This window comes from Kitasatospora sp. NPDC043950 (genome assembly GCF_056435345.1).
Genome location: NZ_JBWKER010000058.1, coordinates 1 through 51992 on the forward strand (window position 1 = coordinate 1; position 51992 = coordinate 51992).

The 51992-nt window shown below is 74.0% G+C and carries 64 protein-coding genes and 2 pseudogenes (1 of these 66 running past the window's edge); 32 read left to right on the forward strand and 34 right to left on the reverse strand.

Annotated elements, in window-relative coordinates; all coding sequences use genetic code 11:
* Nucleotides 1-113 precede the first annotated feature (113 nt).
* From AC07BF_RS30815 to AC07BF_RS30830, 4 genes are all read right to left on the reverse strand, one after another.
* On the reverse strand, nucleotides 114-317 hold the full coding sequence (locus AC07BF_RS30815; RefSeq protein WP_478334209.1) for a DUF397 domain-containing protein: 204 nt from the start codon (nucleotides 315-317) through the stop codon (nucleotides 114-116).
* A gap of 77 nt (nucleotides 318-394) precedes the next feature.
* On the reverse strand, nucleotides 395-877 hold the full coding sequence (locus AC07BF_RS30820) for a GNAT family N-acetyltransferase (protein WP_478334210.1): 483 nt from the start codon (nucleotides 875-877) through the stop codon (nucleotides 395-397).
* 72 nt (nucleotides 878-949) lie between these two features.
* Nucleotides 950-1150: a DUF397 domain-containing protein gene (locus AC07BF_RS30825; RefSeq protein WP_363588088.1), complete on the reverse strand. Its 201-nt coding sequence runs from the start codon at nucleotides 1148-1150 to the stop codon at nucleotides 950-952.
* On the reverse strand, nucleotides 1113-1883 hold the full coding sequence (locus tag AC07BF_RS30830) for a DUF5753 domain-containing protein (RefSeq protein WP_400477183.1): 771 nt from the start codon (nucleotides 1881-1883) through the stop codon (nucleotides 1113-1115). Before AC07BF_RS30830 ends, AC07BF_RS30825 begins: the two co-directional genes overlap by 38 nt.
* Before the next feature lie 306 nt (nucleotides 1884-2189).
* Between AC07BF_RS30830 and AC07BF_RS30835 the strand changes: the two genes are divergently transcribed.
* The 3 genes from AC07BF_RS30835 (at nucleotide 2190) to AC07BF_RS30845 (ending at nucleotide 4217) form a co-directional block, all read left to right on the forward strand.
* Nucleotides 2190-2630, forward strand: coding sequence for an ATP-binding protein (locus tag AC07BF_RS30835; protein WP_478334211.1), 441 nt, complete (start codon nucleotides 2190-2192; stop codon nucleotides 2628-2630).
* Nucleotides 2627-2983, forward strand: a complete 357-nt coding sequence (locus AC07BF_RS30840) for a hypothetical protein (protein WP_363632308.1) — start codon at nucleotides 2627-2629, stop codon at nucleotides 2981-2983. Before AC07BF_RS30835 ends, AC07BF_RS30840 begins: the two co-directional genes overlap by 4 nt.
* A 277-nt stretch (nucleotides 2984-3260) precedes the next feature.
* Nucleotides 3261-4217, forward strand: coding sequence for an aldo/keto reductase (locus tag AC07BF_RS30845; RefSeq protein ID WP_400986770.1), 957 nt, complete (start codon nucleotides 3261-3263; stop codon nucleotides 4215-4217).
* Between the two features lie 226 nt (nucleotides 4218-4443).
* Here AC07BF_RS30845 and AC07BF_RS30850 read toward each other — a convergent pair whose 3' ends face one another.
* From AC07BF_RS30850 to AC07BF_RS30860, 3 genes are all read right to left on the reverse strand, one after another.
* A complete protein-coding gene (locus AC07BF_RS30850; protein WP_363632312.1) occupies nucleotides 4444-4986 on the reverse strand; it encodes a DUF1707 SHOCT-like domain-containing protein in 543 nt (180 codons plus the stop codon).
* An 80-nt stretch (nucleotides 4987-5066) separates the two neighbouring features.
* The gene (locus AC07BF_RS30855; protein WP_478334212.1) at nucleotides 5067-5804 is read right to left on the reverse strand and encodes a hypothetical protein; all 738 of its coding nucleotides are present in this window, start codon (nucleotides 5802-5804) and stop codon (nucleotides 5067-5069) included.
* Between the two features lie 152 nt (nucleotides 5805-5956).
* A complete protein-coding gene (locus AC07BF_RS30860) occupies nucleotides 5957-6328 on the reverse strand; it encodes a winged helix-turn-helix transcriptional regulator (protein ID WP_363632315.1) in 372 nt (123 codons plus the stop codon).
* A gap of 100 nt (nucleotides 6329-6428) precedes the next feature.
* On the opposite strand from AC07BF_RS30860, the gene AC07BF_RS30865 reads away from it, so the two are divergent.
* From AC07BF_RS30865 to AC07BF_RS30875, 3 genes are all read left to right on the forward strand, one after another.
* Nucleotides 6429-7067, forward strand: coding sequence for an NADPH-dependent F420 reductase (locus AC07BF_RS30865; protein ID WP_478334213.1), 639 nt, complete (start codon nucleotides 6429-6431; stop codon nucleotides 7065-7067).
* A gap of 145 nt (nucleotides 7068-7212) precedes the next feature.
* A complete protein-coding gene (locus AC07BF_RS30870) occupies nucleotides 7213-7524 on the forward strand; it encodes an ArsR/SmtB family transcription factor (RefSeq protein WP_063352995.1) in 312 nt (103 codons plus the stop codon).
* 165 nt (nucleotides 7525-7689) lie between these two features.
* Entirely contained in the window at nucleotides 7690-8949 is a 1260-nt protein-coding gene (locus AC07BF_RS30875) for an MFS transporter (RefSeq protein WP_478334214.1), read from the forward strand.
* Between the two features lie 11 nt (nucleotides 8950-8960).
* Here the strand turns inward: AC07BF_RS30875 and AC07BF_RS30880 are convergent.
* The 5 genes and pseudogenes from AC07BF_RS30880 to AC07BF_RS30900 form a co-directional block, all read right to left on the reverse strand.
* Nucleotides 8961-9113, reverse strand: a pseudogene (locus AC07BF_RS30880) (DNA-binding protein); the annotation flags it as partial.
* A 104-nt stretch (nucleotides 9114-9217) separates the two neighbouring features.
* Nucleotides 9218-9640, reverse strand: a complete 423-nt coding sequence (locus AC07BF_RS30885; protein WP_478334215.1) for a DUF6879 family protein — start codon at nucleotides 9638-9640, stop codon at nucleotides 9218-9220.
* A gap of 112 nt (nucleotides 9641-9752) precedes the next feature.
* Nucleotides 9753-9941 carry a hypothetical protein gene (locus AC07BF_RS30890; RefSeq protein ID WP_478334216.1) on the reverse strand — a complete coding sequence of 63 codons (189 nt, stop codon included), beginning with the start codon at nucleotides 9939-9941 and terminating at the stop codon, nucleotides 9753-9755.
* A 39-nt stretch (nucleotides 9942-9980) separates the two neighbouring features.
* Nucleotides 9981-10652 (reverse strand): DUF5753 domain-containing protein, encoded by a 672-nt coding sequence (locus AC07BF_RS30895; RefSeq protein ID WP_478334217.1) that lies wholly within the window; start codon nucleotides 10650-10652, stop codon nucleotides 9981-9983.
* A 161-nt stretch (nucleotides 10653-10813) separates the two neighbouring features.
* Entirely contained in the window at nucleotides 10814-11569 is a 756-nt protein-coding gene (locus AC07BF_RS30900; protein WP_478334218.1) for a DUF6879 family protein, read from the reverse strand.
* 240 nt (nucleotides 11570-11809) lie between these two features.
* Between AC07BF_RS30900 and AC07BF_RS30905 the strand changes: the two genes are divergently transcribed.
* A complete protein-coding gene (locus AC07BF_RS30905; protein WP_363632325.1) occupies nucleotides 11810-12943 on the forward strand; it encodes an FAD-dependent oxidoreductase in 1134 nt (377 codons plus the stop codon).
* 56 nt (nucleotides 12944-12999) lie between these two features.
* Here AC07BF_RS30905 and AC07BF_RS30910 read toward each other — a convergent pair.
* A pseudogene (locus tag AC07BF_RS30910) lies at nucleotides 13000-13722 on the reverse strand (phosphotransferase family protein); the annotation flags it as partial.
* 180 nt (nucleotides 13723-13902) lie between these two features.
* On the opposite strand from AC07BF_RS30910, the gene AC07BF_RS30915 reads away from it, so the two are divergent.
* Nucleotides 13903-14898, forward strand: coding sequence for a zinc-dependent alcohol dehydrogenase family protein (locus tag AC07BF_RS30915; protein ID WP_363632327.1), 996 nt, complete (start codon nucleotides 13903-13905; stop codon nucleotides 14896-14898).
* Nucleotides 14899-14965: 67 nt separating this feature from the next.
* Here AC07BF_RS30915 and AC07BF_RS30920 read toward each other — a convergent pair whose 3' ends face one another.
* Together AC07BF_RS30920 and AC07BF_RS30925 are read right to left on the reverse strand one after the other, a co-directional pair.
* On the reverse strand, nucleotides 14966-15313 hold the full coding sequence (locus AC07BF_RS30920; RefSeq protein ID WP_363588119.1) for an ArsR/SmtB family transcription factor: 348 nt from the start codon (nucleotides 15311-15313) through the stop codon (nucleotides 14966-14968).
* 350 nt (nucleotides 15314-15663) lie between these two features.
* Nucleotides 15664-16536, reverse strand: coding sequence for an AfsR/SARP family transcriptional regulator (locus AC07BF_RS30925; RefSeq protein WP_363588121.1), 873 nt, complete (start codon nucleotides 16534-16536; stop codon nucleotides 15664-15666).
* Nucleotides 16537-17134: 598 nt separating this feature from the next.
* Here AC07BF_RS30925 and AC07BF_RS30930 point away from each other — a divergent pair.
* The 12 genes from AC07BF_RS30930 (at nucleotide 17135) to AC07BF_RS30985 (ending at nucleotide 28401) form a co-directional block, all read left to right on the forward strand.
* Nucleotides 17135-18346 carry an aminotransferase class I/II-fold pyridoxal phosphate-dependent enzyme gene (locus AC07BF_RS30930; protein ID WP_363588123.1) on the forward strand — a complete coding sequence of 404 codons (1212 nt, stop codon included), beginning with the start codon at nucleotides 17135-17137 and terminating at the stop codon, nucleotides 18344-18346.
* A 65-nt stretch (nucleotides 18347-18411) separates the two neighbouring features.
* A complete protein-coding gene (locus AC07BF_RS30935) occupies nucleotides 18412-19650 on the forward strand; it encodes a beta-ketoacyl-[acyl-carrier-protein] synthase family protein (RefSeq protein ID WP_363588125.1) in 1239 nt (412 codons plus the stop codon).
* Nucleotides 19647-20528, forward strand: coding sequence for a MaoC family dehydratase (locus AC07BF_RS30940; protein ID WP_478334219.1), 882 nt, complete (start codon nucleotides 19647-19649; stop codon nucleotides 20526-20528). The genes AC07BF_RS30935 and AC07BF_RS30940 overlap by 4 nt, the downstream gene beginning before the upstream one ends.
* A gap of 7 nt (nucleotides 20529-20535) precedes the next feature.
* On the forward strand, nucleotides 20536-22089 hold the full coding sequence (locus AC07BF_RS30945) for an AMP-binding protein (protein WP_478334220.1): 1554 nt from the start codon (nucleotides 20536-20538) through the stop codon (nucleotides 22087-22089).
* A gap of 51 nt (nucleotides 22090-22140) precedes the next feature.
* A complete protein-coding gene (locus AC07BF_RS30950; RefSeq protein ID WP_063352985.1) occupies nucleotides 22141-22413 on the forward strand; it encodes an acyl carrier protein in 273 nt (90 codons plus the stop codon).
* A gap of 3 nt (nucleotides 22414-22416) precedes the next feature.
* Nucleotides 22417-23448, forward strand: a complete 1032-nt coding sequence (locus AC07BF_RS30955; protein ID WP_363632333.1) for a hypothetical protein — start codon at nucleotides 22417-22419, stop codon at nucleotides 23446-23448.
* The gene (trpA, locus tag AC07BF_RS30960; RefSeq protein WP_478334221.1) at nucleotides 23441-24346 is read left to right on the forward strand and encodes a tryptophan synthase subunit alpha; all 906 of its coding nucleotides are present in this window, start codon (nucleotides 23441-23443) and stop codon (nucleotides 24344-24346) included. The genes AC07BF_RS30955 and trpA overlap by 8 nt, the downstream gene beginning before the upstream one ends.
* 19 nt (nucleotides 24347-24365) lie before the next feature.
* Nucleotides 24366-24740: an ectoine synthase gene (locus AC07BF_RS30965; RefSeq protein ID WP_363588135.1), complete on the forward strand. Its 375-nt coding sequence runs from the start codon at nucleotides 24366-24368 to the stop codon at nucleotides 24738-24740.
* Between the two features lie 97 nt (nucleotides 24741-24837).
* Entirely contained in the window at nucleotides 24838-25983 is a 1146-nt protein-coding gene (locus AC07BF_RS30970; protein ID WP_063352981.1) for an acyl-CoA dehydrogenase family protein, read from the forward strand.
* Complete coding sequence (locus tag AC07BF_RS30975) at nucleotides 25980-26705, forward strand: phosphoribosylanthranilate isomerase (protein WP_363588139.1); 726 nt, start codon at nucleotides 25980-25982, stop codon at nucleotides 26703-26705. The genes AC07BF_RS30970 and AC07BF_RS30975 overlap by 4 nt, the downstream gene beginning before the upstream one ends.
* Nucleotides 26702-27472, forward strand: a complete 771-nt coding sequence (locus AC07BF_RS30980; protein ID WP_478334222.1) for a beta/alpha barrel domain-containing protein — start codon at nucleotides 26702-26704, stop codon at nucleotides 27470-27472. The genes AC07BF_RS30975 and AC07BF_RS30980 overlap by 4 nt, the downstream gene beginning before the upstream one ends.
* Nucleotides 27469-28401, forward strand: coding sequence for an alpha/beta hydrolase (locus AC07BF_RS30985; RefSeq protein ID WP_478334223.1), 933 nt, complete (start codon nucleotides 27469-27471; stop codon nucleotides 28399-28401). The genes AC07BF_RS30980 and AC07BF_RS30985 overlap by 4 nt, the downstream gene beginning before the upstream one ends.
* A gap of 172 nt (nucleotides 28402-28573) precedes the next feature.
* Here AC07BF_RS30985 and AC07BF_RS30990 read toward each other — a convergent pair whose 3' ends face one another.
* The 4 genes from AC07BF_RS30990 to AC07BF_RS31005 all read right to left on the reverse strand — a co-directional run bounded on the left by AC07BF_RS30990 (nucleotide 28574) and on the right by AC07BF_RS31005 (nucleotide 30946).
* The gene (locus AC07BF_RS30990) at nucleotides 28574-29503 is read right to left on the reverse strand and encodes a phosphotransferase family protein (protein WP_478334224.1); all 930 of its coding nucleotides are present in this window, start codon (nucleotides 29501-29503) and stop codon (nucleotides 28574-28576) included.
* A 41-nt stretch (nucleotides 29504-29544) separates the two neighbouring features.
* Complete coding sequence (locus AC07BF_RS30995; RefSeq protein ID WP_363632341.1) at nucleotides 29545-29697, reverse strand: hypothetical protein; 153 nt, start codon at nucleotides 29695-29697, stop codon at nucleotides 29545-29547.
* Between the two features lie 215 nt (nucleotides 29698-29912).
* Nucleotides 29913-30122 (reverse strand): DUF397 domain-containing protein, encoded by a 210-nt coding sequence (locus tag AC07BF_RS31000; protein WP_363588149.1) that lies wholly within the window; start codon nucleotides 30120-30122, stop codon nucleotides 29913-29915.
* Nucleotides 30107-30946, reverse strand: a complete 840-nt coding sequence (locus AC07BF_RS31005) for a helix-turn-helix domain-containing protein (protein ID WP_363588151.1) — start codon at nucleotides 30944-30946, stop codon at nucleotides 30107-30109. The genes AC07BF_RS31000 and AC07BF_RS31005 overlap by 16 nt, the downstream gene beginning before the upstream one ends.
* Before the next feature lie 118 nt (nucleotides 30947-31064).
* Here AC07BF_RS31005 and AC07BF_RS31010 point away from each other — a divergent pair, with 118 nt between their 5' ends.
* From AC07BF_RS31010 to AC07BF_RS31020, 3 genes are all read left to right on the forward strand, one after another.
* On the forward strand, nucleotides 31065-31262 hold the full coding sequence (locus AC07BF_RS31010) for a hypothetical protein (protein WP_363588153.1): 198 nt from the start codon (nucleotides 31065-31067) through the stop codon (nucleotides 31260-31262).
* Between the two features lie 2 nt (nucleotides 31263-31264).
* Entirely contained in the window at nucleotides 31265-31513 is a 249-nt protein-coding gene (locus tag AC07BF_RS31015; protein ID WP_400335750.1) for a hypothetical protein, read from the forward strand.
* Between the two features lie 75 nt (nucleotides 31514-31588).
* On the forward strand, nucleotides 31589-32056 hold the full coding sequence (locus AC07BF_RS31020; protein WP_400810473.1) for an NUDIX domain-containing protein: 468 nt from the start codon (nucleotides 31589-31591) through the stop codon (nucleotides 32054-32056).
* A 73-nt stretch (nucleotides 32057-32129) separates the two neighbouring features.
* Here AC07BF_RS31020 and AC07BF_RS31025 read toward each other — a convergent pair whose 3' ends face one another.
* The 4 genes from AC07BF_RS31025 to AC07BF_RS31040 all read right to left on the reverse strand — a co-directional run bounded on the left by AC07BF_RS31025 (nucleotide 32130) and on the right by AC07BF_RS31040 (nucleotide 35949).
* Complete coding sequence (locus tag AC07BF_RS31025; RefSeq protein WP_400810471.1) at nucleotides 32130-33038, reverse strand: aminoglycoside phosphotransferase family protein; 909 nt, start codon at nucleotides 33036-33038, stop codon at nucleotides 32130-32132.
* Between the two features lie 105 nt (nucleotides 33039-33143).
* Nucleotides 33144-33821, reverse strand: coding sequence for a DUF6875 domain-containing protein (locus AC07BF_RS31030; RefSeq protein WP_400810469.1), 678 nt, complete (start codon nucleotides 33819-33821; stop codon nucleotides 33144-33146).
* Entirely contained in the window at nucleotides 33818-34483 is a 666-nt protein-coding gene (locus tag AC07BF_RS31035) for a hypothetical protein (RefSeq protein ID WP_363588163.1), read from the reverse strand. Before AC07BF_RS31035 ends, AC07BF_RS31030 begins: the two co-directional genes overlap by 4 nt.
* Nucleotides 34484-34569: 86 nt before the next feature.
* Nucleotides 34570-35949, reverse strand: a complete 1380-nt coding sequence (locus AC07BF_RS31040; protein ID WP_400844933.1) for a pyridoxal phosphate-dependent decarboxylase family protein — start codon at nucleotides 35947-35949, stop codon at nucleotides 34570-34572.
* A gap of 258 nt (nucleotides 35950-36207) precedes the next feature.
* On the opposite strand from AC07BF_RS31040, the gene AC07BF_RS31045 reads away from it, so the two are divergent.
* The gene (locus AC07BF_RS31045) at nucleotides 36208-37716 is read left to right on the forward strand and encodes a multicopper oxidase family protein (RefSeq protein ID WP_363623895.1); all 1509 of its coding nucleotides are present in this window, start codon (nucleotides 36208-36210) and stop codon (nucleotides 37714-37716) included.
* 65 nt (nucleotides 37717-37781) lie between these two features.
* Here AC07BF_RS31045 and AC07BF_RS31050 read toward each other — a convergent pair whose 3' ends face one another.
* Entirely contained in the window at nucleotides 37782-39272 is a 1491-nt protein-coding gene (locus AC07BF_RS31050) for an FAD-binding protein (protein WP_400845366.1), read from the reverse strand.
* A gap of 63 nt (nucleotides 39273-39335) precedes the next feature.
* Nucleotides 39336-39725, reverse strand: coding sequence for a hypothetical protein (locus AC07BF_RS31055; RefSeq protein ID WP_478334225.1), 390 nt, complete (start codon nucleotides 39723-39725; stop codon nucleotides 39336-39338).
* 279 nt (nucleotides 39726-40004) lie between these two features.
* Between AC07BF_RS31055 and AC07BF_RS31060 the strand changes: the two genes are divergently transcribed.
* Nucleotides 40005-40304: a YciI family protein gene (locus tag AC07BF_RS31060; RefSeq protein ID WP_363632399.1), complete on the forward strand. Its 300-nt coding sequence runs from the start codon at nucleotides 40005-40007 to the stop codon at nucleotides 40302-40304.
* A 128-nt stretch (nucleotides 40305-40432) separates the two neighbouring features.
* Nucleotides 40433-42073 carry a phosphoglucomutase (alpha-D-glucose-1,6-bisphosphate-dependent) gene (gene pgm / locus AC07BF_RS31065; protein ID WP_478319271.1) on the forward strand — a complete coding sequence of 547 codons (1641 nt, stop codon included), beginning with the start codon at nucleotides 40433-40435 and terminating at the stop codon, nucleotides 42071-42073.
* A 173-nt stretch (nucleotides 42074-42246) separates the two neighbouring features.
* Here the strand turns inward: pgm and AC07BF_RS31070 are convergent, their stop codons facing one another.
* Nucleotides 42247-42654, reverse strand: a complete 408-nt coding sequence (locus AC07BF_RS31070; RefSeq protein WP_363624086.1) for a MarR family winged helix-turn-helix transcriptional regulator — start codon at nucleotides 42652-42654, stop codon at nucleotides 42247-42249.
* A 188-nt stretch (nucleotides 42655-42842) separates the two neighbouring features.
* Between AC07BF_RS31070 and AC07BF_RS31075 the strand changes: the two genes are divergently transcribed.
* The gene (locus tag AC07BF_RS31075; RefSeq protein WP_363589174.1) at nucleotides 42843-43247 is read left to right on the forward strand and encodes a nuclear transport factor 2 family protein; all 405 of its coding nucleotides are present in this window, start codon (nucleotides 42843-42845) and stop codon (nucleotides 43245-43247) included.
* Between the two features lie 33 nt (nucleotides 43248-43280).
* Here the strand turns inward: AC07BF_RS31075 and AC07BF_RS31080 are convergent, their stop codons facing one another.
* A complete protein-coding gene (locus AC07BF_RS31080) occupies nucleotides 43281-44495 on the reverse strand; it encodes an MFS transporter (protein ID WP_400845358.1) in 1215 nt (404 codons plus the stop codon).
* A gap of 111 nt (nucleotides 44496-44606) precedes the next feature.
* Here AC07BF_RS31080 and AC07BF_RS31085 point away from each other — a divergent pair, with 111 nt between their 5' ends.
* On the forward strand, nucleotides 44607-44942 hold the full coding sequence (locus AC07BF_RS31085; protein WP_400476488.1) for an ArsR/SmtB family transcription factor: 336 nt from the start codon (nucleotides 44607-44609) through the stop codon (nucleotides 44940-44942).
* Between the two features lie 198 nt (nucleotides 44943-45140).
* Here AC07BF_RS31085 and AC07BF_RS31090 read toward each other — a convergent pair whose 3' ends face one another.
* Both AC07BF_RS31090 and AC07BF_RS31095 read right to left on the reverse strand, forming a co-directional pair.
* A complete protein-coding gene (locus tag AC07BF_RS31090) occupies nucleotides 45141-45563 on the reverse strand; it encodes a tautomerase family protein (RefSeq protein ID WP_363589180.1) in 423 nt (140 codons plus the stop codon).
* Between the two features lie 66 nt (nucleotides 45564-45629).
* Nucleotides 45630-46331 carry an SDR family oxidoreductase gene (locus AC07BF_RS31095; protein ID WP_363589182.1) on the reverse strand — a complete coding sequence of 234 codons (702 nt, stop codon included), beginning with the start codon at nucleotides 46329-46331 and terminating at the stop codon, nucleotides 45630-45632.
* Nucleotides 46332-46476: 145 nt separating this feature from the next.
* Between AC07BF_RS31095 and AC07BF_RS31100 the strand changes: the two genes are divergently transcribed.
* On the forward strand, nucleotides 46477-47103 hold the full coding sequence (locus tag AC07BF_RS31100) for a TetR/AcrR family transcriptional regulator (protein WP_400845353.1): 627 nt from the start codon (nucleotides 46477-46479) through the stop codon (nucleotides 47101-47103).
* Nucleotides 47104-47611: 508 nt separating this feature from the next.
* Here the strand turns inward: AC07BF_RS31100 and AC07BF_RS31105 are convergent.
* Nucleotides 47612-48085, reverse strand: coding sequence for a MarR family winged helix-turn-helix transcriptional regulator (locus tag AC07BF_RS31105; RefSeq protein ID WP_363623915.1), 474 nt, complete (start codon nucleotides 48083-48085; stop codon nucleotides 47612-47614).
* Between the two features lie 150 nt (nucleotides 48086-48235).
* On the opposite strand from AC07BF_RS31105, the gene AC07BF_RS31110 reads away from it, so the two are divergent.
* The 3 genes from AC07BF_RS31110 (at nucleotide 48236) to AC07BF_RS31120 (ending at nucleotide 50522) form a co-directional block, all read left to right on the forward strand.
* Nucleotides 48236-49135, forward strand: coding sequence for an MBL fold metallo-hydrolase (locus tag AC07BF_RS31110; RefSeq protein WP_363623917.1), 900 nt, complete (start codon nucleotides 48236-48238; stop codon nucleotides 49133-49135).
* 334 nt (nucleotides 49136-49469) lie between these two features.
* The gene (locus AC07BF_RS31115; RefSeq protein ID WP_400810453.1) at nucleotides 49470-49949 is read left to right on the forward strand and encodes a hemerythrin domain-containing protein; all 480 of its coding nucleotides are present in this window, start codon (nucleotides 49470-49472) and stop codon (nucleotides 49947-49949) included.
* Nucleotides 49950-50021: 72 nt separating this feature from the next.
* Complete coding sequence (locus AC07BF_RS31120) at nucleotides 50022-50522, forward strand: hypothetical protein (RefSeq protein ID WP_363589191.1); 501 nt, start codon at nucleotides 50022-50024, stop codon at nucleotides 50520-50522.
* A gap of 96 nt (nucleotides 50523-50618) precedes the next feature.
* Here the strand turns inward: AC07BF_RS31120 and AC07BF_RS31125 are convergent, their stop codons facing one another.
* The 4 genes from AC07BF_RS31125 to AC07BF_RS31140 all read right to left on the reverse strand — a co-directional run.
* The gene (locus tag AC07BF_RS31125; protein WP_400810451.1) at nucleotides 50619-50810 is read right to left on the reverse strand and encodes a DUF397 domain-containing protein; all 192 of its coding nucleotides are present in this window, start codon (nucleotides 50808-50810) and stop codon (nucleotides 50619-50621) included.
* A gap of 77 nt (nucleotides 50811-50887) precedes the next feature.
* Entirely contained in the window at nucleotides 50888-51478 is a 591-nt protein-coding gene (locus AC07BF_RS31130) for a DUF5919 domain-containing protein (protein WP_363623924.1), read from the reverse strand.
* Nucleotides 51479-51579: 101 nt separating this feature from the next.
* Entirely contained in the window at nucleotides 51580-51786 is a 207-nt protein-coding gene (locus tag AC07BF_RS31135; protein ID WP_363589197.1) for a DUF397 domain-containing protein, read from the reverse strand.
* A protein-coding gene (locus AC07BF_RS31140; protein WP_400810448.1) for a helix-turn-helix domain-containing protein crosses the window boundary here: on the reverse strand, nucleotides 51771-51992 show its 3' end. The gene runs 621 nt beyond the window's last position; only the last 222 of its 843 coding nucleotides appear in the window; its start codon lies off the right edge, out of view — the gene reads right to left on this strand; its stop codon occupies nucleotides 51771-51773. The genes AC07BF_RS31135 and AC07BF_RS31140 overlap by 16 nt, the downstream gene beginning before the upstream one ends.

Here is a 51992-nt window from a genome sequence, read left to right on the forward strand (position 1 = left end):
CCCCCCCCCCCCCCCGCCCCCCCCCCCCCCCCCCCCCCCCCCCCCCCCCCCCCCCCCCCCCCCCCCCCCCCCCCCCCCCCCCCCCCCCCCCCCCCACGGGGGTGGCTGGCGGGTCAGGCGGTGGGGAAGTCGCCGGCCTTGACTCCGGTGACGAAGGCGGCCCAGGCGTCGGCGGGGAAGACCAGCGCGGGGCCGTCGGGGTCCTTGGAGTCGCGGACGGCCATGCCGCCGCCGACGACGCGCCCCGCCTCCACGCACTCGCTCGCCTGTGCGCTGTAGCTGCTCTTGCGCCACTTTGTCTGGTCGTTCGCGTGCACGGCTGTCTCCCTTGGCCGCAGGGTGTTGTGAACGAGACGCTACGCCAAGGGGGTTGGCTTTCGGTACAGCATCGCGATCAGTGGCGGCGCGTCCGGGTGGGGGCGGACCTCGTTGAGTCCTCGTAGCTCCACGCCGTGTCCAGCGCGTGCACTTTGCCGTCCCCGGCGGCGGGGTTGACCATGAGCGTGGCCCGCTCCTCGGGTCGGGCGGAGAGGAGCGCGTCGTGGATGCGGCGGGCGGCGCCGGTGCCGCGCCACGGGGTGCGTACGCCCAGCTCCTTGAGGGCGAACACCGGTGCGGCGGTGAGGTGGTGGGGCATCGGGCGGGCCATGCGGGTCCACCAGCGGTCGGCCGCCTCGACGGTGTTGCCGTAGGCGTAGCCGATGACGGCCTCGAAGCAGGGCTCACCGCCGTGGCGTTGCAGGCGTTCGCCGAAGGCGGGCAGGGCGTAGTTGGGCAGGTGCAGCAGCGGGGCGCGCACCTCGGCGTACAGGGCGGCCAGCTCATGGCGGACCGCGTCGGTGAGTTCGCGGTGGTGGCGCAGTTCGATGCCGGTCATGCCGCCGTCCTCGGGGAGTCCGTGAAAGGCCCGGGCCCTGCCGCAGCGGCAGGGCCCGGGCCTGCCAAACCGTCAGATCTGGCCGAACTCGCCGCCGCGTACGGCCGTCACGAAGGACTGCCAGGCATCAGCGGAGAAGGCCAGCCGGGGGCCGTCGGGGTCCTTGGAGTCCCGGACGCGGCCCGGGTGTGCGTCGTCGACCTCGACGCAGACACCGCCGTCATTGTTGCTGTGGCTACTCTTTCGCCATTCTTCCTGCGTCTCTGCTCGCACGGCCGTACTCCTTCAGAATGCGTCTGATCATCGCCCGGGAGTCCCGGGGCGACAGGGCTTGGGCCCTCAGTAGATCGTAGGACTCACGCCGCTCGGCGACCTTGGGCATTTCGTCGATGACCTCACCGTTCTTTGCACCTTCCGCCCAAGCGATCACACCGCCCGCCGGGAGGGTGTACAGCATGAGGGAACCGCCCATCTCAGGGTGTTCGCCGGCGGCGAAGGGCAGGACCTGGATCGTGATGAAGGAGCGCTTTTCGTCTGCTAGGGCGGTGAGTTGCTCGCACATCACATGGAGTCCGCCGACTGGTCGCCGGAGCGTCGCCTCGTCCAGGATGAACCAACATCGCGGCGGCGTCGTGGAATCCAGCCGCTTCTGACGTTCGAGTCGTGCGGCGAGCAATGCGTCGATCTCTTGCTCGGTAGCGTGCTGTTGGCCTGCACGTAGCGAGTGTCGGGCGAAAGAAGGAATTTGCAACAGGCCGGGGATGGTCGCAGAGGCGAACTCCTCGATGACGGCGGCCTGACCCTCCAGATGGATCGCCTGCCGGTACTTGCCAGGGAACTTCTCGTTCTTGGCCAACTGGTAGATGCGGTCGAACCGGCCGTCGGTGCCGAACGCCGCGTCCAGCATGCCGGGCAGGTCCGGCGGTGGCATTGATTCGGCGCGTTCGACCCGCCCGAGATGCCCCTTCGAGATATTGACGATCTTGGCGAGTTGGTCGAGCGACATACCCGCTCGCTCACGATGGGCACGCATCTCCCAGCCGAACTGGTCTCACGCCGATCGCCCAGGATCCAGCTCGTTTGGTTGGAACCCCATGCTCAGCCTCCATGTGCCCAATCGCAGAGTGACACAGGGTCACCCTTCCCAGGTTAGCCGCTCAGAGCGACGCTTAATGCACGCACAGTGAGAATGGTGCGCAGCGATCAAGGCCACAGAGAGCTCATCATGACGAACGATCAACCAGCGGCCCGGCGGCCCGGGCCGACGTGGCGAAACTCCCGCATCCGGGACAACTCCGAGGCGAGTGAGGCCATGCCCGAAGTATTGAAGGAACAGCCGGAAACAGTGGGGGAGTACTCCTGCTGGCTGTCGCGCCACCAGAAGTCCGTGCCCACCGCACGCGGGCTGCTGCGCGGCTTCCTCTCCGTCCACCAGGGGGGTGAACTGTTCTGCGACCACTCCGGGCTGGTGCTCGGCGAACTCGTCACCAACGCCGTCCAGCACGCCCGCACCCCGTCCGACCGGCTGCTGTTCGTGCGCTTCGCCCTCTCGGCCGACGACCTGCGGATCGAGGTCCACGACGCCGACTCCCGCCGGCCCGTGCTGCGCCGCGTGGGCGGGGACGAAGAATGCGGGCGGGGGCTGTGGCTGGTGTCCGAACTCGCCCTCCGGTGGGGCTGCCGCCCCCGCGCGGGCGGGGTCGGCAAAGCGGTGTGGGCGGTCCTCGGACCCCAGAGCGGGGACGCGTCGTGACTGCCATCCCTCCCCGCGACTACCCGCACCCGGTCACCGTCGAGATCGGCGGCGTCACCCGGACCGCCACCTTCGCCCGGCTCGCCGACGCCCTGGCCGCCGTGCGCACCGCCCTGGCCCGCCTGCCCCTCGACGACGACCACGCCGCCTACCTCACCGACCTGTTCGCCCCCGAATCCACCGCCCGCGTCGCCCGCCGGCTGGCCGACGTCGGCGCGCTGCGCACGATCGCCTTCGTCGGCATCCACGCCCACCCCATCCACCTGCGCCCCGCCGAAAGCCCCGAAAGCCCCGAAAGCCCCGAGGGCCCCGACGGCACCGCAGGCGCCGACGAGTTCCCGGAGCCGGTGTGAGGCGCCTTTGCGCCCGGGTCGCGAGGTGGCGGTGCCTGCGCGGCCGGTTCTCCCTGCCCGTGCGGGCGTTGAGCCCCGGGCGCCGCGCCGCCCACGCCGAGGTGCGGCGCCGGGCGGCCGCCCCCGGCAGCACCGAGGCCCTGCTGCGGGCCGTCGCCGACCGCGCCCGCCGGGCGCCCTCGCGCTGGACGAGTGGTTCCGAAGCCGGTCAGCGGTCGATCGGTGACCGGGTGACGGGCGGCCGGTCTTGTCGTCGTGCCAGAACTAGGGTGACCCCATGGAATATCGAACGCTCGGCAACAGCGGACTCCTCGTCTCCGTGGTCGGACTCGGCTGCAACAACTTCGGCGGACGTCTCGACGCGGCGCAGACACGCGCGGTGGTCGACGCGGCACTCGACGCCGGGGTGACGCTCTTCGACACCGCCGACATGTACGGGGCCGGAGGCGGCTCCGAGACGCTGCTCGGCCAGGCGTTGAAAGGGCGGCGCGACGAGGTCGTGCTGGCCACCAAGTTCGGCTATCAGCGGGCGGACCTGGGGTACGGGCCCGCAGCCGGGGCGAAGGGCGGCCGGGCCTACATCCGGCGCGCGGTCGAGGAGTCGCTGCGACGCCTGCAGACCGACCACATCGACCTCTACCAGCTGCACACCCCCGACCCGCGCACGCCGATCGCCGAGACGCTCGCCGCGCTCAGCGAGCTGGTACGCGAAGGCAAGGTGCGCTACATCGGGCACTCCAACTTCGCCGGCTGGCAGATCGCCGAGGCCGCGCACGTCGCCCGGGAGATCGGGGCCGTCCCGTTCGTCTCGGCCCAGAACGAATGGTCGCTGCTCGAACGCGGCGTGGAGCGGGAGGTGGTGCCCGCGGCGCTGCACTACGGCCTCGGTGTGCTGCCGTTCTACCCGCTCGCCAACGGCCTGCTGACCGGGAAGGTGCGCCGTGCCACGGGCGTGCCCACGGGCTCGCGCCTGGCGTCGCGGCCCGAGCGGGTGACCGAGGCCGGCCTCGACGCGGTCGAACGCCTCGCCGCCTGGGGCGAGGCGCGCGGCCGGAGCGTCCTGGAGATCGGCGTGGGCGCGCTCGCCGCACGGCCCGGCTGCGGCTCGGTCATCGCCGGGGCGAGCAGTGCCGAGCAGGTGCGCGCCAACGCCGCCGCCGGGCAATGGGTGCCGACCTCCGAGGAACTGGCCGAGATCGACGCGGTCCTCGACGCGGAACACGCCGTGGCCTGATCGGAGCGGGAGAACACGGGCGCCGCGCAGGGCACGTCGGCGGCACGGGTTCCGGCTCCCGGTGAGGCCGCCGCTGCCACCCGGCGTGCCGCTCGTCCAGGGGTGAACCGGCGAGGCCCCGCACCGAACAGCGCGGGGAATCACCGCTGTCACCTGGCGTGACGCATCGTCAACCAGGCGTCAAGCGAAGAGAGTTGCGGCAGCCGACCGGCCCCGGGGGGGGGTCTCAGTGCCGCGCGTGGCGGATCTTCAGCCGTCCGAATCCGGTGGTCCCGGAGATCCGGATCGTGGGGCCGCCGGGGGTGGGGCGCCGCGGGGGCTTGTAGCGGGCCTCCTTCCAGCCGGAGTGCATGCCCTCGATGTCGACGACCGCGTCGTGGGGCACCGTGATCCTGGCGCCGCCGGTGCCGAGTTGCAGTTCGATGTCGACGACCGGGTGCTCGATGACCGCCCGGGACAGGTCCAGGCGCACCCTGCCGAGCGCGGAGAAGACCTTGAGGGTCCGGGGCACCTTCCAGGCGCCGCTGCGCCGGATGCGTCCTGTGGCGGCGCCGATCGTCGTCTCGGTGCCCGCGCCCGGTTCGGGGAGCGAGGCCAGGGACCGCGCGAGTGCGTCCTGCGTCCTGGCGGTGAGGGCCTGGTGGAGGCGTTCGTCCATCTCCTCGTGGGAGATGCGTCCTTGGCTGTACGCCTCTTGCAGGCGTTGCACGGCCGTGTCGCGGTCGTCGTCGCCGGCCAGGGGCGAGAGGTCTTCCGGCAGCGAGGTCACCGTCCCACTCTAGTGCCGCGCCTGGGCCGCGAACCCGCCAAGGCCCCTGGCGGGAACGGCCGGTGCCGGGCGGGTGGGCCTCATGGCATCGGCCATGCGCGGGTGGGCGCGTGGTCGGCCTCGGGGCCGTGCAGTTGGGTGGCGAGCAGGCGGCCCGCCGCCGAGGCCAGGCCCTGGCGGTCCGCCACCGGATGCGGACCGTCCAGGAGGGACATGGTGAGGCGGTAGGTCGACAGGGCCTTGTCCGTCCGGGCCCTGGTCCGTTCCTCGGACGGTGCGCGGGACAGGACCAGGACCGCCGGCTCGCGGTTCTCGGCGATGGTGGCGCCGAGGCGGGCGTGGCCGTCCAGGACCGCATGGCAGTTGAGCCCGCTGAACCACCAGAGCAGGACGGGCGCCAGGATCCCCTCCCGGGCCTGCTTGCGGCAGGCCTTCACCCGGGGGTCGTCGGGTGGCGGCATCCGGCGCAGCGGCATGACCCGCCGGGAGCCGTCGAACCAGTTGACGTAGCCGTCGGGGTGGCCGTCGAGCAGCAGGGAGCGCCACTGGCCGCCCGGCCCGCCTGCGGTCGGTGCCGTCCCCTCGCGGGCGAGCCGCGGGGAGAGCACCCACCGCCCCTCGTGGAGCGGGCCGTCGGCGCGGGCGTGCAGGGCGCCGGCGAAGCGGTGCGCCCAGCGGGCGTACCAGGACGGCGCTCCCGGCCCGGCGACCGCGCGCGCCTCGGCGGCCCGCAGCGGGGCGAGGGGGGAGCGGTAGTGGTCCGTGCGGGAGTACTCGACGCCGCAGCGGTCGTCGTCGATCCTGGCGGTGAGCACCACCCGCGGACCCTGCGACAGGACGATCAGGGTTCCCGTTCGCCGTCCGCGGCCGCAGCCCCGGCTCGGTGGCAGGGGGGAGCTCCAGGCCCAGGCCGCCCCAGGATCCGCCGTCGGCCGCCGCTGTCAGATTCCTCCGGTGCACCGGAGAAATCCTAGGCCCCGGCGGGCCCCGCGCCTTCGGCGCGGTCCTGGGCCGCCATGACGTCGTCGCCGTGCTCGAACGCCCACGCGCCGAGGGCGCCCACCGGGGCGAGCAGGCTCGCCCCCAGGCCGGTGAGCGCGTACTCGACGCGGGGCGGCGACCCGGGGTGGGCGGTGCGTTCCACCAGGCCGCTGGCCTGCAGGCGGCGCAGGGTCTCGGTCAGCACCTTGGGGCTGATGCCCCCGATCCGCGCGCGCAACTGCCCGGGGCGCTGGGGGTGGTGGCGCAGCGCCCACAGGACGACCGGGTTCCAGGTGTTGGCGAGCAGGTCGAAGGCGAGGCGGGCGGGGCAGTCGGCGAGGAGGTCCTGATCGGTGGTCACGTACCGAATGGTGCCCGAGCCGGTGCCTAGTGTCGTCAGCGCAGTCGACGTCGTCGATGTCGATGTCGTCGGCGTGTTCGGGAGAAGGGGAGCGGGGATCGTGAGGATCGGGATCATCGGCACCGGCGCCATGGCCGGTGCGCTGGGCGGGCAGTGGGTGCGCGCGGGCCACGACGTGCTGGTGGGCGGGCGCGACGGCGCCCGGGCCGCGGCCCTGGCCGGGCGGATCGGAGCCCGGACGGGGGGCGTGCGGGAGGCGGCCGGGCACGGGGCGGACGCCGTCCTGCTCGCCGTGCCCCACGCGGCGGCGGCCGGTGTGGCCGCCGCTCTGGCCGACGTCCTGTGCGGGCGCACGCTGGTGGACTGCACCAACCCGGTGGCCCCGGGTTTCGTCCTGGCCACCGGCGCCGGGCCCTCGGCGGCCGAGCGCATCGCGGCGGGCGCGCCCGGGGCGCACGTGGTCAAGGCGTTCAACCTGTGCCACGAGAGCGTGTGGCGCCTGAGCCCGCCGGTGTTCGACGGGCGTCCGCTGGCCGTCCCGCTGTGCGGGGACGAGCCGGGCGCGCTGGAGACGGTGCGGCGCCTGGTGCGGGACGTGGGCTGCGAGCCGGTGGGCGGCGGGGGGCTGGAGCGGGCCGGGCTGCTGGAGGCGACCGCCGCGTTCCTGATCGGCCTGTGGGTGGGCGAGGGCGTGGACGCCCAGGCGATCGCCCCGCCCCTGGCCCACGCCGGCCCGTAGGCCCGTAGGCCCGCAGGCCCGCAGGCCGCCGGGGCGGCGGGCATGCGGGCCGCCCCCGCCTCGTCCGGCCCGGGTTGACACGCTTCTTCACATCTAGAATATTGGATACGTCATCTGGTCGAGGGTCGGGCGAAGGGAGCGCGCGGTGGATCCGCTGGCCGTCCACAAGGCGCTCGCCAACCCGGCGCGGGCGGACTTCCTGCGCTGGCTCAAGACGCCCGAGCGCTACTTCGACGAGGACTACTACCGCGAGCGCGGCGTGGGCTTCCACATCGGCGTGTGCGTGACGGACATCCGGGAGAAGTCCGGGCTCGCCCAGTCCGTGGTCTCCGGCTACCTGCAGATCCTGCGCGACGCCGGACTGCTGGTGTCCGAACGCGTCGGCAAGTGGACCTTCTACCGCCGCGACGAGGAGACGATCGCCGCGTTCGCCGCCTACGCCCGCGACGAACTCTGACGCTCCGCCCCCTCCGGGGCGCACCCCACCGCCCCCGCCGGGGCGGCCCGGGCTGCGCCCTTCCTTTTCGCCCCATTCCATCTAACTATCTAGATTTGTAGCCCCATGCGCGGGCGGGTGCCGTGCGCCCGCACACCCCGCGCGCCGGGCGGACGGAGGCAGCACATGCGAAAGACCGGCCCCGCCGTCCTGACACTCTCCCTGGGAGTGTTCGGGATCATCACCACCGAGATGGGCGTCGTCGGCGTCCTGCCCCGCATCTCCGAGGAACTCGGCGTCACACCCTCCGCCGCCGGCTGGCTGGTGGGCGTCTTCGCCCTCGTGGTCGCCGCCACCGGACCGTTCGGCACCCTGCTGGCCTCCGGCCTGCGCCGCAAGGCCGTCCTGGCGGGCGCACTGGCCGTCTTCGCGCTCTCCAACGCCGTGTACGCGCTCACCGACGACTTCGCCGTGATGTTCGCCTTCCGGATCCTGCCCGCGCTCTTCCACCCCGTCTTCTTCGCCGTCGCCCTCACCACCGCCGCCGACCTGGTCCCCGAACACCGCGCCACCCGGGCGGCCACCACCGTCTTCGCCGGCGTCACCGTCGGCTTCGCCTTCGGCGTGCCGCTCACCTCCTACCTCGCCGAACACGCGGGCCTGGCCGCCGCGTTCTGGTTCGGCGCCGGCGTCAACCTGCTGGCCTGCCTGGGCGTCCTGCTCCTCCTGCCCCCCACCCCCGCGGCGTCCGCAGCGCCCGCAGGCCGGCGCCCCTCCTACCGGGGCCAGCTGGCCATCCTGCGCCGGGGCCGGCTGTGGCTGTCGGTCCTGGCCGTCGTGTGCGTGTTCGCCGCGATGTTCTCCGTCTACGGCTACTTCGCCGAATACCTGGAACGCGTCACCGGCCTGAGCGCCTCCCTGGTGGGCGCCGCGCTGATGGCCTTCGGGATCGTCATGGTCCTCGGCAACCTCCTCTTCGGCCGCCTCCTGGAACGCGACCTCCCGCGCACCGTCACCGCCTTCCCCGCCCTCTACGTCCTCCTCTACGCCCTGCTCTACGCGATCGGCCCCTGGCCCGCGCCGATGACCGCCGGCGTCCTGCTCTGGGGCGCGGTGCACTCCGGCGGACTCGTCGTCAGCCAGAGCTGGCTGGCCCGCGACGCCCAGGACGCACCCGAGTTCGGCAACAGCCTGTTCATCTCCTTCTCCAACCTGGGCATCACCGCCGGCAGCGCGGTGGGCGGCCTCGTCGTCTCCACCGCCGGCGCCCGCCACCTGCCCTGGGCCGGAGCGGGCTTCGCCCTCGCCGCCCTGGCCGCCGTCCTGCTGCGCCGCCGCCTGGGCCCCGCCACCCAGGCCACCCCCACGCCGCAGACCCCGGCGCAGGACGAGCCGACCACCGACGACGCCGCCGCGCCCGATTCGGCCCGGGCCGCCACCGCCTGACGGCTGCCGTATCAGTCCAGGCAGGCCAAGGCGCCCGCCACGAGCGAGCGCACGGCCGCGCCCCGCACCGCCCCCCGCGAGAGGCGGTCGAAGGCCCGGGCGTACAGACCGACCTGGCCGGGCCGGGTGAGGGTGGAAGCGGCATCCAGCGTGTCCGCGTGGACCCCGCTCCCCGTGTCCTCGCGGATCTCGCGCACCCGGCCGGCCAGGGCTTCGCGGGCCTGTTGAACGCTCGCAGAGGGGTGCGCGGGCACGGAGCCGGCCTTCGTCAGACGTCGTACAGGTGGTGCGGGACCGCTCGCTCCCAGACCGCTTCGAACGCGGTGGCACACAGCGCCACGGTCTGCGGGTCCGCCGTGATCTCGTCCTCGACCACCGCGCCGTCACCGGAGAAGTGGTGCACCCGAAGCAGCGCGCCGTCGAACAGCCAGAAGTCGTTGCCCGGCAGGGGGATGCCCATGGCCCGTCGCCGGGGCAGCCAGCGGACCTCCTCACCCGCCGTGACGTTGGCGTGGGTGACGTAGTGCTCCCACCGGATGTACGCGGACACGGGCTCGGAGACGACCCGGGCCCGGCGCACGGCCACACCCCGGGCCACCGTGTCCGTGATCAACTGGTCGTAGGAGTCCCGCAGCTCCAGATGGACGGCGGAGCGCCGGCACCGCCCGAGCAGCTCGGCGAAGTCGGGCACGCCCGACGCCGCTCGCGTTCCTCCGGGGACAGCTCGGTCGGCCGGACCCTCGTCGGGGTCCGGCGGGGCCGCCCCGCCTCCCGGCGGCCGGGGGCCCCTTGCGGTGCCGCGCTCACGTGTCCAGGGCTTTGCGGATCAGGGTGGCGAGCACGGCGGCCTCGGCCTCCTTGAGGTGTCCCAGGGCCACCCAGGAGAAGCTGGATCCCGCGCACACGTCCGGGCCACCACGGACGAGGGCGGAGATCCCGGCAGCGCGCAGCGCTTCCCGCAGATCGTTCGCCGCCGACTCCTCGGCGCTCACCCGTTCCGACTGTCCAGTCGGCTCAAGACCCGATGATTCTCACAGCAGCGACCGGCGGGCCCGGGAAATCACCCGATGGGCTGACGGGCCGTAGACGGCGCTCTCCGCCAGGGCCTCCCACGCCCGGACGTGAAGCGCGACGTCTGCCGGATCGTCCAACCACATCTCCGCGTGCCAGGACTCGGTGATGACCAACGCGCCGTCGTGGATGGAGAATCCGACTCCCGCGGGCACTCTGAGATCGGCATCGAACGGCACGATCCCGAGCCGGACGTTCCCACGTGCCAGCCAGGGGGCCAGGCACTCCAGCTGGTCCGCCAGTACGGCCGGCGGGCAGAGCCGGGAGACAAGGGCGCCTTCCCACACCAGGAAGTGGAACGACCGCGACCGGTCGTTGAGGACCCTCTGGCGTTCCATGCGGGTCACCGCCGCGGCCTCGACGTCGCGGATCGACGGATGGACCCTGGTGTACCGGGTGAGGACCGCTCGCGCGTACTCGGCGGTCTGGAGCAGGCCGGGAACCAGGGTCGGGTCGAATGACCGACGGTCGCCGGTCTTCTTCCCCTGCGCGGCGTGCGCCTCCTGCACCGGCCGGACACCGCCGGCGAGTTGGCGCCGCCACGACCGGTACTGGGTCTCCACCGTCCGCAGCCGGCCCACCAGTTCGGCGGCGGCGTCGGGCCGGCCGACGGCCTCGGCCCAGGCGACCACATCGGCCCTGGTGGGCGACTGCCTGCCGTTCTCCAGCTTGCTGACCTTGGACTGGGGTCAGCCCAGCCGCACGGCCAAGGCGCGTCCGGACAACCCGCACTCGGTGCGCAGTTCACGCATCCGGGCACCAAGAGCAGACCGTGCCTGCTGATAGTCGGTGCTCACATGCCGGAAGGTACCTGAGCCCGGAACCGCGCGTAGGGCCTCGCGTGGTGCCAGGCGGCATCACGCACCTGGCAGGCACGGAGGACTTCCAGCGGGTCGGTGACCAACTCCATTCCCACGGTGCGCTCCCCCTCGAAGTGGAAGCGCGCGACCGTGCGGGAGTCGAAGAGCCAGAAGTCCGCCAGCCCGGCCAGCCCGGCCGCCTCGGCCTCCGAGCGCCACATGCACCGGATGTCCTCACCGGCCGCCACGTTGGTCCGGGCGCACGCCAGCAGGTACCGCTGCCCCTCGGTCGGCGGATCGTCCACCAGACGCACCCGCTCGAACCTCTTGCCCTTGCCGACCATGCGGCGCACGTTCTCGAACCAGGGGTGCCCGACCTCCCCGGCGCTGTCCCCCGTCCGAAGGAACTCGGCGTAGGAGGGCGTCTGCTTGTCGGAGAGGTATCCCGCCCTTGTCTCCAACCGCCACGCGGTGTGCTCGAACCCGTCGTTGATGAACTCGGTGATCCGCTGCTGCGGTACGAACTCCGGCACCGGCGTCGACTCCTTCGGAGCGAACCGCACCAGCAGTTCGCGGGGCACGACTACGAAGCCCTCATCGTCCTTCACGTGCATGAGTTGCGCCACGTCCTCGGGGTCCGTCACGGCGTACCCCTGCACGGCCACCTCGCCGGTGTCCACGTCCTCGTACAGCGTCGGGCAGTCGCCGACACCCGAGGTGCTACCGATGACACGCAGCCGCCTTGCCATAGCTGTTCCTCTCGACGGCAGACAGGAAGGTCCTCCCATGATCGGCCTCAACCGGCGCTCCGGAAGGGGTGATTCTCGATGATTCTCATGACGATCCGACGCGGGCGCGGTGACGGCCGGATGTCGGGGGTGTGAGCCGGGTGCCGGTGGCCTGTCAGCGGCGTGCCGGTGGGCCCTGGGACCTTTCCGGGGACAGGCCGGGTGCCCATCCGGCAGGCGCGCGACAGACAGGGAACCACCATGACCACCGACATCGCGATCATCGGCGCCGGACTCGGCGGGCTGACCCTGGCCCGGGTCCTGCACCTACACGGCATCGCGGCCACCGTCTACGAGGCGGAGGCCTCGCCGGCGGCGCGTGCGCAGGGCGGGATGCTCGACATCCACGACTACAACGGGCAGCTCGCCGTCCGGGCGGCCGGCCTGACGGAGGAGTTCGAAGCCCTCGTCCTGGAGGGCCGCCAGGCGATGCGGATCCTCGACCGGGACGGGAGCGTCCTGCTCGACAAGGCCGACGACGGCACGGGCGGGCGCCCCGAGGTGCAGCGCGCCGAACTGCGGCAGATGCTGCTCGCCTCGCTCCCGGCCGGCACCGTCCGGTGGGGCCGCAAGGCCGCCGGCGTCCGCGCCCTGGGCGCCGGCCGCCACGAGGTGGCGTTCGCCGACGGCACCACCGCCGCCACCGGCCTGCTGGTCGGCGCGGACGGCGCGTGGTCACGGGTGCGGCCGCTGCTGTCCGCCGCCACCCCCCAGTACACCGGCACGTCGTGCGTCGAGACCTACCTGTTCGACGCCGACACCCGCCACCTCGCCGCCGCGAAGGCGGTCGGCGGCGGGTCGATGATGGCGCCCTCGCCGGGCGCGGAGATCTTCGCCCACCGGGAGAGCGGCGACACCCTGCACACCTACGTGATGCTCACCAGGACGCAGGAATGGTTCGCCGACATCGACTTCACCGACCCCGGTGAGGCACGCGCCCGCATCGCGGCACAGTTCGACGGCTGGGCACCGGAGCTCACCGCGCTGATCACCGACGGCGACACCGCGCCGCTCCTGCGCCCCCACTACACCCTGCCGATCGGCCACCGGTGGGACCGGGTGCCGGGGGTGACCCTGCTGGGCGACGCCGCCCACCTCGCGGCCCCCAACGGCGAGGGCGCCAACCTCGCCATGCTCGACGGCGCCGAACTCGGCCAGGCCCTGGCCGCGCACCCCGGCGACACCGAGGCCGCCCTCGCCGCGTACGAGCGGGCCATGTTCCCACGCGGCGCCGAGGCCGCCTCCGAGGGCGCGCACATGCACGAGCTCCTCAACGGCGACGACACCCCCCACGCCCTGATCGCCGCCTTCCTCGACGGCGGTCCGGCCTCCTGAACCGCCCACCGGGAAGCCGGGAAGCCGGGAGCCGGGGAGCCGGCGGCGGGCGGCGCTCAGGCGTACCGGTCGAGCAGCGCCTCCAGGTAGTCCTCCAGGCGCCGGCCCAGCAGGGCCGGCGTCAGGTCGCCGCGCCCCAGCTCCCGCCACGGCACGGCGACCTTCTCCGCGTCCGGCGCGAACGCCAGCGCGTCCAGCAGCCGCCAGTACAGGTGCGCGCCCCGGTCCGCCTCCAGCGTGCCGCCGGCCGCCAGGTAGCGGGCGGCGAAGTCCAGGCCGGTGTCCACGCCGTGCAGCAGGGCCAGGGCGGTGGAGCAGTGGGCCACGTCCAGGTCGGCCGGGCCCCAGGAGGTCTCCACCCAGTCCACGACCCCGCTGACGGCCAGCGCGGCGCCCTGCCCGGTGAACAGCACGTTGCCGGGGTGGAAGTCGCGGTGCAGGAAGCACGGCCGGTACGCGGGCACCTCGCGGCGGATCACGTCCACCGCCCGCCGCCACACCCCGGGACGCGCCGTGGCCCCGGGCACCCGCACCCGCTCCGGGGCCGTCCACGCCTCGAAGGCGCGGGGGCGCTCGCCCGGCGCCACCGCGAGCGCGTGCACGGCGGCCAGCTGACCGGCCAGCAGGTCCGCGCGGCGCTCCACGTCGCGGTCCTGCGCCACCCGCACGCCGCCCGGCAGCAGCGACATCACCAGCGACGGGTGGTCGCAGAACTCGCCCGCCGCGTCCAGGGCGTGCAGCCGCGCCGCCGGCACGCCGCCGTCCGCGAGCAGCCGCAGCCCGCGCGGCCCCGGGCCTGACGCCGGTCTGACGCGGGGTCAACTCACCGGCAACGCCCGCCGACCGCCCCCTATTCCGAGACCGGTCGAAGTTTGACAGTTTCCCGCACACCGGGTTACGTAAGTGGCCGCACCGCACGCCGCACCGCCACCGGCCCGCCGCAGCAGGGGAGTTACGCCATGTCCAGGACCGTCGTCTTCGACCGCACCGGAGGACCGGAGGTCCTGACCGTGCGAGCCGCCGCCGTACCCGTGCCCGGCCCCGGCGAACTGCTCATCCGCGTCACCGCGATCGGCCTCAACCGCGCCGAGGCCCTCTTCCGCGCCGGCGCCTACCTCGACGAGCCCAGGCTGCCCGCCACCCCCGGCTACGAGGCCGCCGGCACCGTGGAAGCCCTCGGCGAGGGCGTCACCGGCTTCGCCGCCGGCGACCGGGTCGACACCGTCCCGGCCTTCTCCCAGAACGACTACGGCGTCTACCGCACCCACGCCCTCGTGCCCGCCCGCGCCGTCGTCCACCACCCGGCCGGCCTCACCGACGTCCAGGGCACGGCCGTGTGGATGCCCTACCTGACCGCCTACGGCGCCCTCGCCGAGGACGGCCACCTGCGCCCCGGCGACCACGTCCTGCTCACCGCCGCCGCCTCCGGCACCGGCCTGGCCGCCATCCGCACCGCCCGCCGCCTGGGCGCCGTCCCCATCGCCACCACCCGCACCCGCGCCAAGAAGCAGCAACTCCTGGACGCCGGCGCCGCCGACGTCGTCATCACCGGCGAGGAGGACCTGGTGGCCCGCGTGGACGCCATCACCGCCGGCACCGGCGTGCGCACCGTCTTCGACCCCGTCGCCGGCCCCGGCGTCCTCACCCTCGCCCGCACCATCGCCCCCGGCGGACGCCTGATCGTCTACGGCCGCCTCGACCCCCGCGACACCCCCCTGCCCGGCCAGGACACCTTCGCCCCCGTCACCAGCCGCTTCTACTCCATGCACGAGGTGACCCGCGACGACGAACGGCTGCGCCGCGCACAGGCCTTCGTCACCGCCGGGCTCGCGGACGGCTCCTTCACCCCCGCCGTCGACCGGGTCTTCGAGGGCCTCGACCGGATCGCCGAGGCCCACCGCTACCTGGAGGCCGGCACCCAGGTCGGCAAGATCGTCCTCACCGTCCAGAACTGACCCCGCCGGGGTCGAGCCTTCCGGAACCGGCCCGCCCCGCGGCCGCCGGCCGCGAGCGGGCCGGCCGTCAGGGCGCCGCGCGGGCCTCGGCGTCGGCGGCGGCGACCACCGCCGACAGCAGGCCCGGGAAACGGCCCTCCAGCTCCTCGGCGCGCAGCGAGTTCATCTTGGTGGTGCCGACGTAGTACTGGTGCAGCAGTCCGGCCTGGCGCAGCACGTTGAAGTGGTGCGTCGAGGTGGAGCGGGAGACCGGAAGGTCAAAGGAGCCGCAGCTCAGCGCGGCGCCCGCGTGGGCCAGCCGGCGCACCACCGATCTGCGGGCAGGGTCCGCGAGTGCCTCCAACACCTGCTGGACGCTGAGGTCCTCCACACCAGGGTGCACGATCACCCGCGCCGCCACGCGTGCCCGTCCCACACCCACCACCCCTTCCCAACGCTCGACCCCCGTCCCGGTTCGGTAAAAGCCGCGCGGCGTGCGCGACTTCGCGCCTCGACGCTACTACGAGCGCGCCGTGCGCCACGCCCACCGCAACACCTCCGCAACACGCGCGCGCCCGCCCCGGCGCGCCCGCGACCCCCGCGCCCCCGCCCGCCCCCGTACGCGCGCGGGCGGGCGGCCCCCCCCGAAGCCGGGGGCCGCCCGCCACGACGACAGGCCGTCAAGCCGCGCGCTCACCGACAGGCCGTCGAACCGCGCGCACCGCCGATCCCGCCAGGCCGCGCGCCCACCGACAAGCCGTCAGGCCGCGCGCACCGACAGTCCCGTCAGGCCGCGCGCACCGGCGGCCCGGCCGGGCGCGCCAGCCGGGCCAGGGCCAGCGGCTCGAAGATCCCCATCAGCACCGGGTCCACCGGCCGCACCGCCGCCGCAGCGGGCGCGACGGGAGCGGGGGAGCGCAGCAGCGCCAGGTAGAGCTCCTGGGTCTCGGCGGCCGGGTCGATGCCCAGCTCCTCCGCCAGCACCTGGCGCAGCTGCTGGTAACAGCGCAGCGCCTCGGCCCGGTTGCCGGCCGCGGCCAGCGCCTCCATCCGGCAGCGGTAGGCGCTCTCGCGGAACGGGGCGCGGCGCACCGCCTCGTCGGCCCAGCGCAGCGCGTGGTGCTCCTCGCCCAGCGCCGAGGCCGACAGGCTCGCCGTCTCCAGCGCGGACATCCGCAGCTCCTCCACGTGCTCGCGCACCCCGCCCGCCCACTCGCCCTCGTGGTCGGGCAGGAACGCGCCGCGCAGATTGGCGATCGCACCCGCGGCCAGCTGCTGCGCCACCGCGTAGGAGCGGGCCGCGTACGCCTCCCCGGCCTCCCCGACCGCGCTGGCGGCGGCCTCCAGGTCCACCGCCGCGTCCGCGGGCAGCCGCAGGACGTAGCGCCCGCCCTGGGCGATCAGCGGGGTGGCGCCCGGGCCCTGGCCGGGGGCGGCGACGAAGGCCCGCACCCGCGAGACCACGCTGCGCAGCGCGGAGGCCCAGGTGTCGGGCAGGCCGTCGGGCCAGATGGTGTCGGCCAGCTGGTCGCGGCTGGTGCCGGCGGAGCGCTCCAGGACCAGGCGGGCGAACGCCACCTGGGCCTGGGCGCTGGACAGGTGCTGCGGGGCGCCGTGGTCGTGCTCGATCGTCACAAGTCCTGTCAGGCGGATCAGCATGAGAATTCCCCCGATCTGCCGTACGGACTGTCTTCCCGGAAGCCGTTCAACGTGCTCCAACCCCCTTGAGCCAAAGCGGAGCCGACGGCCCGTGACGCCGGGCCGACGGCGTGGGAAACCTGGACCGGAAATTCCGCCGACCAGCCGTTCGGTTTCGGCGGATTTCGACCATACATTCGGCGCATCACACGGTGTCAACACTGGTCGACAAAACATACCCACCAGCCGGTCCATGCGTCGTGGACGCAGGGTTTCTGCACGTCAGAGCGTTACCGCAGGCCGGGAACGCGGCTATTGCGGACGCCTTGCGCATCCTGCCGTAGAAATGTAGTCATCCTTGAGCACCCCGCGTGAAGGCTTCGAGAAACACCACCCCACCCCCTGCGCCGGGCACCACCCGTAAAAGCCCCGGGACTATCCCGGGAGGAAACCCCAGCACCACCACCCGCCCCCGCGCCGGGAAATACCGAAAACAATCCGGAACAAGCCGACGACGAACCGCCGACCAGCCGACGGACAACCGGCGGCAAACCGACGGCAAACCGCACGGCAAAACCGCCGCGCGCCCGCCGCGCCCCGCCGAGAAGGAGACCCGCACGTGAACGCCACCGGAGCATGGGACCGCCTGGAGCCGAAGCTCGCCGCCACCCTGGACCGCGTGGCCGCGCTGGAGTCCGACCCCTCACGCCGCAACAGCTTCGTCGCCTACACCATGGAACGCGACAGCGCCTACTGCGACCTGGACGGCGAGCGCCTGCTCATGATGTCCGGCTACAGCTACCTGGGCCTGGCCGGCGACGAACGCGTGGTGGCCGCCGCCAAGGCCGCCGTCGACGTCTACGGCACCGGCAACCACGGCGTGCGCGCCCTGGCCGGCACCATCCCGCTGCACGAGGAACTGGAAGCCGAGGTCGCCCGCTTCGCCCGCCGCGAACGCGCCCAGGTCTTCGGCTCCGGCTACGCCGCCAACGTCGGCACCGTCGGCGCCCTGGTCGGCCAGGGCGACACCGTCCTGATCGACAAGTACGACCACGCCAGCATCGTCGACGGCTGCCGCCTCTCCGGCGCCACCGTCACCCGCTTCCGCCACAACGACGTCGACCACCTCGAACGCCGCCTCAAGGCCGCCTCCCCGACCGGCGTGCGCCTGGTCATCGTCGACAGCGTCTACTCCATGGACGGCGACATCGCCCCGCTGCCCGAACTGCGCGCGGTCTGCGACGCCCACGACGCCCTCCTGATGGTCGACGAGGCCCACGCCCTGGGCGTCATCGGAGAAACCGGCGGCGGCATCGAGGAGCACTTCGGCTACCGCCACCGCGTCGACATCAAACTCGGCACCCTCTCCAAGGCCATCCCCTCCATGGGCGGCTGGGTCGCCGGCAGCCACGAACTGATCGGCCACCTGCGCTACGCCGCCCGCCCGTTCCTGTTCTCCGCCGCCCTCGGCCCCGCCCAGACCGGCGCCGCCCTGGAGTCCCTGCGGATCCTGCGCCGCGAACCCGAACGCGTCACCCACATCCAGGTCCAGGCCCAGCGCCTGCGCCGGCGCCTCAACGACGCCGGCATCTCCACCATGGACTCCGCCACCGCCGTCCTGCCCGTCATCGCCGGCTCCGACGACGCCGCCTACGACTACGCCACCGCCTGCCGCAAGGCCGGCGTCATCGGCCTGCCCGTCGTCACCCCCGCCGTGCCCAACGACCTGGCCCGGCTGCGGATCGCCGTCACCGCCCGCCACACCGCCGCCGACATCGACTTCGCCGCCGACGCCTTCCTGACCGCCGCCGCCCAGACCGGCCTCATCTGACCGAGCCGGCCCCCGGCCCCGAGCCGGCCACACCCCGGCCCCCAACGCCCGGAAAGGACAAGACCATGGCAGCCCGCCCCACCCGGCCCCCCATCGCCGTCACCGGCCTGGGCGTCGTCAGCCCCGCCGGCCACACCCCGGCCGCGTTCTGGCACACCGTCAGCACCGGCACCCCCACCGCCACCGCCCTCACCGACCCCGCCCTGGCCCGCCACCGGGTCCGCCTGGGCTGCCGCGTCACCGACCTGCCCGACAACGGCCCCGTCCCCGCCAAGGACGCCCGCCGCCTCGACCCCTTCGCCCACTACGGCACCCTCGCCGCCCTCGCCGCCCACCAGGACGCCGGCGCCCCCGAACCCGACCCCGGCCGCAGCGCCATCGTCGTCGGCAACGCCGTCGGCGGACGCACCACCAGCGACCGCGAATCCGCCCTCTTCACCACCGCCGGACCCCTGCGCGTCAGCCCCCTGATGCCCCTGGTCACCATGCCCAACGCCGCCGCCGCCCAGATCGCCATGCGCCTGGCCTGGACCGGCCCCGCCCTGACCATCGCCACCACCTGCGCCTCCAGCGCCGACGCCATCGGCCACGCCGCCCTCCTCCTGGAAACCGGCCGCGCCGACATCGTCATCGCCGGCGGCTGCGAAGCCACCCTCACCCCCGTCACCCTCGCCGCGTTCGGCAACCTCGGCGCCCACTCCCAGCGCAACGACGACCCCACCCGCGCCAGCCGCCCCTTCGACACCGACCGCGACGGCTTCGTCATGGGCGAAGGCGCCGGCTTCCTCGTCCTCGAACGCCTCGCCGACGCCCGCGCCCGCCACCGCACCCCCTACGCCCTCCTCGCCGGCTACGGCTCCAGCGCCGACGCCTACCACCTCTCCAACCCCCGCCCCGACGGCGCCGGCGCCGTCGCCGCCATGCGCGCCGCCCTCACCGACGCCGGCCTCACCCCCGCCGACATCGCCCACGTCAACGCCCACGGCACCTCCACCGTGCACAACGACCGCGCCGAAGCCGCCGCGCTGCGCACCGTCTTCGGCCCGCACGGCGTGCCCGTCACCTCCACCAAGGGCTCCATCGGCCACCTCATCGGCGCCGCCGGCGCCGTCGAGCTGATCGCCGCCGTGCAGGCCATGAACAGCCGCCTCGCCCCTCCCACCGCCAACCACGAGCACACCGAACAGGGCCTGGACCTCGACGTCGTCCACGGCACCGCCCGCCCCATCCGCCCCGGCGCGGCCCTGTCCAACTCGTTCGGCTTCGGCGGCCACAACTCGACCCTGGTGGTGACCCCGCTATGACCACGACCACACCCGCGACCACACCCGCGACCACACCCGCGACCGGGCCCGCGACGACGCCCGCCCACCGCACCGCCCGCACCCGCACCACCGTGACCGCCGACGCCCTGGCCGCCTACCGCACCGCCGCCCGCACCGGCCTGCCCCCCGCCCCGGACACCGCCGCCGCCCCCGCCCACCCCTTCGTCCTCGCCCACACCCTCGCCCAGCACACCGTCACCACCCTGACCACGGGCGATACCGGCTTCACCGGCGTGGTCCACCTCGCCCAGGAGATCCACACCCACCACCCCCTCACCGCCGGCACCCACGTCGACATCGACGTCACCGTCACCGCCGCCCGCCGCGAAGCCCGCGGCACCCGCCTGGCCCTCACCACCCACCTCACCGACGGCACCCGCACCCTGGCCCGCCTGACCACCTCCGCCCTGCTGGTCGGCGCCACCGCCATCGAACCCTTCGGCACCCTCACCCCCGCCGCCCACCCCGGCACCACCCCCGACACCGAACCCCTCACCCTCACCCACACCCTCACCCCCGCCGACGTCACCGCCTACGCCCACGCCGCCGGCGACCTCAACCCCCTGCACCTCGACGACGACGCCGCCCGCGCCGCCGGATTCCCCGCCGCCATCGCCCACGGCATGCACCTGGTCGCCCTCGCCACCGAGGAGATCACCGACCGCCACGCCGACGGCGACCCCACCCGCCTCACCGCCCTGGGCGCCCGCTTCGCCGCCCCCGCCACCCCCGGCACCCCGCTGCGCCTGACCCTGCAGCCCTACGACCGGGGCACGGTGGTGCGCTTCACCGTCGCCACCCAGGACGGCACCGCCGTCAAGGCCGGCTGGGCCGCCCTCACCCCGGCGGGGGAGTGAGACCCCGATGACCACACCCGCCGAACCCACCGCGCCCACCGCGCCCACCGCGCCCACCACACCCGCCGCGCCCGCCGTGCAGGCCCCGCCGCCGCTGTCGCTGCCCGACGCGTTCACCGCCCACGCCCGCACCCGGCCCGACGCCGTCGCCCTCCTGTGGCACGAACGCGCCGTCACCTACCGCGAACTCGCCGAAACCGCCGAACGCGAACGGCTGCGCCTGCACACGCTGGACCTCGCCCCCGGCGAACCGGTGGGCCTGCCCGCCGCCAAGTCCCCCGAGCAGATCGCCCTCGTCCTGGCCTGCCTGATCGAGCGCCGCCCCTTCCTGCTGCCCTCCCCCCAGCTGGCCCCCGCCCTGCTCGCGGCCCTGTTCGCCCAGGCCGGCGCCCGCCACCTGCTCGCCCCCCTCGGCCAGGACACCCCCGCCCTGCCCACCCTGGCCCGCCCCGCCCCCGTGCCCACCCTCGCCGCCGGCACCTCCTTCCTGCTCACCACCTCCGGCTCCACCGACCTGCCCAAGATCGTCCCCCTCGCGCAGGCCGCCGTCGACCGCTTCACCGCCTGGGCCCACGACACCTTCGACCTCGGGCCCGGCCGCGTCGTCGCCAACTACGCCCCCCTCAACTTCGACCTGTGCCTGCTGGACGTGTGGGCCACCCTCGCCGCCGGCGGCACCGTCCTGCTCATCGACCCCGCCCACGCGCTCAACGCCCGCCACCTGCTCGCCCAGCTCACCCGCCACCGCCCGCACGTCCTCCAGGCCGTCCCCCTCGCCTACGCCCTCCTCGCCCAGGCCGCCGCCCAGACGGCAGGCCCGGCGGTGCTGGACAGCGTCGAGCACGCCGCGTTCACCGGCGACGCCATCGACGCCCGCACCCTGGCCGCACTGCCCGCCCTGCTGCCCGGCGCCGCGCTCTACAACATCTACGGCTGCACCGAGACCAACGACAGCTTCCTGCACCGCCTGGACCGCCTGGACGCCACCGCCGCCCTGCCGGTGCCCATCGGCACCCCCCTGCCCGGGGTGCGCACCCTGCTCGCCGCCCCCGACGGCACCCCCGTCACCGGCCCCGGCCGCGGTGAACTGTACGTCTCCACACCCTTCCAGGCCGCCGGCTACCTGGACCGCTCCCGCGACGCCGGACGCTTCACCACCCAGCCCGAGGGCGCCGGGCCCGGACGGCGCTGGTTCCGCACCGGGGACCTGGCCGTCCGCGACGAACACGGCCGCCTGCACCTGACCGGACGCGCCGACTTCCAGGTCAAGGTCCGCGGCGTCGCCGTCAACACCGCCGAGGTCGAACGCGTCCTGCTCGCCCACCCCGAGGTCCGCGAGGCCGCCGTCGCCGCAGCCCCGGACCCGCTGACCGGCAAACGCCTGCACGCCGCCGTCCAGCGCGCCGCCGGCTCCGCCCTCAACAGCCTCACCCTGCGCGAGCACCTGGCCCGCAACCTGCCGCGCGCCGCCGTGCCCGAACGCCTGGCCATCCACGACGCCCCGCTGCCCAAGACCGCCACCGGCAAAGTCGACCGCAAGGCCGTCCTGCCCACCGCCTGACCACACCACCACACCCACCAAACCCCAATACACCCAAGGGAGTTGCGAGCCATGAGCAACATCGCCCAGATCAAGCGGTTCCTCATCGAGGAGTTCCTGCCCGACGTCACCCCCGAGCAACTCGCCGACGACCACGACCTGCTCTCCGACGGCGTCATCGACAGCCTGGGCGTCCTCAAGCTCATCGCCTGGGTCGAGGACCACTTCGCCCTGCCCGTCGACGACACCGACCTCGACCCCAACAACTTCCGCTCCGTCACCGCCATCGACGCCTTCATCACCCAGCGCCGCGCCGTCCCGGCCAGCGCCGTGGCAGGCGGCTGACCCGTGCACCCGGCCCTCACCGCCCTGCTCGCCGGGCACGACGTCGACCTGGACACCTGGCGCTCGTGGTGGGACCAGCTGGAGCAGCGCACCCCGGGCCCGGCCCGCGACAGCGACCGGGCCCAGGCCGCGGCCCTGCTGGCCGCCCTCACCACCCGCCTGCCCGCCCCCGACACCCTCGCCGCCTTCACCACCTCCCTGACCGAACGCAGCCCCCACCCCGGCCCCGCCCACCCCGCCAGCGTCAACATCGTCGGCACCGGCGGCGGCCCGGCCACCTTCAACCTCTCCACCGCCGCCGCCCTGACCGCCGCCGCCATGGGCGTGCCCGTCGTCAAGACCGGCTCCCGCGCCTACACCAGCAGCGCCGGCTCCATCGACCTGCTGGAACGCCTGGGCATCACCCTCACCTCCTCCCACACCGCCACCGCCGACCACCTCGCCCGCCACGGCATCGCCTTCGCCGGCCCCCACGTCTACCCACCCGCCCTCACCCGCCTGGCCCGCCTCCTGTTCCCACTCACCCTCAAACCCTTCGGCCGCCTCCTCAACACCCTCGGCCCGCTGCTCGCCACCGTGCCCGTCACCGCCCAGCTCACCGGCGCCAGCGCCGCCACCGACCTGCCCGCCCTGCGCCACCTCGCCCCCCGCACCCCCGGACGCGCCGTGTGGCTGGCCACCAACACCGCCGGCGCCGACGAACTCCTGCCCTTCGCCGACAACACCCTGCACACCCCCGACACCACCATCCACCTGCCCGCCGGCTCCATCGCCCCCGCCGACGGCACCCTGGCCGACCTCGCCCCCCACCCCGAGGACCTCACCGGCCACTTCCTGCAAGCCCTCGCCGGCCGCGCCGGCCCCACCGCCACCCACACCATCGCCCTCAACGCCGCCGCCCTCGCCCTCGCCTCGGGCCGCCACACCCACTGGCACACCGCCCACACCGCCGCCCTGGACGCCCTGGCCGACGGCGCCCCCCGCGCCCTGGCCACCCGCCTGCGCACCGACCACAAGGCCCCCGCCCATGCCTGACACCACGTTCTTCGCCGCCCGCGCCGACGGCCGCCCGCACCTGGCCCTGTTCCTCAACGCCGGAGACCCGCCCGCCCGCCTGACCGACCTGGCCCTCGTCCTGGACGAGGAAGGCGTCGACGTCCTCGAACTCGCCGTCCCCTTCCCCAACTCGCCCACCGACGGCCCCGTCATCCGCCGCTCCGCCGACCGGGCCCTGGCCGCCGGCACCACCCTGGACACCGTCCTGGACGAACTCGCCACCCTGCGGCCCCAGTTGAAGAACCTGAAGATCGCGCTGCTCGCCGACTGGAGCCACAGCCTGCGCGCCGCCGACCCCGCCACCCACGCCCGCGCCATCGCCCAGGCCGGCGCCGACGCCCTGCTCGTCCACGCCCTGCCGCCCCGCCTGCGCCCCGCCTGGCGCCAGGCCCTGCGCGAGGCGTCCCTGCCGCAGGTCGCCACCTGCTACCCCACCTCCACCCCCGAGGTCCTCACCGCCGCCGCCCGCGACGCCCACGGCGCCTACGTCTACCTCGTCGCCCACTACGGCCGCTCCGGCACCACCCCCGCGCAAGGCCACCACACCCTGGCCGCCACCGTCGCCGCCCTGCGCGCCGCCGCCCCCGCCACCCCGGTCGCCATCGGCTTCGGCGTCAAAAGCGCCGCCGACCTGGACGCGGTCGCCGCCGCCGGAGCCGACGCCGCGATCGTCGGCTCCGCCGCCGTCGCCCGCATCGAGACCGCCCTCACCGAGGGCCGCGACGCCGCACAGGCGCTGCGCGCCCTCCTCCACGACCTCCGCCCGCCCGGGCCACCCCAGCCCGCCACGGCCGGACGCACCACCAGCACCAGCACCACCGGCACGAGCACCACCGCCACGCGCACCACCCCCGGCACCACCACCCCCGCCCGCTGACACGAAAGGCAGAACCAGCATGCTGATCCGCGACATTGACGACGTCCAGACCGTCGAGTGGGGCAACGGCCTGTCCCGCCGCTTCCTGGTGGCCGGCGACAACCTCGGCTACACCCTCACCGACACCATCGTCAACGCCGGTACCAAGTCCCGCCTGGAGTACCGCAACCACCTGGAGGCGTGCTACTGCATCGCCGGCTCCGGCGAGGTCATCGCCATGGACGGCACCTCCCACCCCATCACCCCCGGCCGCCTCTACGCCCTCGACCAGCACGACGCCCACTACCTGGTCGCCAGCCCCCACGAGGACCTGCGCCTGGTCTGCGTCTTCTCCCCGGCCCTGCGCGGCGACGAGGTCCACCAGCTCGACGCCTCCTCCTCCTCCGCCTACTAGGCGAAGACCCTCCCCTTCGAGTCACGCGCCGGCGCCCCGCGCGCCGGCCTGCCACCCCGGGCCCCGCACGCGGGCCCGGGAGGAAGGCGGCACGTCCATGATCCGCTGGAACGCCGACCAGCACGCCCTGCGCGAGGGCCTGGCCCGCTTCGGCGACGACCTGAGCGCCGGCCACATCGAAGGCGACGAACAGGCCGCCTTCTCCCACGACAAGTGGCGCCTCGTCCAGAAGACCGGCATCCTGTCCCTGCCCTTCGAGGAACGCTACGGCGGGCTGGGCCAGTCCCTGCTCACCACCATGTACGTCCTGGAGGGCCTGGGGCAGACCTGCCGCGACGGCGGCCTCAACTTCTCCGTCACCACCTCCCTCGCCTCCACCGGCGTCCCCCTCCAGGCCTTCGGCTCACCCGCCCTCAAAGAGGCCTACCTGCCGCGCATCGCCTCCGGCGAGGCCATCGGCGCCCACGCCATCACCGAGTCCGAGGGCGGCTCGGACGCCATGCAGATGCGCACCCGCGCGATCCGCGACGGCGACCACTTCGTCCTCAACGGCGCCAAGACCTTCGTCAGCAACGGCCCCGTCGCCGACGTCATCGTCGTCTACGCCCGCACCCACCCCCAGGGCGGGGCGCTCGGCGTCACCGCGTTCCTCCTGGACCGCGACATGCCCGGCATCAGCACCGGAAACCCCATCAAGAAGATGGGCCTGCGCACCTCGCCGCTGTCCGAGGTCTACCTCGACGACGTCAAGGTGCCCGCCTCCCGGGTCCTGGGCCGCGTCGGCGGCGGCTTCCTCGTCCTGGACCACGTCATGAAACGCGAGATCCTCTACTCCTTCATCGTCAACACCGGCGAGATGCAGCACCGCCTGGCCCGCTGCCTCGACTACGCCAAGACCCGCATGTCCTTCGGCAAGCCCATCGGCTCCTACCAGTCGGTCGCCAACAAGATCGTCGACACCAAGATCCGCCTGGAGACCGCCCGCAAGTGGCTCTACGACACGGCCCAGCGCCTGGAGGCCGGCGAGAACGTCACCGTCGACATGGCGATCGCCAAACTCCTCACCAGCGAATCCAACCTCGCCACCTCGCTGGCCGCCGTCCAGGTCTTCGGCGGCAACGGCTACATGTCCGAGTACGGGCTGGAGAAGGACGTGCGCAACGCCGTCGCCGGCACCATCTACTCCGGCAGCAACGAGATCCAGTACAACCGCATCGCCGCCATGCTCGGACTCGGCAAATGACCGCCCCCGCCCCGCCCCGCCCGCTGCCGCCCGCGCGGCCCCGCCACCTCAAGGTGTGCGGGGCCCGCACCCGCGCCGACCTCACCCTCCTCGCCGAATCCGGCCCCACCCTGGTGGGCCTGTGGCACGGCGTGCCCGGCGGCCCCGCCGAACTCTCCGAACAGCACCTCGCCCACCTCGCCGCCACCGCCATCCGCCTGGGCCTGGAACCCGTCCTGGTCACCTTCCTCGACGACGCCGACCAACTCGCCCGCCTCGCCCGCGCCACCGGCATCCGCTGGATCCAGCTCCACGCCTACCAGAGCCCCGCCCTCGTCACCGAACTGCGCCACCGCCTGCCCTACGCCGTCCTCGTCAAAGTCCTCCACCTCTCCCGCGGCCGCTGCCTGGAACGCCCCTTCATCGGCGCCTTCGAACGCGCCGGCTGCGACCTGTTCCTGCTGGACACCGTCACCGACGACGGCCGCGTCGGCTCCACCGGCCACCCCCTGGCCCCCGCCGACGTCCACACCCTGCTGCCCCGCCTCACCATCCCCTTCCTCCTCGCCGGCGGCCTGAACGCCGCCAACCGCGACACCTACCGCACCGTCACCGACCACCCCCTGTACGCCGGCGCCGACATCGACACCGCCGCCCGCAACCGGGCCGGCGACTTCACCCACGAAGCCGTCACCGCCCTCGCCCACGCCTGGCACCCCCGCCCCAAGGAGGCCTACGTATGAGCGCCCCGCGGTTCCTCGACGCCCTGCTGGCCGCGAGCCGCCCCCTGATCATGGAGGTCAAACTCCGCGACCCGCACGGCACCGACCTGCTGGGCCCACGCACCGTCACCGACCTCGTCACCCGCTACGAACAGGCCGGCGCGCCCTGCCTGTCCGTGGTCACCGGCCGCTGGTTCGGCGGCACCCCCCGCCTGCTGCGCGAGGTCACCGCCGCCACCGACCTGCCCGTCCTCCAGAAGGACTTCCTCACCCGCCCCGCCCAACTGGAGGCCGCCGCCGCCCTCGGCGCCTCCGCCGTCCTGCTCACCGCCGCCCTGCTGCCCGCCACCTCCCTGCACCGCCTGGTCACCACCGCCCTCGCCCTGGGCCTGACCCCGTTCGTCGAGATCACCGGCGAACACGAACTCGCCCACCTGCCCCAGCCCGAACACTGCGTCATCGCCGTCAACAACAAGGACATCCGCACCCGCGAACGCGACCGCGGCGACCTCGGACGCAGCCTGCGCCTGCTGCCCGCCCTGCACGCCACCGGCACCCGCGCCCCCGTCTCCGCCTCCGCCATCACCGAACCCGCCGACGCCGCGCGCCTCCTGGACGCCGGCTACGCCGGACTGCTCATCGGCACCACCCTGATGCGCCAGAGCGACCTCACCGGCTGGCTCGCCGACCTCGACACCGCCCGCGCCGGAGCCGCTGACAGGGCCGCCACCACCGTCCGCGCCGGGGCCGTCCGCGCCGGAGCCGTCCGCGCCGGAGCCGCCCTATGAACCCCCGCCCGAACCCGCGGCCCAACCCTCGGCTCGCCACCCGCTCCCTCGTCCTGGACGCCGGCGGCATCCCCGTCTCCGCCCTCGTCGCCGAACCCCAGGACCGCGCCCCCAAAGCCGTCCTCCTCGCCATCCACGGCCGCGGCATGCGCGCCGCCTACTTCGCCGGCCCCGCCCACCCCGACACCAGCCTGCTCACCCTGGCCGCCGACCTCGGCTACACCGTCCTGGCCCTGGACCGCCCCGGCCACGGCGCCTCCGCCCACCGCCTGCCCGACGGCCAGCTCATCGCCGACCAGGCCGCCACCCTGCACGCCGCCCTCACCGACTACGCCCGCGCCCACCCCGTCGGCGCCGGCGTCCAACTCCTCGCCCACTCCTTCGGCGGCAAGATCGCCCTCCACCTCGCCGCCCACTGGCCCGCCGACCCCCGCCTGCCCCTGCTCGGCGCCGACATCTCCGGCCTCGCCCAGCACTACGCCCCCGGCGCGTGGGAGCGGCCCGACGACCTCGCCGGCGGCGGCCGCCTCAACTGGGGCCCCCTCAACCTCTACCCGCCCGGCACCTTCCACGCCGCCCGCACCCTGCTCACCCCCGTCCCCGCCCTCGAATCCCGCGAACTGGCCACCTGGCCCGCCCGCTACAGCGCCCTGGCCGCCCGCGTACACGTGCCCGTGCGCCTCACCCTCGCCGACCACGAGGCCTGGTGGCGCCTGGAGCCCTCCCACCGCACCGCCCTCACCGCCGCCTTCCCCCCGGGCCTGGCCCACCTCGTCACCGCCCACCGCGCCGGCCACAACCTCTCCCTGGGCCATGCCGCCCGCCCCTACCACCTGCGCGCGCTCGCCTTCACCGACGAGTGCCTCACCCGCCCCCGGCCCCAGCCCGCCGCTGCCGCCCCCGAGCCGCTCCTGGCCGCCGCCGGCTGACCGGGCGGGACGTCGACGACTCCCTCGGCCAGATGCCCCCCGGCAGCCTCCCCGCCGCCTCCCCGGGCCCGGAGACGGGTGTCGGCACGTCCGCGTCGGTGCAGGTCACCGGCAACGGCCCCGGGCGGAGTCGGGAGCGCGCCTCACACCGCATGCCGAGCACAGGCGCGGGTCACTGCCACACGAGCAGCGCTTCGAGCTCCGGAAGCCGGCCGAACAGGTCGGGGAGGCCGCGCACGCCGTTGCGCGCGGACTCGTGGGAGAGCGCGAGGTCGGGACCGGTGCTCGCCTCGACACCGGTGAGGCACCGCAGGATGTTCCACCTCGTGTGCCCCAGCCAGCCGCCGATCATGAACACGAACCAGCTCGGACCTGGCGGCGGCAGCGTGCCGCCCCCCGCGACATAGCCGTCGAGGACCGAGCGGAAGACGGCGGGCTCGATGTGGTCGAAGCCCGGTCCCTTCGCGAGGCTGAGCGCGGTCGAGCCGAGCTCGCCGGACAGGTCGAGCGTTCCCGAGAGCTCCCAGTCGAGCACCACCGGCCGGCCCTCCCGGGCGAGCAGGTTCCACGGTTGGATGTCCCTGTGGGTCAGCACGACGGGGCCCGGCCGTTCGCAGGTGTCGACGAAGTGGGCGATCGCGAGGAACGTCTCGACGTGAGAGGCGAGTTCGTCGGCCCAGGGCTGTCCGGTCGCCGCCGCCCGCGCGGCGAGTTCGGGCCAGTCCCGTGACGTCGGTTCCTCGACCGACGCGTGGGTCCACGCGACGTCGAGCGCGTGGATGCGCGCGAGGATCCCGCCGATCTCGAACGCGTACGCCGCCGACACCGGCGCTTCCGGCACCTTCTCTCCCGCGACCCATCGGTGAACGAGCGTGTGGTGGCCGGCCGAGATCGGCTCCGGCATCGGGATGCCGGCGGCGAAGGCCGCCCGCTCAAACCTGAACACGTCCTCGGCGCGATAGGCCCAGCGGCGGTCGGCGAGGTTCAACTCCTTGACCGCGAACGACCCTTGGTCGGTGTCGAGCCGGTACATCCGGTTGGCGAACCCGCCGTGGACGCGGATCATCGGCCCGATCGGCACGCCGAGATGCGAAAGGTTCACCCACGCATGCTAGTGCAGCGCCGCGTTGATCCTTCGGGGGTTCATGCGGCTTTGAGCGGGGAGCCGTCGTAGGTCCCGCGGTCGGGCTTGGCGGCGTGTTCGTCGTAGTCCAGGACGAAGTCGTCGATGCGTTCGGTCGGTTCCTCGCGGGAGGTGAACTGGCCGTGGCGCAGCAGGCGTCTGGTCAGTGCCATCGTCCCACCCCGAGATGGCCCCGGGGGGGCGGGGGGGGGGGGGGGGGGGGGGGGGGGGGGGGTGGGGGGTGGTGGGGGGTGGGGGGGGGGGGGGGGGGGGGGGGGGAGGGGGAGGGGGGCGTTGCTCGGCCCCCCCCCCCCCCCCCCCCCCCCCCCCCCCCCCCCCCCCCCCCCCCCCCCCCCCCCCCCCCCCCCCCCGGGCCCGGGAGTTGCTGCTACCGGGCGTCGAATTCGCCGGTGCGGACGGCGGTGACGAAGGCCTGCCAGGCGGGGGAGGGGAAGAGGAGGGCCGGGCCGAAAGGGTCTTTGGAGTCGCGGACCGGCATCACGCCGGTAAATCCGTCAGCGACCTCCACGCAGGTTCCTCCATTGCCGCCGCTGTACGAACTCTTTCGCCAGCGAGCGTCAGTCAGATTGACGTCCATTCCAGATCCCTCCGTACCACGCGGATCATCGAAAGTGAGTCGGCCTGGTTCAGGGCCTCGACCACAAGGCGATCGTAGCTCCTGGCCAGCGCCGAAACTGACTGGATATCCCGTTCGATGTAACCGCGTTGCTCGATCTCGCCGTAGCTGAGAATTTTGCGGTTCGGCATGGTAAGGAGTTGCACCACGCGAGTGAACGGCCGGTTCTCGCCCAGAGAGTACGGCGCCACCTGAATGACCACGTTGGGCCGATCAGCCAACTGTTCAAGGTGGAGCAGTTGCTCGATCATGACGTCCCGGCCGCCGACGAGTCGCCTCAGGCAGCTCTCGTCCAGCACCGCGTGCAGGACCGGAGGTGGAGTCCGTTCCAGGATGTGCTGTCGGGCAAGTCGGAAGTTGATACGTTCATCGGCCTGTTCTGGGAGTGCGGCGCCCTGCCTCACATATCCCGATTCAATCGCGGTTGCGTACGCGGGAGTCTGTAGGAGTCCAGGGATGACGTTGATCTCGAAGAGCTTGATCTGCTCCGCGCGGGCCTCGTAGTTGGCGTACTCCGGGAAGCCCTCCAACAACGTCGTGTGCTTGAGCTGCCAGTACATCAGTACGAGCGTGCCGCCGGTCTTGAGCTCCTGGTCGGCCAGCTCCGCCAGCTGCAGGCTCGGCGGCCGGTGCGCAAGTTCGACGTAGGACAGGTGCGATGCGGTGCACCCGACCTTCTTCGCCAGCTGGACCTGGGTGAGCCCAACTGCTTCGCGTGACCTGCGGAGTTGAACTCCGAAGGCGGCCCACGGGGACGAGGTCGGGTCGATGCTCTTCTTGTTCATGGAACTTCCCCAACTCACGGCTGCTCTGACAGCAAGTCGTATATCGCTTCCGATGCTAGGTGGTGCGGGGCCACCATGTGCACAGAACGTGAAACACTGATTGCGGAAGGTTATTCCCATGGCTGATGCCCAAGTCCCCCGCCTCCACGGCTACGGCGTGCGCTGGGACACCGAGACCCGCCTCTACCGGGTCCGGCACGAGCTCACCGGGGATTGGCTGCGCCAACCGGACGGTGAGCTCAGCGGGTTCGGCTCCTTCTCCGAGGCCTGGGGTGCCTGGCGCGTCTTCGAGGTCCACAAGCGGCCGGGGGAGTGAGCGTGTCCTCGATGCTCTCCCGCGCGACCGCCGACCAGCGGCGCCAGGCGGCCGACGTCCTCGACGACCTGACGACCGTCCTCGCCCTGGGCGGCGTCACGTTGCCGTCCGTCGAAGTCGACTGGGAGCACGGCCGCAGGACGGGCTGCTACCTGATCAGCCTCGGCTGCGCCCGCCCGTCCGCACTCCTGCGGGTCGTCGACCTGCTCCGCAAGGGGCTGCGCTACGAGCGCCTGACGCATGACGACTGAACTCCTCGCCCGCCTGCTGTGGTGGGCCGGCTTCTCCCTCGTATTCCTCGCCGCCCTCAGAAGGTGAACTACCCGATGCGTGACCCCCGCTTGCTCGCCAAGCCGCCGGTGTGCCGGCTCGGCTGCCTCGTCCTCGTGCGCAACCCGCGCGGCGACGTCCTGCTCGTCGACCCGGACTACATGGACGGCCTGATCCTGCCCGGCGGCGCCGCCCAGCCCAACGAGCCCCCGCACCTCGCCGCCGCCCGCAACCTGCACGCGGAGACAGGGCTCAACCTGCGTCTCGCCGACGTCCTCGCGGTCGACTTCACCCCGGCCGACCGCCACCTGGAGCGCCTCAACCTGGTCTTCGACGGCGGCACCGTGCGCGACGACACTCGCCTCACCGTCCCGCCGCAGCACCGCAGCGGCCTGTTCGGCGCCCGCTTCGTCCCCGTCCGCCGACTCCCCGACGTCATGGCGCCCTCCCAAGCCGCCCGCGTCAGCGAGGCGTTGGCGGGCCGAGCGCTGCCCGTCCTCCTCCACGGACAGCGCGCGACCTGAGGTCCGCCGTCCCGGCACATCCGAGTCGGCGACCGACGCGCGCGGTGAACCCGTCCCGACCGGCCGGGACGGCTCACCGCGCGCCGGCGGCCTCCAGGATCGCGGACAGCCGCGCCAGGCATTCGCCGACGAAACCGGGATAGGTGCCCCAGTAGTACGACAGCCCGCCGACCCCGACGCCGACCGCCCACGCCCGGGCCCGCAGCCACGTCACGTCGTCGAGGCCGAGGGCGTCCCAGTACGCCTGGCGGGCCGGGGACGGAAGGTCCCACACCGTGGCGTGCTCGGCGTCGGGAAAGCCGACCGACAGGCATCCGAAGTCGATGACCGCGTGCAGCCCGCCCTGCCGGACCAGCAGGTTGGAGGGTTTCAGGTCGCCGTGCAGCCACACCTGGCGCCCGGACGGCCCGGGCAGGGCGAGCGCGCTGCGCCACAGGTGCAGCAGGTGCTCGATGTCGAGGTCCAGGCCCGGGATCGTCCGGCACTTCTCGAAGCATGCGGTGATCGACTCGTCGCTGTCGCGCAGGTCGCCCCCGCGGTACCAGTGGAGCGCGCCGTGGCGGACGGCCCCCATGAGCGGGACGCAGTGCAGGCCCTTGACGACCGCCGCCAGGTCGGCCCCGAAGGCGGGCCAGTCGGTGACCGACCCCGGGCCGGGCTCCTCGCCGTCGATCCAGCGGTACACCGACCAGGCGAGCGGGAACACGGCGCTCGGGGCCCCGGCGTGCACCGGCTCCGGGACGCGGCACGGAAGGTGCGGTGCCAGCCGCGGCAGCCAGGTCAACTCCTTGCGCACGGAGTCCGCGCTCTGCGCCGTGCGCGGCAGCCGCACGAGCAGGTCGTCGCCGAGCCGGTACATCGTGTTGTCCGTGCCCGAGCCGGCCGGCGAGACGGACAGGTCGGCCCATTGCGGCCGCTGCTCCCGGAGCAGGGAGCGGACGACCGCCTGGTCCGCGAAGACCTCGTTCTCGTGAAGCGCCACGGTGAGAGCCTTCACGCCGGGCGCCACCGCCGCCAGCGATTTTCCCCGGGGGGGCGCGCGCGGAGCCGGGCGCCGACCCGGCTCCGCGCGCAGGGGGGCCGCGGCTCAGGCGGCGGTCAGGCGGGCGGTCCTGCGGTGTTCCGTCATGCCGGAGACCAGCTGGTCGCGGATGCGGGCGGGGACCTGGGGGGCGAAGCGGGCCAGGTAGTGGGCCAGGTGGGCCTCGTCGTCGACGAGGAAGGGCAGGTCGAAGACGAGGAGCTTGCGCACCGCCAGCAGCGGCACGGGCGCGCGCAGCGGCCTGAAGGAGCGGTTCCACAGGCCCCCCTCCTCGCAGACGGGGTGGAACTGGCCGATCATCAGGCCCTGTTCGACGAACTCGTCCTTGGCCTTGCGCTGCGCCTCGTCCAGCGCGGTGGAGTCGGCCCGGTCCAGGCCCGGCAGCACCAGCAGCACGGTCAGCAGCTCCCGGTCCGACTCCTCCGCCAGGCCGGCCAGCAGCCGGTCGTACCAGGCGCGCAGCTCGCCGACCAGCGCGGGCAGGTCGCCGCCCGCGCCGGTGTCGGCGACGGCGATGTGGAACAGGCCGCGGCGCAGCGAGGGCTGGGTGTAGGGGCAGACGGGGCCGCTGCGCCCGAGGTCGGGGTGGGCGGTGGTGAGGAAGCGCCGGCTCCAGTCGAGGATCTCGGCGGCCTCGGGGTGGTGGGCGGCGGCGCCGGCGTCGATCTGCTCGGCGGAGTAGACGCGCAGCGCGGTGTCGATGTCGAGGGTGTGGGTGGTCATCGGGGGCCCCGCCACACGGGGGTCAGGCGGGGGCCGCCGGCGGGCAGGGCGATGGCCTCGCCGAAGCGGGTGAAGCCGCCGGCGCCGCAGACCCGGGCGCCGCCGGGGGAGCTGGTCTCGGCGTAGGCGGCCTGGCCGTCGTGGTCGACGCGGGCCAGGAAGGCGCGCAGGAGGGCGGTGCCGGTGCCGGTGTGGCGGGCGTCGGGGTGGGCGCCGACGAACGCCAGGTAGTGGTGGGGGCGGTGGCGCGGGTGGCGGCGGGCCTGGAGGCGGGTGATGGCGGCCAGGCGGCGGGCGGATTCGGGGTGGGTGTCGGCGTCGACGGCCGCGTCCAGGGCGCGGGCGGTCGCCTGGTCCTGCCCCCCGGGGTGCTCCCACACGCCGGGGGGCAGGAAGAGCAGCGCGCCGACGGGGGCGGCGTCGTCGGGGTGCTGGGCGGTCAGGGCGCCGCCGTGGGCCAGGCACTGGTCGACGTGGACGCGGAAGAAGGCGGGCAGGATGCGGGCGCGGTGGGCGTCGTCGGGGAAGGCCCAGCGGGTGAGCGGGTCGTCGTGGAAGGCGGCGGCGAGCACCCGGGCGAGGGCGGGGGCCTCCTCGGGTCGGGCGGGGCGGACCGCGGGGGCCGCGAGGGCGGCGCCCGGCGGGACGGTGGCGGTGGTCAACGGACACTCCTCGGCAGACAGGCGGCGGGGCGGCGGGGCGGCAGGGCGGTCGTACGGGGGGGGCGCTCGTACGGGGGCGGCGGGCCTCAGGGCCGGGCGGTGGCGAGCGCGGTCAGGCGCGCGTGCAGGGCGGGCAGGTGGTCCTCGGCCTCGGGCTTGATCAGGACGCTGCGCAGCACCGAGGCCCCGTCGGCGTCCGCTGCGGCCGCCGGGTGGCGGCGGGTGAAGTCGGCGGCGTCCACCCGCAGCAGGCTCAGGTAGAGCGGGTCGTGCTCGTCGGCCATGCCCTGGCGCAGCACGTGCCGGCTGGCGGCGTCGACGGCGGACATCGGCGCCCCACCCGGGGTGGGGTGGTAGGTGACGATGTCCAGTTGCGGGCGCTGGTGGAGGGTCAGGTGCGGGCTGTCCTCGATCAGATCCGCCCAGGCCAGGGCCGCGCGCCGCCCGCCGGCCAGGACGGCGCCCAGGCCCTGGGGGGTGAGCGGCAGCAGTTGCAGGGTCAGCCACAGGGCGGCGGCCGCGGCGCCGGCGCGCGAGCATTCCAGGCTGATCTCGCCCAGGTGCAGTTCGGCGTCGGTGAAGTAGGTGTAGGGGGAGTCGTGGGCGAAGTGGCGGCCGATGTCGGGGTCGGCGAACAGCACCGCGCCGCAGCCGTAGGGCTGGAGGCCGTGCTTGTGCGGGTCGACGGTGACGGAGTCGCAGCCGGCGATGGCCCGCCACGGCGCCGGGTCCAGCCCGAGGGCGGCGGCCTGGGCGTCGTCGGTGGCCAGCAGGGCGAAGAACCCGCCGTAGGCGGCGTCCACGTGCACCCGCACCCCGTGGCGGCGGGCCAGTGCCAGCACCTCGTGCACCGGGTCGACGGCGCCGAGCCCGGTGGTGCCGGCGGTGACGACCACCGTGCCGACGCGGCCGGTGGCGAGCAGGGCGGCCAGCGCGTCGACGTCCATGCGCCCGTCCGCGTCGCAGGCCACCGCGTGGCCCTCGACCCCCAGGACGTGGCACATGCGGCTGTGCGTGTAGTGGGCCTGCGCGCTGTAGGCGACGCCGAGCCCGGGGTGGCTCTGGCGGGCCACGTACAGGGCTTCCAGGTTGGCGATGGTGCCGCTGCTGGTGAGGTGGCCCACGTGGCGGGGCAGGCCGAACATGGCGGCGAGCTGGGCGACGCACTCGCGTTCCATGTCGTTGGTGGCGGGCCCGCCCTCGTAGGCGTGGTTGTTGGGGTTGAAGCGCATCGCCGTCAGGTAGCCGACGACGGCTGCCGGGTGCGGCGGCTTGACCATCTGCCCGGCGTAACGGGGGTGGAAGAACGGGTAGTTGTGCTCCAGGCGCTTGGCGAAGCGCTCGAACGCGGCGGCGAAGTCCGCGTCGTCCACCTGGTGCGAGGGATGCGGGCTGTACGGCCCGAACCGCTCTCCCCACTGCTCGGCGACCTCGGCCGCCCTCGGCAGCCAGTACCGCAGGTCCACGCTCCGGCCCTTCCCTTCGAGGGATCCTCCAGTGTTCTGCGAGCCACGGTGACCGCCCGCCGCAAGCGGCCCGCAACACCCGCAGCTCACCGCGCGCCCCGCCCGCAACCCGCCCCGCGCGGTCCACCGGGCCTCAGCCGGACCCCAACCCGGCGCAAGGATCCGCTGCTGCAATCACCCCCGGAACCCGCCCCCGCCCCACCCGCCGGGGCCGCACGGGCACACCGCCACACCGGGCCGGCAGCAGGAGGACGCGCGATGGTGACCAGACGCAGGATGATCGGCGCCGCCCTGGCGACCGGGGGAGGGGTCCTGCTCATGCGCACCACCCTGCGCCCGGCCGCCTCCGTCGAGACCGCCGCCGCCGCGGCCGCCCACACCCACCCGGGCCCCGCCGCCTCCGCCGCCGAGGCCGACCCGGGCCCCGACGCCGGCCCCACCCTGGCACCGAAGTTCACCGCCGCGATGCCCCTGCCCCCGGTGCTCGCCCCCGTCTCCACCGACGGCGCCGCCGACACCTACGCCGTCACCATGCTCAAGGCCTACGCCCGCATCCTGCCCGGGCACCGCACCGACGTCCTCACCTACAACGGCGCCTTCCCCGGCCCCGTCATCCGCGCCCGCTCCGGACGCCCGGTCGTGGTGCGCCAGACCAACCTGCTGGACGACCCCGTCTCCGTCCACCTGCACGGCGCCCGCGTCCCCGTCGCCTCCGACGGCGGCCCCATGAACCTCCTGGACACCGGCGCCACCCGCACCTACACCTACCCCAACGACCAGCCCCACGCGAGCCTGTGGTTCCACGACCACGCTCACCACCTGGAGTCCGAGCACGTCTACCGGGGCCTGGCCGGCACCTACCTGATCACCGACGCCACCGAAGCCGCCCTGCCGCTGCCCGCCGGCCGCTACGACCTGCCCATCGCCCTGCGCGACGCCCGCTTCGACCCCCAGGGCCGCCTCGTCTACCGCATGGACGACCCCCTCAACCGCACCACCATCCTCGCCAACGGCCGCCCCTGGCCCAAGGTCGAGGTCGCCGCCCGCAAGTACCGGCTGCGCCTGCTCAACTCCTCCAACCTGCGCTTCTTCTCCCTGCGCCTGGCCGACGGCGGCCCCCTCACCCAGATCGGCTCCGACGGCGGCCTGCTGGAACGCCCCCACGTCACCGACACCGTCGACCTCTCCCCCGGGGAGCGCGCCGACGTCGTCGTCGACTTCTCCCGCTACCCCGTCGGCTCCAGCATCGTCCTCACCAACTCCATGCCCCCCGGCCCCGCCGAACACGTCGGCCAGGTCCTGCGCTTCGACATCACCCGCGCCGCCGACGACCCCAGCCGCGTCCCCGCCCAGCTGCGCACCCTGCCCGCCCTGGGCGCGGCGGCCCGCGAGCGCACCGTGGTCCTGGAGTACCAGGAGAAGCCCGGCGCCGCCCCGCTCGGACTGATCGACGGCAAGGTGTACGACCCGGCGCGGGTGGACGCCTCGGTGGCGTTCGGCACCTCGGAGATCTGGACGGTCGTCAACGCCAACAAGGACGTCCCGCACAACTTCCACCTGCACCTGGTGCAGTTCCGGGTGCTGGCGCGCAACGGCGCCGCGCCCGGCCCGGCGGAGTCCGGCCTGAAGGACACCGTGCGCCTGCTGCCGGGGGAGAGCGTGCGCCTCCAGGCCCTCTTCGACTCCTACCGAGGCCGCTACCCCTACCACTGCCACCTGCTGGACCACTCCGCGATGGGCATGATGGCGCAGCTGGAGATCACCTGACCCCCCTTTACTCGACCCCCCGCCGAGCCGCCCGCCCCCCCCGCGGGCGGCCCGGGGCCCGGCCGTCAGCCGGCGTGGATGCCCTGGCCCGGCGCCAGGATCCCCGCCGGATCCCACCGCCGCTTGGCCCGCTCCACCCGCTCCCACAGACCGCCGTAGTGGCGCCGCCAGTCCGCCCCCGTCATCCCCGGCACCGCCCCGATCAGGTAGCGCTTGCCGCCCAGCGCCACCGCCCGGTCGTACAGCCGCCGGTTGCGCTCCAGCATCGCCGCCGTGTCCGCCCCCGGCGCCGGGAACGCCAGCAGGTCGAAGTGCCAGCCCACCGGCTCCTGCGGCAGCACCGCCAGCGGCGCCCCCACCCGCGCCCGCGCGTACGGGTAGAACAGCAGCAGCCCCGCCCCCAGGTCGGCCGCCGTCAGCAGCGCGGTCGCCTCGCGCATGAACACCCCCACCGTCGAGGCGGGCAGGAACAGGCTCAGCCACGGCTTCGGCAGCCCCCAGAACCCGGCCGCGCGCAGGTAGCCCGCGAACGCGTCCACCCGGAACGCGTACTCGCGCCAGCTCTGCTCCACCACCGTCGTCTCGCCCGGCACCCCGTGCAGCCCCGCCAGCAGCGCCTCCCGGTCCACCGCCCGCCCGGCGTCCCCGTAGGCCACCAGTTCCGCCGTGTAGCGCCACCGCTGCCCGTCCGCGCTGCGCACCACGTTGCCGACCTGGAGGTCGAAGCGGCCCTGGGCCAGCACCTTCTCCTGGTCCGCGCGGTAGAGGTCCGCGTCGTCGTAGGCCAGGGTGAACACGGTGGCGCGCTCGCGCGCCGGCACCAGGGCGAGCGTGGCCCGCACGATGATCCCCACCTGCCCGCCGCCGGCCAGCACCGCCTCGAACAGCTCCCGGTTGTGCTCGCGCGAGGCCGTCACCAGCTCGCCGGTGCCGGTCACCACGTCCAGCGACCGCACGGTGTCCGCCTGCAGCCCGTGGCGCTGCACCGCCCCGCCGATGCCGCCGACGCTGAGCGTCCCGCCCACCGACAGGTGCAGGTAGTCCGTCAGGCATGGCGGCATCCAGCCCGCCGCCAGCGCCGCGTCCGTCAGCTGCGCCCAGGTGGCGCCCGCCTCCACCACGGCGAGCCCGGGTTCGACGGAGAGGATCCGCGACAGCCCCCGGGCGTCGATCGCGATGCCGCCGCGGGGGTTGGCCTGGCCGTAGCTGGAGTGCGACTCCAGCCCGCCGTCGCCGACGACCGCCTGGTCGCCGCTCTGCCCGTTGACCGCCACCGGGATGCGGTGGCGCCGGGCGAAGGCCACCACCTTCTGCACGTCGCGCACCGAGGCCGGGCGCAGCACCGCGCGGGGCGAGGCGGTGACCAGGTGCCCGAAGTCGGAGGAGAACCGTTCCACCTCGGCGCCCCGCAGGGCCACCGTGCCGTCCAGGGCGGGCAGTTGATCCACGTTCTCGCCCGGCTCGGCGGCCCAGGCGCGGGCGGCGGTGTTCCAGCCGACGACGGCGGCGCCGGCGCCGGCGATCAGTGCGCGGCGGGACAGACCTGAACTGCTCATACGAGAACTTCTCCGATCAGTCGTCAAATAGGGATTGTTGTACCGCAACCACCCCGCGACCACCTACCTCCCCGCACGCCCCTCCTGCTGCTCCCGTTCCAGCCCCGCCAGCGCGGCCGCGACGTACTCCCGCATCCGCACCTGGTGGGCCGGGGCGCCGGCGGGGATGTGCGCGCAGGCGGCCCGCGCCTCCTCCAGCAGCGCCCGCCGCGCCTCGGGCAGGTGCGCCACCCGCGGCGAGTCGGCCGCCGTCCACAGCACGTGGGCGAGCTTGTAGGCGTACACGCGCGGGCTGGCCGGGAACAGCGCCCGGTACACCCACAGCCCCTCCGGGGCGTCCAGGACCCACTCGTTGTGGCTCAGCAGCCGCACCCGCGCCTTGAGCACCAGGTCCCTGCGCGCCACGTCCCTGCGTGCCACGTCCTTGTGCGTCACGTCCCTGTGCACCGTCATCCCCGCGTCCCCCTTCGTCCGTTCACCGCCCACCGCCCCCGGCGCGATGCGGCCCGTGCGCAGCACGGCGCGCGCCCCGGCCGCCCTGGGCAGGGGGCCGGCGCGTGGCCGAAGGAGTGGATGCGGACGAGTCTGCGGGCTGCGCCCGCCGCCCGGCAAGGCGTGATCCGGGTGCTCTGCGTCCTACCGCAACCCCCCGCTGAACTGGCACAATGGGGTTCGGTACACGCCGCGAGCCCCGGCCGCGAGGCCCCTGCCGTGCGGGGCTAGCCTGGTCGCATGTTCGTACTTGAGCTGACGTACACCGCCCCGCTGGAGCGCATCGACGCCGTCCTGCCGCAGCACGTGGAGTGGCTGCGCGGGCACTACGAGGCCGGTACGTTCCTCGCCTCGGGCCGCAAGGTGCCGCGCGAGGGCGGGGTGATCATCGCGCTGGGCGAGGACCGTGCCGCGGTCGAGGAGCTGACCCGCACCGACCCCTTCGCCCGCGAGGGCCTGGTCGCCTACACGGTGACCGAGTTCCTCGCCACCACCACCGCCCCCGCCCTGGACGCCTACCGCCAGCAGTTGCCCGCCTGAACCCCGGCCCCTGAACCCCGGCCCCGCCGTGCCCCGCCCCGCCTCGCGGTTCGGGGCACGGTCGCGTTCTGGCTACGATCGGTGGCACGGGGCAAGGACGCGTACGGGAAGTTGGCGGGAGAAGACGGATGGCACACGCACGGGCCGGGCAGTTGGCGCAGCCGGATGACCTGGTGGATGTGGCGCGGCTGGTGACGGCGTACTACGCGCTGAACCCGGACCCTCAGGAGGTCGGCCAGCGGGTGGCGTTCGGCACCTCGGGCCACCGCGGGTCCTCGCTGGACGCCGCGTTCAACGAGGACCACATCGCCGCGACCACGCAGGCGATCTGCGAGTACCGGGCCCAACAGGGCATCGCCGGACCGCTGTTCCTGGGCGCCGACACGCACGCACTCTCGGAGCCGGCGAAGGTGACGGCGGTGGAGGTGCTGGCCGCCAACGGCGTGCAGGTGCTGCTGGACGCGGCCGACGGCTACACCCCCACGCCCGCGGTCTCGCACGCGATCCTGGCCCACAACCGGCGCAGCCCCCGGGCGCTGGCGGACGGCATCGTCGTCACCCCCTCGCACAACCCGCCGCGCGACGGCGGCTTCAAGTACAACCCGCCCAGCGGCGGCCCGGCCGGCTCGCAGGCCACCGGCTGGATCCAGGACCGCGCCAACGAGCTGATCCGCGAGGGCCTGCGCGGCGTCAAGCGCGTCCCGTACGCGCGGGCGCTGGCGGCGGCGACCACCGGGCGCCACGACTACCTGGGCACCTACGTCGAGGACCTGCCCGCCGTGCTCGACCTGGACGCGGTGCGCGCGGCCGGGCTGCGCATCGGCGCGGACCCGCTGGGCGGGGCGTCGGTGGCGTACTGGGCGCGCATCGCCGAGACGCACCGCCTGGACCTGACGGTGGTCAACCCGGTCACCGACCCGACCTGGCGGTTCATGACGCTGGACTGGGACGGCAGGATCCGCATGGACTGCTCCTCGCCGTCCGCGATGGCCTCCCTGATCGGCCGCAAGGACGAGTACGCCATCGCCACCGGCAACGACGCGGACGCCGACCGGCACGGCATCGTCACCCCCGACGGCGGCCTGATGAACCCCAACCACTACCTGGCGGTGGCCGTCGACTACCTGTACCGCCACCGCGCGGACTGGCCCGCCGACGCCGCGGTCGGCAAGACGCTGGTGTCCTCCTCGATGCTGGACCGGGTCGCCGCCGACCTCAAGCGCGAACTGGTCGAGGTGCCGGTGGGCTTCAAGTGGTTCGTCGACGGGCTGGCGGAGGGCTCGATCGCCTTCGGCGGCGAGGAGTCGGCCGGCGCCTCGTTCCTGCGCCGCGACGGCGGGGTGTGGACCACCGACAAGGACGGCATCCTGCTGGCCCTGCTGGCCTCCGAGATCACCGCCGTCACCGGCGCCACCCCCAGCGCCTACTACCGCGAGCTGACCGAGCGCCACGGCGCCCCCGCCTACGCCCGCGTGGACGCCCCGGCCGACCGCGAGCAGAAGGCGCGCCTGGCCCGGCTCTCCCCGCAGCAGGTCACCGCGGGCGAGCTGGCCGGCGAGGCGGTGACCGCGGTGCTGGCCGAGGCGCCCGGCAACGGCGCGCCGATCGGCGGCATCAAGGTGTGCACCGACAACGCCTGGTTCGCGGCCCGTCCCTCGGGCACCGAGGACGTCTACAAGATCTACGCCGAGTCCTTCCTCGGCACCGGCCACCTGGCCCGGGTACAGGAGGAGGCCCGCGCCCTGGTCGGCGAGGTCCTCGGCGCCTGATCCCCGCGCCCGCGGGTGCCCCGGACCGGTTCCCCGGCCCGGGGCACCCGCGTTTTCCGGGCCCGTCCTTCCCGGAGGCGCTGTCCCGCGCGCCCCGTCGCCCCTTAACCCCGCCGCCCCGTGCGCCCCTTGGCCCCGCTGCTCCTTCGCTCCGCCGCCCCTTCGCCCCGTGCTCAGCCGAACGGGCCCTGCTCGGTGAAGCGCCGCAGCGACCGGGCGAACGCCTCGGCCTCCCCGGGCGGCCAGGAGGCGAGCGCCTCCTCGATGCCGCCGGCCAGGCGCCGGCGCATCACCGCCACGGTGCGCTCGCCGGCGCCGGTCAGGGTCAGCAGGGTGGCGCGCTGGTCGCGCGGGTCGGCCTCGCGGCGCAGCAGCCCGGCCTCCTCCAGACGGGTGGCCCGGCGGCTGACCCCGGAGCGGTCCAGGCCGATCTCGGCGGCCAGGTCGGCGGCGCTGCGCGCCCCGGTGCGGGCCAGGCCGGAGAGCACGGGGTAGGTGACCTCGTCCACCGCCTCGCCCAGGCCCTCGGTCAGGCGCCGGTAGAGCGCGGCGCGGGCGGGGCGGCGCAGCAGGACGGCCAGGGCCTGGGCGACGGCGTCCCCGAGGCCGGAGGCAGTTTCAGGAACGGGGCCGGGGTCGGGGTCGGGGATTTCGGGGGAGTGGTCCACCCCCCGATCATAGCGTGCGCGACGCACGCGTTCCTGGGGTACGCTCATCCCATGAAGCGTGCGCCACGCACGCATTGTCGGATTCCGAGAAGGGAACCCCCATGCCCGCCACCGCCCCCCGCACCACCATCGCCGCCGCCCTCGACGACCTGCTCTTCACCCCCGGCCTCGACCTGGAGACCGCCGTCGAGCGCCACTTCACCCCCGACTACCGCCAGCGCACCGACGGCCGCTGGGACGACCGCGCCGCCTTCACCGACCACATCCGCCACCTGCGCGCCGTGGTCGCCTCCGGCCGCGTCGAGGTCCACGAGGAACTCCACGACGGCGACCGCACCGCCACCCGGCACACCGTCGACGTCCTCAAGACCGACGGCACCCAGGTCTCCATGGAGGTCTACCTCTTCGGCCAGTACGGCCCCTGCGGGCGCCTGCGCCGCATCGAGGAGACCACCCTGCTGCTCGCCGGAGCCGAGGCCGACCGCAACCTCGGCTCCGCCCGCTGAGACCCCGCCCGCTGAACCCCGCCCGCCCGAGGATCAGGACCGCGACGGCGACGGCGCCGGTGCCGGTGCCGGCGCCGGCACCGTCGCCTCCTCCTCCGTCGGCGCACCCGCCCGCGCGTCCCGCGTGGTCGCCGCCGCCGTCACCGCCGCCACCAGCGCCAGCCCCGCCGCCGCGAACGGGAACCACCGCCCGCCCAGCACCGCGATCGCCGCACTGCCCGCCACACCCCCGGCCGCCGTCCCCAGGTACAGCGCACTGCTGTTCAGCGAGATCAGCAGCGGCGCGTTCCCCGGATCGATCGACGCCAGCCGGTGCGGCAGCGCCACCGACACCGCCCACCCCGCCAGCGGCACCACCGCCGCGTACACCAGCGCCCCCGGCATGCTGCGCCCCAGCCACGGCAGCGCGGCGAACGCGCCCGCCGCCACCGTCGAGCCGGTGAGCAGCACCCGCCGCACCCCGACCCGGTCCACCAGGCGCCCGCCCAGCCAGCTGCCCGCCACCGACATCACGCCCGCCGTCAGCAGCACCAGGCTCAGCCGGTCCGCGTCGCCCCCGGTCGCCCCCGAGACGGCGGTGGCCAGGTAGATGTAGACGCACTGGAAGGCCAGGAAGAACGCCAGCGTGGTGGCCGCCGCCCCCAGCACCCGCCGCTGCCCCAGCGGGGCCAGGCGCGCCCGCAGCCCCGGCGCCGCCACCGGCGCCGGCAGGTCGCGCAGCAGCAGCGCCAGCCCCGCCAGCGCCGCCACGCCCAGCGCGGTGACCAGCCACATCGTCATCCGCCAGTCGCCGCGCCCCACCCAGGTGCCCAGCGGTACGCCCAGCGCGGTGGCCACCGTCATCCCGCCCAGCACGGTGGCCAGCGCCCGTCCGCGCCGCTCGGGGGCGACCAGGGTGGTGGCCACCGCGTTGGCGGTCGGCGTGTACAGCGCGGCCCCGGCCGCCGCCAGGACCCGGGTGGCCAGCAGCAGGCCGTAGCCGGGGGCGAGCGCGCTGAGCGCGTTGGCCGCGCTGAACACCGCGAGCGCGGTCAGCAGCAGCCGCCGGCGCGGCCAGCGGGCGGTGAGCGCGGCCAGCACCGGGGCCAGCAGCGCGTAGCCGAGCGCGAAGACGGTGACCAGCTGGCCCGCGGCCGGCACGGACACCCCCAGGTCGGCGGCGATCGGGCCGAGGATGCCGGCGACGACCATCGAGTCGGTGCCCATGGCGAAGGTGCCGAGGGCGAGCAGGAGCAGGCGTACGGGCATGGAAAAGCCCCCCGATTGTTTGACGATAGGGCAACAGTTTGACGCTCGTCAAACACTAGGGATGGGTGGATGATTGTCAAACCAATGTCCAGCCGACGAGGACCACGCGCCATGACCGAAGACGAGCGGCTGCCCCAGCCCACCACCGCCGACATCGACCTCGTCACGGTCCTGCACGCCCTCGGCGACCCCGTCCGGATGACCCTGCTGCTCAGCTACGCCGACGGCGCCGAACACTCCTGCGCCCCCCGCGACCTGGGCCTGGACCACCTCCACAAGTCGACCGTCTCCCACCACATGCGCGTCCTGCGCGAGGCCGGCGTCACCACCACCCGCGTCGCCGGGCGCAACCGCTTCGTCAGCCTGCGCCGCACCGACCTCGACGCCCGCTTCCCCGGCCTGCTCGACGCCCTCCTCGCCGGTGCGCCTGCCGCCCTCGACGGCTGAACCTGCGTGAACCTGCCTGAGCCCGCCTGAACCGGCCAGGACCCACCGCTCGCGGGGTGCCGGGGCGGTGGGTCCTGGAGTGGGAAGTCGACCTGTCCGACTTCTCGTGGCGGCGCCGTGCCGGGGCGTCCGTCGACAGGAGGTCGGCAGGAGGTCGGAAGGGGATCGGCAGGAGGTCAGCAGGAGGTCAGTAGGGAATCAGTAGGGGATCGGGCGGTTCTCGCGGGCCCACAGCTGTTCGGCCTCGCTCTGGGACGGGGGCGGGGCGATCCCGTTGATCATCCACAGGTCCCGGGGCGTCTCGTCGATGTGGAACTCGCAGTACAGGCCGCGCCCGGTGGTGTGGGGCGCGAGGAGGGCGGCGAGGGCCTCCCGGGTGCGCTTGCGCAGGTCGGGGTCCTCGGTGTGCCGGGCGATGTGCTCGACCACGATCCGCACCGCGTCGTGCGCGGGCTGGTCGCCCACGTGGAAGGAGTCGGCGCCGATCTCGTGGAAGAGCGTCATCACGTAGAACTTCGGCAGCCCGAAGCGGGTGTAGAACCCGGTGATGTCGGCGGCGAGCTGCTGCTTCTGCCCGGGGGTGTAGGTGCCGGGAGGGTGGTAGACGTGCCACAGGGGCATGGGTGTTCTCCTCGGTGTCGGCCGGCGGTGGCCGGCGGGTTTCGACGGGTTTCGGCGGGGTGCGGTTCAGCGGCGGATGGGGATGGTGAGGCCCTCCACCGGGCCGGGGAGCGCGGACTTGAGCGCCCGGGTGAGGTCGTCGACGAGGACTTCGCGATCGCCGCGCTCGACGCCGTCCAGGACGATGCGGGCCACCTCGGCGGCCGGGATCTTGTCGACGGGCAGGGCCGCCACCATCTCGGTGTCCGCGAAGCCCAGGTGCACGCCGACGACCTGGGTGCCCTGGGCGGCGAGCTCCAGGCGCAGGGAGTTGGTCAGGGACCACAGGGCGGCCTTGGAGGCGCCGTAGGCGCCGGCGCCCGCGCCCCAGGACAGCGCGGAGTGGATGTCGACCAGCGCTCCGCCGCCACGGGCCGCCAGCACCGGCGCGAAGGCCCGGGCGATGCGCAGCGGGCCCAGGACGTTGGTGTCGAAGGTCGCCTGGACCTGCCGCAGGTCGCCGGTGAGCAGCGCTCCCGGGTACAGGACGCCGGCGTTGTTGAAGACGAGGTCGACGTCCTGGACGCGCTCGGCCAGGGCGGCCACCGAGGCGTCGTCGGTGACGTCCAGGGCGAGGACCTCCACCCGCCCGTCCTCGCTGGGCACGGGGGTGCGGGCGGTGGCGTAGACCTTCTTCGCGCCGCGCGCCAGCAGTTCCCCGACGAACGCCCGGCCGAGGCCGCGCAGGCCTCCGGTGACCAGGGCGGTGGAGCCGTCGATCACGGTCATGTGCGTGTTCCTCGCTCTCGGAAGGCGGCGCCCGCAGCCGGGGTACCGCAACGTTTAGATTATTACCATCATCTAAACTGGATGGGGAAGCCCGGATGGGAAAGTAGGACCACCACCACCGCAGGACGAGGAAAGGAACGCAGGCATGCCCCGCGTGTCACGGGCCGAGGCCGAACGCCACCGCCAGGAGGTGATCGACCACACCGCCAGACTGATCCGGGAGCAGGGCTCCGACCAGGTCAGCGTCCCCCAGGCGATGGCCGCCGCAGGCCTGACGCACGGCGGCTTCTACCGGCACTTCACCTCCAAGGACGACCTCGTCGCCCAAGCCCTCACAGCCGCCTTCACCGAACGCCGCGAAGCCATGGACCGCCTCGCCGACGACCCCACCCCCGACCCGGCCGCCGCCCAACACCCCACCCCCCGCGCCGAGTTCCTCGCCCGCTACCTCTCCGCCCCCCACCGCGACAACCCCGGCCAGGGCTGCGCCGCCGCAGCCCTGGCCGCCGACGCGGCCCGCGCCGAACCCGGCTCCCCGCTGCGCACCGCCTTCACCGCCGGACTGCGCGACCTGGCCGACGGCTTCCAGCACCTGCCCGACGCCGCCGACCGCGAGAGCGCCCTCGCCGACCTGTCCACCATGGTCGGAGCCCTCCTCCTGGCCCGCGCCAGCGAGGACCCCGCCCTGTCCGACGAACTCCTCACCGCGGCCCGCCACCGCCTGACCACCACCCCCGCCGCGGACGCGGACACGGGCGCGCCGTCCGCGTAGGGCCCGCAGGCTCAGCCCGTGATCGCGCGCACCCGGCCGGGGTCCGGGTGCGGCTCGTACGCGGTGCTGCACTCGCTGATCAGCGTGCCCGCCTTCGCGCCGCAGGGGGCACAGCTGGTTCATGCCGCTCGGGCCGGCGGGGCCGCAGCACCCCCGGGAATGCCTCCCGCCGGGATGCGGCTGGAGTGACGGTGCGTCATCGGGGTGCAGGACCACGGTGTTCCGGGGCCCCGCGGAACACCGGGAACCCGGCGCCGTCCGGATCGCCGACGCAGGGACCCCCGGCGAAGACCGGCAGGCATGCGTCGGAGGGCGCGAGCGGGGCGTCCCACGGCCCGGGTTCCAGGGCGAAGAAGCCGGGCAGTCTGGTCAGCGGTCCGGCGATCGGGGGCGGTCGCAGGCCGCCCACGCGAACACGGTCACCCGGCGTTCCCGACACCCGGCGCGCGCCCTGCCGACCGGACAGGACCTGGCCGCTGCGCCGGGGGAGTGCGGGGCCCGCGCCGATCTACCGGCCCGGCGGGCGGCCTCCGGCCGGGCCGGGCGGCTGGCCGGGGCAGAGGCGGGTGGCCAGTTCGAGCAGGTCCCGGAGGGCGTGCTGCTGGGGGGCGGTGAGGCCGGCCAGCGGCGAGTCCTGGGTGAGGAACGCGAGCAGGCGCGTGCGCAGCGCCGCGCCCTCGGCGGTGAGGACGAGGTGCTTGGCGCGGCGGTCGGTGGGGTGCGGTCGGCGCTCGACCAGGCCCTGCTTCTCCAGCCGGTCGACGACGAAGGTGGTGTTGGAGGGCTCGCAGTTCATGCGCTGGGCGAGTTCGCGCATGGTCAGCGGCCCGGTCATCTCCCGCAGCGCGGTCGCCTGGGGCGCGGTCAGGCCCAGGGTGACGGCGCGTTCGCGGACGTGGTCGGCGATCTGCTGGGCCAGCCCGTTCACCAGGCCGCACAGCTCCCATTCGGGGGTGGCCTGCGGTCGGGGGGGCGTCGTCATGGCTCCATCCTAGCGAGTCCATCAAGCCATCATATTTATCACTTGAACCTTTATGCCTTGAATCTTTCTAGCTTGATGCTTATGGTGGCAAGGCCCGCCGCCGTCGCCACCGGCCCGGCGGCGGACCGACACCGAAGAGGGGAAGGGACCATGGCGAACTTCGAAGCCGACGCGGCCCACCGGGACGAGCGGCTGCGACGGCCCTCCGGCATCCGCTCCGTACAGCTCGGCGACACGAAGGTGACCTTCGTGCCGGACGGCGTCGTCCTGCTGCCGCCGCGCGGCTGGCTGCCCGAGACCACCGACCGGACGTGGGCGGAGCGCCCGCAGTACCTCGACGCCTCCGGCCAGTTCGTCGCGACCGTCGGCGCGCTGCTCGTCGAGCACGCCGGGCGCGCCCTGCTGATCGACGCGGGCTTCGGGCCCCGCTCGCTGCCGGCGGACCCGAGCGTCCCGCACGGCCCCGGCCACGGCGGCGCGCTCCTCGACAACCTCGCCGAACTCGGCCGCCGGCCGGACGACATCGAGGCGGTGGCCTTCACCCACCTGCACTCCGACCACACCGGCTGGGCCTGGCACCCCGCCCCCGGCGGCGACCGGCCGGCCTTCGCCCACGCCGACTACCTGGTGTCCGAGGCGGAATGGGCCGGCCACCTCGCCCGGCCGGACGGGCCCGGCGCGGTCGAGGGGGCCGCCGTCCTGGCCCCGCGCGTGCGCACGGTCGCGCACGGGCAGGAGGTCTTCCCCGGCGTCCGGGTGCACGTCGGCGCCGGCCACACCCCCGGACACGCCGAGTACACCGTCACCGCGGGCGGGCAACGGCTGATCGCCTTCGGCGACGCCATGCACTCGCCCGTCCAGGTCGACCACCCCGAGTGGTCCGTGTCCGTCGACCACGACCCGGCCCGCGCGGTCGAATCCCGCCGCCGCCTCGTCGCCGAACTCGCCGAACCCGACACGATCGGCTTCGGCGTCCACTTCGCCGACGTCGTCTTCGGCCGCGTCCGCCACGACGGCCCCGGCCCCGCCTGGCACCCGCTGGACGCCTGACCGGCCCCCGGGCCCCGCCCGGGGCCCCTTCGGGGGTGTCCACCGCGCCCGCCCGGCCGCCGGCCTTCGGCGCGGATCCCGCACGGCTCCGGCATCGCCGCGGACGTCAGGCGACGCCGGAGCCCCCGCCGTCACCACCCGCATGCCGCTCGACCGCGCTCGGAAACCCGCCGGAAGCCGGCCGCGGGGCCACGATGTCCGGGGAAGCCTTCGGCACCCACCCACGACGGCGCTTGCCGTGGCGCCGCGGCCCGTGATCGGATGGCGCGAGCATCGCGTGCCGGTGACGGACAGCGTCAGGCATGGAGGTGCGGAACCGAAGGGACCGCCTCCCGTGGCCTCCCAGGACGGCGACCGCGCGGTCGCCCTGAGCCTTCAACTCTCCCAAGCGCACCAGGAACTGCGCCGCCGGATCGGCCGGATCAGAGCCGGAATCGGACAGCGCCGCCCGGGCGACGACACACTGCGCACCCACTGCCTGGCCTTCTGCGCCGCGCTGACGGCACACCACCAGGGCGAGGACGAGGGCATGTTCGCCCACCTGCTGCGCGAACGCCCGCAGCTCGCCGGGACGGTCGCCAAGCTCGTCGAGGACCACGAGATGATCGCCGCCATCCTCACCAGGGTGCGCGAACTCGCCGACCACGCCGCCGAATCGCCCGGCGACGGGCTGGAAGCGGTCGGGCGCGAACTCGACGGACTCACCGCGATCATGGAATCCCACTTCGCCTACGAGGAACGCACGATCAGCGAGGCCCTCGACAGCGCGGTACCCGACGGCGGCTGGCCCGACCAGGTGTTCCGGTTCGGCTGACGAGCGAGCCCCTGCCTGCGGGGGAACGGAATTATGTTGTGACGTGAGGGCCTGCGCTGTAGACATGCCGCGATGACGATTTTTCATTGCGCCGCCTGCGGCGAGGCCCTCACGGCCGACCTTGAGCCCCTCCCGGCGGTTCCTGCCCGGCACCTGTTCGAGGGCGAGCTCGTCAACGGCCGGCGACAGGCCCCGCCCACCATGCCCCGTGGCCACTACGCCGTCGATCCGCAGCCGCACGGGCCGCCGTTCGTCCCGGCCGAGGACCAGGACGACTGGCCTCCCGCCTACCCCGGCGGCCCGTGCATCAGCGACTTCGACGGAACGGTCGTCGTCTCGGCCGGACCCCGGAACACCTTCGTCCTGCACCCCGAGGACGGGACCGGCCTCACCTGGCACACAACAACGACCGGGCCACCCAGCTGCTGCGGAGCCCCCGGCGACGGCCCACCCAACCGTGCCTGCCACTGCGGCGCCGTGGTCGGAAGCGAGATGTCGGACTGCTACACACCCTACGAACTCCACCTGCTGCCCGACGCCGTCCGCCCCGCTGCCCACACCCCCGACCACTGACGCACGCGTCCACACGGACCCCACGGGCGACTGGACGGCCGAGACGAGGCTGTCACCAGTACCCAACAGTTCCTTTGTTCCACCCAGGAATTGCCGCTACCGGGCGTCGAACTCACCCGCGCTGACGGCGGTGACGAAGGCCCGCCAGGCGGGGGAGGGGAAGAGGAGGACGGGCCCGCCGGGGTCCTTGGAGTCCCGGACGGGCTGCACACCGGTGAAGCCGTCGGCGACCTCGACGCATTCGCCTCCGCCGCCGCTGTAGCTGCTCTTGCGCCAAGTGGTGTCCATCGCGGTTGCCTCCTGCGGCCGGAGTGGAAAGTCGATGGGGATGACTTCCCACTCCGGCGCCGGGTTAGACGCAGGTGTCAGCGCGGGCCGGAACGGATGTCGCTGCCCCGGGACCAGAGTTCTTCGACGTGTTCGGCGAAGCGGTCGAACATGCCGTTCTCCTCGCTGCGCCGCAGGTGCATCAGGGGTGAGTCGTGGCCGACGGTGCGGGCGAGGTGGGGCGTGACGAGGGCGTGCTCGTCGAAGCGGAAGACGGAGAGGCCGACGTGGTTCGGGCCGTCGTCCGGAGCGCTGAACCGGGCCTCGATGCCCTCGGTGCCGGAGAGCTTGGCCAGGTTCTCCAGGGTGACCCTGATCCTGGTGGACACCGTGAGCGCCACGTCCTCGATCTGCTCCCGCTGACGCGTCGTGTCGGAGACCGGATCCCCGAGGAGAAACCGGACCCGGCAGCCGCTCTCGGCCTTGCGCCGCAGAGTCTGCAACAGGGCGGGCTGCTCCAGCCACACGAAGTAGCTGGTGTAGCCGGCGAGGAAGATGTCGGACCGGGCCTCGGCGATCAGCTGCGCCCAGACCGACTGCGGGCAGGCCGAGCGGTACGGGTAGACGGCGAACACCTCCCGGTCGTGCCCGGTCTTGACGTTCGCCCGGACGGTGTTGGGCCAGATCATCCGTTCATCACCCCCTGAGGTCACGGCGGCGGGTTGAACCGGGTGGAGGGGTTGAGAAGGCCCCGCCGCCCTGGATCGGGGCGTCGGGGCCGGAGTTGCTGCTACCGGGCGTCGAACTCGCCGGCGTGGATGGCGGTGACGAAGGCCTGCCAGGCGGGGGAGGGGAAGAGGAGGACGGGCCCGTCGGGGTCTTTGGAGTCGCGGACGGGCATGAGTCCGGTGAAGCCGTCGGCGACCTCGACGCACTGACCGCCACTGCCGCTATAGGAGCTCTTGCGCCAGGAAGCGCGAGTCAGTTTGACGTCCATTCAAGGTCCCTCCGTACCGAGCGGATCATAGCTACTGAGTCGGCCTGATTCTTGGCCTCGGCCAGCAGTTGATCGTAGTCCCTGAGCAAGGCTGCGATCGACTCGGTATCGCGGTCGAGGTAGCCGCGCTGCTCGGTCTCGCTGTAGGCGATCATTTTGCGTGTCGGCAGCATCAGCATGGTTACTACGCGAGTGAACGGCCTGCT

What these genes read in the sequence shown, in the direction of transcription:
- AC07BF_RS31100 (WP_400845353.1), top strand. Translation starts at nt 46,477, where the DNA reads ATGCCCCGCGTGTCACGGGCCGAGGCCGAACGCCACCGCCAGGAGGTG.
- AC07BF_RS31130 (WP_363623924.1), bottom strand. Translation starts at nt 51,478, where the DNA reads ATGATCTGGCCCAACACCGTCCGGGCGAACGTCAAGACCGGGCACGAC.
- AC07BF_RS30975 (WP_363588139.1), top strand. Translation starts at nt 25,980, where the DNA reads ATGACCGCCCCCGCCCCGCCCCGCCCGCTGCCGCCCGCGCGGCCCCGC.
- AC07BF_RS31120 (WP_363589191.1), top strand. Translation starts at nt 50,022, where the DNA reads ATGACGATTTTTCATTGCGCCGCCTGCGGCGAGGCCCTCACGGCCGAC.
- AC07BF_RS31105 (WP_363623915.1), bottom strand. Translation starts at nt 48,085, where the DNA reads ATGACGACGCCCCCCCGACCGCAGGCCACCCCCGAATGGGAGCTGTGC.
- AC07BF_RS30970 (WP_063352981.1), top strand. Translation starts at nt 24,838, where the DNA reads ATGATCCGCTGGAACGCCGACCAGCACGCCCTGCGCGAGGGCCTGGCC.
- pgm (WP_478319271.1), top strand. Translation starts at nt 40,433, where the DNA reads ATGGCACACGCACGGGCCGGGCAGTTGGCGCAGCCGGATGACCTGGTG.
- AC07BF_RS30845 (WP_400986770.1), top strand. Translation starts at nt 3,261, where the DNA reads ATGGAATATCGAACGCTCGGCAACAGCGGACTCCTCGTCTCCGTGGTC.
- AC07BF_RS30995 (WP_363632341.1), bottom strand. Translation starts at nt 29,697, where the DNA reads ATGGCACTGACCAGACGCCTGCTGCGCCACGGCCAGTTCACCTCCCGC.
- AC07BF_RS31000 (WP_363588149.1), bottom strand. Translation starts at nt 30,122, where the DNA reads ATGGACGTCAATCTGACTGACGCTCGCTGGCGAAAGAGTTCGTACAGC.
- AC07BF_RS31110 (WP_363623917.1), top strand. Translation starts at nt 48,236, where the DNA reads ATGGCGAACTTCGAAGCCGACGCGGCCCACCGGGACGAGCGGCTGCGA.
- AC07BF_RS31125 (WP_400810451.1), bottom strand. Translation starts at nt 50,810, where the DNA reads ATGGACACCACTTGGCGCAAGAGCAGCTACAGCGGCGGCGGAGGCGAA.
- AC07BF_RS30835 (WP_478334211.1), top strand. Translation starts at nt 2,190, where the DNA reads ATGCCCGAAGTATTGAAGGAACAGCCGGAAACAGTGGGGGAGTACTCC.
- AC07BF_RS31060 (WP_363632399.1), top strand. Translation starts at nt 40,005, where the DNA reads ATGTTCGTACTTGAGCTGACGTACACCGCCCCGCTGGAGCGCATCGAC.
- AC07BF_RS30940 (WP_478334219.1), top strand. Translation starts at nt 19,647, where the DNA reads ATGACCACGACCACACCCGCGACCACACCCGCGACCACACCCGCGACC.
- AC07BF_RS31010 (WP_363588153.1), top strand. Translation starts at nt 31,065, where the DNA reads ATGGCTGATGCCCAAGTCCCCCGCCTCCACGGCTACGGCGTGCGCTGG.
- trpA (WP_478334221.1), top strand. Translation starts at nt 23,441, where the DNA reads ATGCCTGACACCACGTTCTTCGCCGCCCGCGCCGACGGCCGCCCGCAC.
- AC07BF_RS31005 (WP_363588151.1), bottom strand. Translation starts at nt 30,946, where the DNA reads ATGAACAAGAAGAGCATCGACCCGACCTCGTCCCCGTGGGCCGCCTTC.
- AC07BF_RS31050 (WP_400845366.1), bottom strand. Translation starts at nt 39,272, where the DNA reads ATGAGCAGTTCAGGTCTGTCCCGCCGCGCACTGATCGCCGGCGCCGGC.
- AC07BF_RS30950 (WP_063352985.1), top strand. Translation starts at nt 22,141, where the DNA reads ATGAGCAACATCGCCCAGATCAAGCGGTTCCTCATCGAGGAGTTCCTG.
- AC07BF_RS30985 (WP_478334223.1), top strand. Translation starts at nt 27,469, where the DNA reads ATGAACCCCCGCCCGAACCCGCGGCCCAACCCTCGGCTCGCCACCCGC.
- AC07BF_RS31090 (WP_363589180.1), bottom strand. Translation starts at nt 45,563, where the DNA reads ATGCCCCTGTGGCACGTCTACCACCCTCCCGGCACCTACACCCCCGGG.
- AC07BF_RS31045 (WP_363623895.1), top strand. Translation starts at nt 36,208, where the DNA reads ATGGTGACCAGACGCAGGATGATCGGCGCCGCCCTGGCGACCGGGGGA.
- AC07BF_RS30935 (WP_363588125.1), top strand. Translation starts at nt 18,412, where the DNA reads ATGGCAGCCCGCCCCACCCGGCCCCCCATCGCCGTCACCGGCCTGGGC.
- AC07BF_RS30900 (WP_478334218.1), bottom strand. Translation starts at nt 11,569, where the DNA reads ATGGCAAGGCGGCTGCGTGTCATCGGTAGCACCTCGGGTGTCGGCGAC.
- AC07BF_RS31095 (WP_363589182.1), bottom strand. Translation starts at nt 46,331, where the DNA reads ATGACCGTGATCGACGGCTCCACCGCCCTGGTCACCGGAGGCCTGCGC.
- AC07BF_RS31030 (WP_400810469.1), bottom strand. Translation starts at nt 33,821, where the DNA reads ATGACCACCCACACCCTCGACATCGACACCGCGCTGCGCGTCTACTCC.
- AC07BF_RS30965 (WP_363588135.1), top strand. Translation starts at nt 24,366, where the DNA reads ATGCTGATCCGCGACATTGACGACGTCCAGACCGTCGAGTGGGGCAAC.
- AC07BF_RS31135 (WP_363589197.1), bottom strand. Translation starts at nt 51,786, where the DNA reads ATGGACGTCAAACTGACTCGCGCTTCCTGGCGCAAGAGCTCCTATAGC.
- AC07BF_RS30980 (WP_478334222.1), top strand. Translation starts at nt 26,702, where the DNA reads ATGAGCGCCCCGCGGTTCCTCGACGCCCTGCTGGCCGCGAGCCGCCCC.
- AC07BF_RS30830 (WP_400477183.1), bottom strand. Translation starts at nt 1,883, where the DNA reads ATGTCGCTCGACCAACTCGCCAAGATCGTCAATATCTCGAAGGGGCAT.
- AC07BF_RS31020 (WP_400810473.1), top strand. Translation starts at nt 31,589, where the DNA reads ATGCGTGACCCCCGCTTGCTCGCCAAGCCGCCGGTGTGCCGGCTCGGC.
- AC07BF_RS30905 (WP_363632325.1), top strand. Translation starts at nt 11,810, where the DNA reads ATGACCACCGACATCGCGATCATCGGCGCCGGACTCGGCGGGCTGACC.
- AC07BF_RS31075 (WP_363589174.1), top strand. Translation starts at nt 42,843, where the DNA reads ATGCCCGCCACCGCCCCCCGCACCACCATCGCCGCCGCCCTCGACGAC.
- AC07BF_RS31055 (WP_478334225.1), bottom strand. Translation starts at nt 39,725, where the DNA reads ATGACGGTGCACAGGGACGTGACGCACAAGGACGTGGCACGCAGGGAC.
- AC07BF_RS30875 (WP_478334214.1), top strand. Translation starts at nt 7,690, where the DNA reads ATGCGAAAGACCGGCCCCGCCGTCCTGACACTCTCCCTGGGAGTGTTC.
- AC07BF_RS30925 (WP_363588121.1), bottom strand. Translation starts at nt 16,536, where the DNA reads ATGCTGATCCGCCTGACAGGACTTGTGACGATCGAGCACGACCACGGC.
- AC07BF_RS30945 (WP_478334220.1), top strand. Translation starts at nt 20,536, where the DNA reads ATGACCACACCCGCCGAACCCACCGCGCCCACCGCGCCCACCGCGCCC.
- AC07BF_RS30915 (WP_363632327.1), top strand. Translation starts at nt 13,903, where the DNA reads ATGTCCAGGACCGTCGTCTTCGACCGCACCGGAGGACCGGAGGTCCTG.
- AC07BF_RS30820 (WP_478334210.1), bottom strand. Translation starts at nt 877, where the DNA reads ATGACCGGCATCGAACTGCGCCACCACCGCGAACTCACCGACGCGGTC.
- AC07BF_RS31080 (WP_400845358.1), bottom strand. Translation starts at nt 44,495, where the DNA reads ATGCCCGTACGCCTGCTCCTGCTCGCCCTCGGCACCTTCGCCATGGGC.
- AC07BF_RS31085 (WP_400476488.1), top strand. Translation starts at nt 44,607, where the DNA reads ATGACCGAAGACGAGCGGCTGCCCCAGCCCACCACCGCCGACATCGAC.